At 62.2% G+C, this 56,128-nt stretch carries 53 protein-coding genes (2 of these 53 cut by a window edge); 24 read left to right on the top strand and 29 right to left on the bottom strand.

Translation table 11 applies throughout. The annotated features are described in order from the left end of the window. Together AB4N92_RS01610 and AB4N92_RS01605 are read right to left on the bottom strand one after the other, a co-directional pair. A protein-coding gene (locus AB4N92_RS01610; protein ID WP_010209333.1) for an alpha-ketoacid dehydrogenase subunit beta crosses the window boundary here: on the bottom strand, positions 1-121 show its 5' portion. It extends 938 nt beyond the left edge of the window; only the first 121 of its 1,059 coding nucleotides appear in the window; its start codon is at positions 119-121; the stop codon falls past the left edge of the window. Position 122: 1 nt separating this feature from the next. Further along, complete coding sequence (locus AB4N92_RS01605; RefSeq protein WP_010209334.1) at positions 123-1,358, bottom strand: 3-methyl-2-oxobutanoate dehydrogenase (2-methylpropanoyl-transferring) subunit alpha; 1,236 nt, start codon at positions 1,356-1,358, stop codon at positions 123-125. Between the two features lie 195 nt (positions 1,359-1,553). Here AB4N92_RS01605 and bkdR point away from each other — a divergent pair, with 195 nt between their 5' ends. Beyond that, positions 1,554-2,039, top strand: coding sequence for a Bkd operon transcriptional regulator BkdR (gene bkdR / locus AB4N92_RS01600; protein ID WP_010209335.1), 486 nt, complete (start codon positions 1,554-1,556; stop codon positions 2,037-2,039). Here bkdR and AB4N92_RS01595 read toward each other — a convergent pair. Beyond that, complete coding sequence (locus tag AB4N92_RS01595) at positions 2,036-2,899, bottom strand: MBL fold metallo-hydrolase (protein WP_010209336.1); 864 nt, start codon at positions 2,897-2,899, stop codon at positions 2,036-2,038. The two genes, bkdR and AB4N92_RS01595, sit on opposite strands and share 4 nt — an antisense overlap. A gap of 94 nt (positions 2,900-2,993) precedes the next feature. Here AB4N92_RS01595 and AB4N92_RS01590 point away from each other — a divergent pair, with 94 nt between their 5' ends. The 5 genes from AB4N92_RS01590 to AB4N92_RS01570 all read left to right on the top strand — a co-directional run bounded on the left by AB4N92_RS01590 (position 2,994) and on the right by AB4N92_RS01570 (position 8,590). Beyond that, positions 2,994-3,329, top strand: a complete 336-nt coding sequence (locus AB4N92_RS01590; RefSeq protein WP_236267465.1) for an ArsR/SmtB family transcription factor — start codon at positions 2,994-2,996, stop codon at positions 3,327-3,329. 50 nt (positions 3,330-3,379) lie between these two features. Then, on the top strand, positions 3,380-4,624 hold the full coding sequence (locus AB4N92_RS01585; RefSeq protein ID WP_010209337.1) for an NAD(P)/FAD-dependent oxidoreductase: 1,245 nt from the start codon (positions 3,380-3,382) through the stop codon (positions 4,622-4,624). Continuing rightward, positions 4,625-5,431, top strand: a complete 807-nt coding sequence (locus tag AB4N92_RS01580) for a sulfite exporter TauE/SafE family protein (protein WP_042572083.1) — start codon at positions 4,625-4,627, stop codon at positions 5,429-5,431. A 131-nt stretch (positions 5,432-5,562) separates the two neighbouring features. Then, the gene (nosP, locus tag AB4N92_RS01575; protein ID WP_021492853.1) at positions 5,563-6,708 is read left to right on the top strand and encodes a nitric oxide-sensing protein NosP; all 1,146 of its coding nucleotides are present in this window, start codon (positions 5,563-5,565) and stop codon (positions 6,706-6,708) included. Continuing rightward, positions 6,650-8,590 carry a PAS domain-containing hybrid sensor histidine kinase/response regulator gene (locus AB4N92_RS01570; protein WP_042572084.1) on the top strand — a complete coding sequence of 647 codons (1,941 nt, stop codon included), beginning with the start codon at positions 6,650-6,652 and terminating at the stop codon, positions 8,588-8,590. The genes nosP and AB4N92_RS01570 overlap by 59 nt, the downstream gene beginning before the upstream one ends. Positions 8,591-8,736: 146 nt before the next feature. On the opposite strand, the gene AB4N92_RS01565 is transcribed toward AB4N92_RS01570, so the two are convergent. The 6 genes from AB4N92_RS01565 to AB4N92_RS01540 all read right to left on the bottom strand — a co-directional run bounded on the left by AB4N92_RS01565 (position 8,737) and on the right by AB4N92_RS01540 (position 13,762). Then, positions 8,737-9,402: a response regulator transcription factor gene (locus tag AB4N92_RS01565; protein ID WP_010209341.1), complete on the bottom strand. Its 666-nt coding sequence runs from the start codon at positions 9,400-9,402 to the stop codon at positions 8,737-8,739. A 15-nt stretch (positions 9,403-9,417) separates the two neighbouring features. Beyond that, on the bottom strand, positions 9,418-9,966 hold the full coding sequence (locus AB4N92_RS01560) for a PQQ-dependent catabolism-associated CXXCW motif protein (RefSeq protein ID WP_021492852.1): 549 nt from the start codon (positions 9,964-9,966) through the stop codon (positions 9,418-9,420). A gap of 108 nt (positions 9,967-10,074) precedes the next feature. Further along, positions 10,075-10,866, bottom strand: a complete 792-nt coding sequence (locus AB4N92_RS01555; protein WP_021492851.1) for an ABC transporter permease — start codon at positions 10,864-10,866, stop codon at positions 10,075-10,077. Beyond that, positions 10,863-11,603, bottom strand: a complete 741-nt coding sequence (locus AB4N92_RS01550) for an ABC transporter ATP-binding protein (RefSeq protein WP_236267466.1) — start codon at positions 11,601-11,603, stop codon at positions 10,863-10,865. Before AB4N92_RS01550 ends, AB4N92_RS01555 begins: the two co-directional genes overlap by 4 nt. Then, positions 11,600-12,559, bottom strand: coding sequence for a YVTN family beta-propeller repeat protein (locus AB4N92_RS01545; protein ID WP_042572087.1), 960 nt, complete (start codon positions 12,557-12,559; stop codon positions 11,600-11,602). Before AB4N92_RS01545 ends, AB4N92_RS01550 begins: the two co-directional genes overlap by 4 nt. A 30-nt stretch (positions 12,560-12,589) precedes the next feature. After that, positions 12,590-13,762, bottom strand: coding sequence for an ABC transporter substrate-binding protein (locus AB4N92_RS01540; protein ID WP_021492848.1), 1,173 nt, complete (start codon positions 13,760-13,762; stop codon positions 12,590-12,592). A 186-nt stretch (positions 13,763-13,948) separates the two neighbouring features. Here AB4N92_RS01540 and AB4N92_RS01535 point away from each other — a divergent pair, with 186 nt between their 5' ends. Next, complete coding sequence (locus tag AB4N92_RS01535; protein ID WP_236267468.1) at positions 13,949-15,211, top strand: sensor histidine kinase; 1,263 nt, start codon at positions 13,949-13,951, stop codon at positions 15,209-15,211. Beyond that, complete coding sequence (locus tag AB4N92_RS01530; RefSeq protein WP_236267467.1) at positions 15,208-15,834, top strand: response regulator transcription factor; 627 nt, start codon at positions 15,208-15,210, stop codon at positions 15,832-15,834. The genes AB4N92_RS01535 and AB4N92_RS01530 overlap by 4 nt, the downstream gene beginning before the upstream one ends. Before the next feature lie 38 nt (positions 15,835-15,872). Here AB4N92_RS01530 and AB4N92_RS01525 read toward each other — a convergent pair whose 3' ends face one another. Together AB4N92_RS01525 and exaA are read right to left on the bottom strand one after the other, a co-directional pair. Then, entirely contained in the window at positions 15,873-16,520 is a 648-nt protein-coding gene (locus AB4N92_RS01525; RefSeq protein WP_021492846.1) for a pentapeptide repeat-containing protein, read from the bottom strand. A gap of 78 nt (positions 16,521-16,598) precedes the next feature. Then, positions 16,599-18,491 (bottom strand): quinoprotein ethanol dehydrogenase, encoded by a 1,893-nt coding sequence (exaA, locus tag AB4N92_RS01520; RefSeq protein ID WP_021492845.1) that lies wholly within the window; start codon positions 18,489-18,491, stop codon positions 16,599-16,601. A 255-nt stretch (positions 18,492-18,746) separates the two neighbouring features. Here exaA and pedF point away from each other — a divergent pair, with 255 nt between their 5' ends. The 10 genes from pedF to AB4N92_RS01470 all read left to right on the top strand — a co-directional run bounded on the left by pedF (position 18,747) and on the right by AB4N92_RS01470 (position 29,810). Then, positions 18,747-19,208 (top strand): cytochrome c-550 PedF, encoded by a 462-nt coding sequence (pedF, locus tag AB4N92_RS01515; protein WP_021492844.1) that lies wholly within the window; start codon positions 18,747-18,749, stop codon positions 19,206-19,208. Between the two features lie 3 nt (positions 19,209-19,211). Further along, positions 19,212-20,087: a substrate-binding periplasmic protein gene (locus AB4N92_RS01510; protein ID WP_010209356.1), complete on the top strand. Its 876-nt coding sequence runs from the start codon at positions 19,212-19,214 to the stop codon at positions 20,085-20,087. Positions 20,088-20,096: 9 nt separating this feature from the next. Next, the gene (locus tag AB4N92_RS01505) at positions 20,097-20,846 is read left to right on the top strand and encodes a quinoprotein dehydrogenase-associated SoxYZ-like carrier (protein ID WP_021492843.1); all 750 of its coding nucleotides are present in this window, start codon (positions 20,097-20,099) and stop codon (positions 20,844-20,846) included. A gap of 16 nt (positions 20,847-20,862) precedes the next feature. Next, positions 20,863-21,795, top strand: coding sequence for a quinoprotein relay system zinc metallohydrolase 1 (locus AB4N92_RS01500; protein ID WP_010209360.1), 933 nt, complete (start codon positions 20,863-20,865; stop codon positions 21,793-21,795). Between the two features lie 126 nt (positions 21,796-21,921). Beyond that, entirely contained in the window at positions 21,922-23,697 is a 1,776-nt protein-coding gene (locus tag AB4N92_RS01495; RefSeq protein WP_010209362.1) for a PQQ-dependent methanol/ethanol family dehydrogenase, read from the top strand. 121 nt (positions 23,698-23,818) lie between these two features. Next, positions 23,819-25,339, top strand: a complete 1,521-nt coding sequence (exaC, locus tag AB4N92_RS01490) for an acetaldehyde dehydrogenase ExaC (RefSeq protein ID WP_010209363.1) — start codon at positions 23,819-23,821, stop codon at positions 25,337-25,339. Positions 25,340-25,536: 197 nt separating this feature from the next. Then, entirely contained in the window at positions 25,537-25,608 is a 72-nt protein-coding gene (gene pqqA, locus AB4N92_RS01485) for a pyrroloquinoline quinone precursor peptide PqqA (protein WP_010209364.1), read from the top strand. Between the two features lie 126 nt (positions 25,609-25,734). Further along, positions 25,735-26,898, top strand: coding sequence for an alcohol dehydrogenase-like regulatory protein ErcA (gene ercA, locus AB4N92_RS01480; protein ID WP_010209365.1), 1,164 nt, complete (start codon positions 25,735-25,737; stop codon positions 26,896-26,898). Continuing rightward, positions 26,882-28,252: an ATP-binding response regulator gene (locus AB4N92_RS01475; RefSeq protein ID WP_021492841.1), complete on the top strand. Its 1,371-nt coding sequence runs from the start codon at positions 26,882-26,884 to the stop codon at positions 28,250-28,252. Before ercA ends, AB4N92_RS01475 begins: the two co-directional genes overlap by 17 nt. 79 nt (positions 28,253-28,331) lie before the next feature. Next, entirely contained in the window at positions 28,332-29,810 is a 1,479-nt protein-coding gene (locus AB4N92_RS01470; RefSeq protein WP_010209367.1) for a DASS family sodium-coupled anion symporter, read from the top strand. Between the two features lie 184 nt (positions 29,811-29,994). Here AB4N92_RS01470 and AB4N92_RS01465 read toward each other — a convergent pair whose 3' ends face one another. Next, positions 29,995-30,783, bottom strand: coding sequence for an SDR family NAD(P)-dependent oxidoreductase (locus AB4N92_RS01465; protein WP_010209368.1), 789 nt, complete (start codon positions 30,781-30,783; stop codon positions 29,995-29,997). A 177-nt stretch (positions 30,784-30,960) separates the two neighbouring features. On the opposite strand from AB4N92_RS01465, the gene AB4N92_RS01460 reads away from it, so the two are divergent. From AB4N92_RS01460 to AB4N92_RS01450, 3 genes are all read left to right on the top strand, one after another. Further along, positions 30,961-31,548, top strand: coding sequence for a TetR/AcrR family transcriptional regulator (locus AB4N92_RS01460; protein WP_010209369.1), 588 nt, complete (start codon positions 30,961-30,963; stop codon positions 31,546-31,548). A gap of 116 nt (positions 31,549-31,664) precedes the next feature. After that, positions 31,665-33,308 carry an MFS transporter gene (locus AB4N92_RS01455; RefSeq protein ID WP_187517315.1) on the top strand — a complete coding sequence of 548 codons (1,644 nt, stop codon included), beginning with the start codon at positions 31,665-31,667 and terminating at the stop codon, positions 33,306-33,308. After that, the gene (locus AB4N92_RS01450; RefSeq protein WP_010209371.1) at positions 33,305-34,450 is read left to right on the top strand and encodes an HlyD family secretion protein; all 1,146 of its coding nucleotides are present in this window, start codon (positions 33,305-33,307) and stop codon (positions 34,448-34,450) included. The genes AB4N92_RS01455 and AB4N92_RS01450 overlap by 4 nt, the downstream gene beginning before the upstream one ends. 110 nt (positions 34,451-34,560) lie before the next feature. On the opposite strand, the gene AB4N92_RS01445 is transcribed toward AB4N92_RS01450, so the two are convergent. The 10 genes from AB4N92_RS01445 to AB4N92_RS01400 form a co-directional block, all read right to left on the bottom strand. After that, the gene (locus AB4N92_RS01445) at positions 34,561-35,421 is read right to left on the bottom strand and encodes an aldose 1-epimerase (RefSeq protein WP_236267381.1); all 861 of its coding nucleotides are present in this window, start codon (positions 35,419-35,421) and stop codon (positions 34,561-34,563) included. Then, on the bottom strand, positions 35,421-36,701 hold the full coding sequence (locus tag AB4N92_RS01440) for a TRAP transporter large permease (RefSeq protein WP_038453403.1): 1,281 nt from the start codon (positions 36,699-36,701) through the stop codon (positions 35,421-35,423). The genes AB4N92_RS01445 and AB4N92_RS01440 overlap by 1 nt, the downstream gene beginning before the upstream one ends. 1 nt (position 36,702) lies before the next feature. Further along, positions 36,703-37,230: a TRAP transporter small permease gene (locus AB4N92_RS01435; protein ID WP_010209377.1), complete on the bottom strand. Its 528-nt coding sequence runs from the start codon at positions 37,228-37,230 to the stop codon at positions 36,703-36,705. Between the two features lie 64 nt (positions 37,231-37,294). Next, a complete protein-coding gene (locus AB4N92_RS01430) occupies positions 37,295-38,257 on the bottom strand; it encodes a TRAP transporter substrate-binding protein (protein ID WP_010209378.1) in 963 nt (320 codons plus the stop codon). Positions 38,258-38,308: 51 nt separating this feature from the next. Continuing rightward, the gene (locus tag AB4N92_RS01425; RefSeq protein WP_010209380.1) at positions 38,309-39,184 is read right to left on the bottom strand and encodes an SMP-30/gluconolactonase/LRE family protein; all 876 of its coding nucleotides are present in this window, start codon (positions 39,182-39,184) and stop codon (positions 38,309-38,311) included. A 3-nt stretch (positions 39,185-39,187) separates the two neighbouring features. Beyond that, positions 39,188-40,012, bottom strand: a complete 825-nt coding sequence (locus tag AB4N92_RS01420; protein WP_010209382.1) for an NAD-dependent epimerase/dehydratase family protein — start codon at positions 40,010-40,012, stop codon at positions 39,188-39,190. A 232-nt stretch (positions 40,013-40,244) separates the two neighbouring features. After that, positions 40,245-41,507, bottom strand: coding sequence for an OprD family porin (locus AB4N92_RS01415; RefSeq protein ID WP_010209383.1), 1,263 nt, complete (start codon positions 41,505-41,507; stop codon positions 40,245-40,247). A gap of 257 nt (positions 41,508-41,764) precedes the next feature. Continuing rightward, positions 41,765-42,622: a copper homeostasis membrane protein CopD gene (gene copD / locus AB4N92_RS01410; RefSeq protein ID WP_010209384.1), complete on the bottom strand. Its 858-nt coding sequence runs from the start codon at positions 42,620-42,622 to the stop codon at positions 41,765-41,767. A gap of 3 nt (positions 42,623-42,625) precedes the next feature. Continuing rightward, entirely contained in the window at positions 42,626-42,991 is a 366-nt protein-coding gene (gene copC, locus AB4N92_RS01405; protein WP_010209386.1) for a copper homeostasis periplasmic binding protein CopC, read from the bottom strand. Beyond that, a complete protein-coding gene (locus tag AB4N92_RS01400; RefSeq protein ID WP_010209387.1) occupies positions 42,985-43,452 on the bottom strand; it encodes a GNAT family N-acetyltransferase in 468 nt (155 codons plus the stop codon). Before AB4N92_RS01400 ends, copC begins: the two co-directional genes overlap by 7 nt. 143 nt (positions 43,453-43,595) lie before the next feature. Between AB4N92_RS01400 and AB4N92_RS01395 the strand changes: the two genes are divergently transcribed. Further along, positions 43,596-44,216, top strand: coding sequence for a TetR/AcrR family transcriptional regulator (locus AB4N92_RS01395; protein WP_010209389.1), 621 nt, complete (start codon positions 43,596-43,598; stop codon positions 44,214-44,216). Positions 44,217-44,334: 118 nt separating this feature from the next. Here the strand turns inward: AB4N92_RS01395 and preA are convergent, their stop codons facing one another. The 3 genes from preA to hydA all read right to left on the bottom strand — a co-directional run bounded on the left by preA (position 44,335) and on the right by hydA (position 48,577). Continuing rightward, complete coding sequence (gene preA, locus AB4N92_RS01390) at positions 44,335-45,609, bottom strand: NAD-dependent dihydropyrimidine dehydrogenase subunit PreA (RefSeq protein WP_010209390.1); 1,275 nt, start codon at positions 45,607-45,609, stop codon at positions 44,335-44,337. Next, positions 45,609-46,976, bottom strand: a complete 1,368-nt coding sequence (locus tag AB4N92_RS01385; protein ID WP_021492833.1) for an NAD(P)-dependent oxidoreductase — start codon at positions 46,974-46,976, stop codon at positions 45,609-45,611. The genes preA and AB4N92_RS01385 overlap by 1 nt, the downstream gene beginning before the upstream one ends. 161 nt (positions 46,977-47,137) lie before the next feature. After that, positions 47,138-48,577, bottom strand: a complete 1,440-nt coding sequence (gene hydA / locus AB4N92_RS01380) for a dihydropyrimidinase (protein WP_187517286.1) — start codon at positions 48,575-48,577, stop codon at positions 47,138-47,140. 591 nt (positions 48,578-49,168) lie between these two features. Here hydA and AB4N92_RS01375 point away from each other — a divergent pair. Together AB4N92_RS01375 and AB4N92_RS01370 are read left to right on the top strand one after the other, a co-directional pair. Next, positions 49,169-50,656, top strand: a complete 1,488-nt coding sequence (locus AB4N92_RS01375) for an NCS1 family nucleobase:cation symporter-1 (RefSeq protein WP_154847056.1) — start codon at positions 49,169-49,171, stop codon at positions 50,654-50,656. A gap of 158 nt (positions 50,657-50,814) precedes the next feature. Continuing rightward, the gene (locus AB4N92_RS01370) at positions 50,815-52,098 is read left to right on the top strand and encodes a Zn-dependent hydrolase (RefSeq protein WP_042572094.1); all 1,284 of its coding nucleotides are present in this window, start codon (positions 50,815-50,817) and stop codon (positions 52,096-52,098) included. A gap of 130 nt (positions 52,099-52,228) precedes the next feature. On the opposite strand, the gene AB4N92_RS01365 is transcribed toward AB4N92_RS01370, so the two are convergent. From AB4N92_RS01365 to AB4N92_RS01350, 4 genes are all read right to left on the bottom strand, one after another. Then, a complete protein-coding gene (locus AB4N92_RS01365; protein ID WP_021492831.1) occupies positions 52,229-52,438 on the bottom strand; it encodes a DUF6124 family protein in 210 nt (69 codons plus the stop codon). A gap of 596 nt (positions 52,439-53,034) precedes the next feature. Further along, entirely contained in the window at positions 53,035-54,453 is a 1,419-nt protein-coding gene (locus tag AB4N92_RS01360; protein WP_044287398.1) for an efflux transporter outer membrane subunit, read from the bottom strand. Next, the gene (locus AB4N92_RS01355; protein ID WP_010209401.1) at positions 54,437-55,606 is read right to left on the bottom strand and encodes an efflux RND transporter periplasmic adaptor subunit; all 1,170 of its coding nucleotides are present in this window, start codon (positions 55,604-55,606) and stop codon (positions 54,437-54,439) included. Before AB4N92_RS01355 ends, AB4N92_RS01360 begins: the two co-directional genes overlap by 17 nt. Continuing rightward, on the bottom strand, positions 55,596-56,128 hold the end of the coding sequence (locus AB4N92_RS01350; protein WP_010209403.1) for an efflux RND transporter permease subunit. It continues 2,689 nt past the right edge of the window; the window shows 533 of its 3,222 coding nt (coding positions 2,690-3,222); its start codon lies beyond the right edge, outside the window — the gene reads right to left on this strand; it ends in the stop codon at positions 55,596-55,598. Before AB4N92_RS01350 ends, AB4N92_RS01355 begins: the two co-directional genes overlap by 11 nt.

The raw sequence follows: 56,128 nt of genomic DNA, 5'->3' as shown, positions 1-56,128 counted from the left end.
CCACCACGTTGTCGTCGCGTTCGAGCATCACATCCATGGCCGAGCGCAGGGCCTGGATCATGGTCATGGTGGTGGTGGTCATGGCGGTTTCCACTTCAATGCTGTTGTTGTGATCGTTCATGTCAGATCCCCAACTCTTGACGCTGGCGCTTCAAATGCTCCGGCATCTCTTTGTAGACGTCTTCGAACATCGTTGCGGCGCTTGGAATCTGGCCGCCGGCGAGGGTGCCGTACTGTTCGGCTTCTTTCTGTGCCTTGACCACTTCGGCTTCAAGTTCGGCACTGACCGCCGCGTGTTCCTCTTCGGACCACTGGCCAATCTTGATCAGGTGCTGCTTGAGACGGGCAATGGGGTCGCCCAGGGGGAAGTGGCTCCAGTCGTCGGCTGGGCGGTATTTCGAAGGGTCATCAGACGTGGAGTGCGGCCCGGCGCGGTAGGTGACCCACTCGATCAGCGTTGGCCCCAGGTTGCGGCGCGCACGCTCGGCAGCCCAGGCGGAAGCGGCGTACACCGCAATGAAGTCGTTGCCGTCCACGCGCAGGGAGGCGATGCCGCAACCGACGCCGCGTCCGGCGAAGGTGGTGGCTTCACCGCCGGCAATCGCCTGGAAGGTGGAGATCGCCCACTGGTTGTTGACCACGTTGAGGATCACCGGCGCGCGGTATACGTGGGCGAAGGTGAGGGCGGTGTGGAAGTCGGATTCGGCGGTGGCGCCGTCGCCGATCCAGGCGGAGGCGATCTTGGTATCGCCCTTGATCGCCGAGGCCATGCCCCAGCCCACGCCTTGTACGAATTGGGTGGCGAGGTTGCCGGAAATGGTGAAGAAGCCGGCGTCCTTGACCGAATACATGATTGGCAACTGGCGGCCCTTGAGCGGATCTCGCTCGTTGGACAGCAGTTGGCAGATCAGGTCCACCAGTGGCACTTCACGGGCCATCAGGATGCTTTGCTGGCGGTAGGTGGGGAAACACATGTCGTCGATGTTCAAGGCAAGGGCCTGGGCGCTGCCGATGGCTTCTTCGCCGAGGCTCTGCATATAGAACGACATTTTTTTCTGACGCTGGGCGACCACCATGCGGTTGTCGAAGATCCGCGTCTTGAGCATGGCGCGCATGCCTCTGCGCATGATTTCGACGGAAACACCTTCGGCCCACGGCCCCAGGGCCTGGCCCTGGTCGTCGAGCACGCGGATCAGGCCCTTGGCCAGGTCGGCGGTGTCGGCGGGTTCTACGTCGATGGCGGGTTTGCGCACGGTACCGGCGTCGGTCAGGCGCAGGTAAGTGAAGTCGGTCTTGCAGCCTGGGCGGCCCGAGGGTTCAGGGACGTGCAGGCGCAGTGGTTCATACTGCTGGGTCATGGCTTTCTACGCTCTATCTTGTGAATTTCTTGTAGTGGGCGCGCTAGCTGACAGTCAGCCTCCGGATAGGAGAAATCTTGTCCTACAACAATCATAGGCGGGGCGTAGAAGAATATTTATCTGTGTTTCATTGCGCTCACGATCATTTGCGGATAAAAAAACTGCATAAACATAATAAACAGGTGATTTTGTCTCATGCGCAAACTGGACCGTACCGATATCGGCATTCTCAACGCCCTGCAGGAGAACGCCCGCATCACCAATGCCGACCTGGCCCGCTCGGTGAACCTGTCGCCCACGCCGTGTTTCAATCGGGTGAAAGCGATGGAGGAACTGGGCTTGATCCGTGACCAGGTCACGCTGCTCGACGCCGATTTGCTGGGGCTGCACGTCAACGTGTTCATCCACGTCAGCCTGGAAAAACAGAATGAGTTGGCGTTGCAGCAGTTCGAAGGCGCGATCTCCGACCGGCCCGAAGTGATGGAGTGCTACCTGATGGCCGGTGACCCGGACTATCTGATCCGGGTGCTGGTGCCGACGATCCAGTCGCTGGAGCGTTTCATGATGGACTTTTTGACCAAGGTACCGGGGGTGGCGAACATCCGGTCGAGCTTTGCGTTGAAGCAGGTGCGCTACAAGACTGCGCTGCCGTTGCCGGCCAATGGTATCAACCTCGGTTAGAGGTGGTTGATCGGGATCTTCAGGTACACCACTCCATTGTCCTCAGCCGGCGGCATATTCCCCGCCCGCACATTCACCTGGATCGCCGGCAGCAACAGCGTCGGCATCCCCAGCCCGGCATCGCGCTGGGTGCGCATCTCGACAAACGTGGCTTCATCCACGCCATCATGCACATGGATATTTCCTGCGCGCTGCTCCGCCACCGTGGTCCGGCACTTTGCCTTACGGCCGTCGGGCGGGTAGTCGTGGCAGACGTACAGTTCGGTTTCCAATGGAAAGGCCAGCAACTTGCGCATCGACGCATACAACTGCCGCGCATCCCCTCCGGGGAAGTCACAGCGCGCCGTGCCGACATCCGGCATGAACAGCGTGTCGCCCACCAGAATCAGTCGGCCATCGATCAGGTAGGCCATGTCCGCCGGGGTATGCCCAGGCACATGCAGGGCCTGGGCCTTGAGGGTGCCGATGTGGAACACCTCATCGGGCGCAAACAGATGATCGAACTGCGAGCCATCCACGCGAAACTCCGGCTCCAGGTTGAACAGGTTCTTGAACACGCCCTGCACTTTGCTGATCGACTGTCCGATGGCGATCTTGCCGCCCAGCGTCCGGCGCAGGTAAGGCGCGGCAGACAAGTGATCGGCGTGGGCGTGGGTTTCCAGCAACCATTGCACCTGCAGGCTGTGCTCGCGCACAAAGGCAATGATCTTGTCTGCCTGGACGGTCTCGGTGCGCCCCGAGGCCGGGTCGTAGTTGAGCACCGAATCGACGATGGCACAGGGGCCGCCATCGCCTTCATAAACGACGTAGGTGTAGGTCGATGATGCCTCGTCCAGAAAGGCTTGAATCAGCGCTGGCATGGCGTTTGTCCCGGGTGAAGAAAAAAGTAGTTACAATCAGTTTATGTTTTCACATAATGTTTCGAGCTTAAGTGACAAAAAGGACCCGAAGCAAATGGAATCTACTCTGAGTGAGAGCGAAGTCGCCCAGCTGCGCGCATCGGCGTCCAAGGCCTGTTCCTTGCTCAAGGCCCTGGCCAATGAGGACCGCTTGTTGATCCTGTGCCAACTGACCCAGGGCGAGCGCAATGTCGGCGAACTCGAAGCCCTGACCGGCGTGCGTCAGCCGACGCTGTCTCAACAGTTGGGCATCCTGCGTGACGAAGGGTTGGTCGCCACCCGTCGGGAAGGTAAATACATCTTCTACGGGCTGGCCAGCCACGAAGTGATTCAAGTCATGAAGACCCTGTCCGGGCTGTACTGCGGCGCGGTCATAAAAAGCTGGGCGTGACGCCATCTGGCAGCGACCCTTGTGTGCATGTATGACAAAGGCGATAGACCATGACCGACCAACACTGGGGACCGACCATCAGTGGCGACATCGTAGTCATCGGCGGCGGCTCGGCAGGCATTGGCCTGCTGGCCAGTCTGCTCAAGCGCGACCCGAATCTGAACATCATCCTGATCGAACCGAGCGACCACCATTGCTACCAGCCCGCGTGGACCTTGGTGGGTGGCGGCGCCTACGACCTGAAAAAAACCCGCCGCCCGCTGGCTGATGTATTGCCCAATGGCGTTACCTGGGTGCAGGCCGCCGTCAGCGAAATACTGCCCGACGAGCAGACCCTGATCCTCGACAGCGGCCAGCGCGTCAGCTGGCAACACCTGATCGTATGCCCCGGCCTGAGGCTGGCGTGGGAGAAGATCGAAGGCCTGCAAGACACCCTCGGCAAGCATGGCGTCACCTCCAACTACAGCTACCAACACGCCGCCTATACCTGGCAACTGGTCCGGCAACTCAAGGGCGGCAAGGCGATCTTCACCCAGCCGGCCATGCCGATCAAATGCGCAGGCGCGCCGCAAAAAGCCATGTACCTGTCCTGCGATCACTGGCTCAAGCGGGGCGTGCTGAAAAACATCGACGTCGAATTCAACCTGGCCGGCGCCGCGCTGTTCGGCGTGGCGACGTTCGTGCCGCCGTTGATGAAATACGTAGAGAAGTACAACGCGCGCCTGGCGTTCAATGCCAACCTGGTGAAAGTCGACGGCCCGGCACGCAAGGCCTGGTTCGAAGTGAAGGACGTCGAAGGCAATGCTCGCATTGAAGAAAAATCCTTCGACTTGCTGCACGTCGTCCCACCGCAAGTCTCCCCGGATTTCATCCGCCAAAGCCCTTTGGCCGACGCCGCCGGCTGGTGCGAAGTGAACCCCCACAGCCTGCAACACCTGCGTTACCCGCACATCTTCGGCCTGGGTGACGTGTGCGGCACCACCAACGCCAAGACCGCCGCTGCGGTACGCAAGCAGATCGTGGTGGTTGCCGAGAACCTGCTGGCCCTGCGCAAACAGGCGCCGCTGCCGCTCAAGTACGATGGTTACGGCTCCTGCCCATTGACGGTGGAGAAGGGCAAGGTGGTGTTGGCCGAGTTCGGCTACGGCGGCAAGTTACTGCCGACCTTCCCCCTGGACCCGACCCAGGCACGTCGCTCGATGTGGTTTCTCAAGGCCACGCTGCTGCCATGGTTCTACTGGAATGGCATGCTCAAGGGCCGCGAGTGGTTGACCCGTCTGAGCAAGGTGGACTGAATGCTGCTGGCCAGTGTGTTGGGATTATTGATGGGCGTGGTCATGGGGTTGACGGGCGCAGGCGGCGGCATCCTTGGGGTGCCGGCGCTGGTGCTGGGCCTTGGCTTGAGCATGACCCAGGCGGCGCCGGTGTCGTTGCTCGCCGTCGGTGCGGCGGCAGCGGTGGGGGCGATCGACGGTTTGCGCCATGGTCTGGTGCGTTATCGTGCTGCGTTGCTGATCGCGTTGCTCGGCGCGCTGTTCTCCCCGGTGGGGGTGTTTGTCGCCCACCAATTGCCGGAACCGCTGTTGATGGGCTTGTTCAGCGCGTTGATGGTGCTGGTCGCCTGGCGCATGTTGCAGCGCGAAAAAAACCAGCCGGGACCCAGTGATCATGGCAGCGCGTCCTGGGGGCAGAAGAACTGCATGCTCAACCAGCAGACCGGGCGCTTGGCCTGGACCGCCAAATGCAGCGCCACCCTGGCCGCACTGGGCGCGGTGACGGGGGCGGTCTCGGGTTTGCTCGGGGTGGGCGGCGGCTTTTTGATCGTACCCGCGTTCAAGCAACTCACCGACGTGCAGATGCGCGGCATCGTCGCCACGTCGCTGATGGTGATCAGCCTGATTTCGCTGATCGGCGTGGCCGGCGCGTTGCATGCCGGGGTACGCATCGAATCCCTTGGCTGGGTATTTATCGCGGCGAGTATCGTCGGCATGCTGATCGGCCGGCGCCTGTGCTCGGTGGTTGCCGCACGCACGTTGCAGGTGGGGTTTGCCAGCCTGTGTGTGGTGGTGGCTATCGGCATGCTGGTCAGCGCCTTGCTTTGAACGTAATCGTTCCTACGCGGCGGGAACGATCAAGCGCCCTCATCCCATCGCATCCCCCTACCCAGTACCCAAGTAGCATAGGTCCCAACCCTCGCTCTTCGTAAACTCATGCCTCAGAGGGGGAGGCAACGATGCATAACGGTGAAGGCGTAGTCAGTGCCATGTCCCAGGCTACCGATGCCGGGCAGGCCGCCGAGGAGTTGGCGCGGCAACTGCTGCATCCGTACCTGGGCTTCGTGCTGTTTTTCTGCTCGGCGTCCTACGACCTGCAGGCCCTGGGCCAGGCCCTGCAAGCGTGTTTCGGCAACGTGCGCGTGGTGGGCTGCACCAGCGCTGGCGAGATCACGCCCGAGGGCTACGGCCGCAATTGCGTGACGGCAATGGGCTTTAACCACGCGCACTTTTCCATCGCCACGGAGCTGATCGACCAGGTGGAACACTTCAGCCTGATCGATGCCCAGCAGATGGTCGAACGTCTCGTCGGCGGTTGCCGCAGCAATACCCTGGCACCGATCAAGGGCAACACCTTCGCCCTGACCCTGCTCGATGGTTTGTCCAGCCGTGAAGAGGTGGTGCTCGCTGCCCTCAGCGCGGCGCTTGGCGACATTCCGCATTTCGGCGGTTCGGCCGGCGACGACAATTTCCTCACCCACACCCACGTGTATTTCAACGGCGCTTTCCACAGCGGTGCGGCGGTGGTGGTGCTGGTCAATACCTGGCTGGATTTCGAGGTGTTCACCACCCACCACATCCTGCCGCGCAGCGAAAAACTGGTGGTCACCGGCGCCGACAGCCCGTCGCGCCGGGTCTTCGAGCTCAATGCCGAACCGGCCGCCGAAGAATACGCGCGGCATATCGGCGTGGCAGTGGCCGACCTCGATCACCGGGTCTTCGCGGCGCATCCGTTGGCGGTACGCATCCACGACCAGTACTACGTGCGGGCGATCCAGCAAGTGCACGACGACCTCAGCCTGAGTTTCTACTGCGCGGTGGAAAACGGCATCGTCCTCACCGTGATGAAGCCCGGGCTGATCCTGCCGAACCTGCAAACCCTGTTCGACGGCTTGCAAGCGCGCCTTGGCGACCTGCTGTTGACCATCGGCTGCGACTGCTTCCTGCGCCGCCTGGAGTTGGAAGACAGCGACAATCTGGAACAGATCGGCGGTTTCCTGCGTGACCAGCGGGTGATGGGCTTCAACACCTACGGAGAACAGTTCAATGGCATGCATATCAACCAGACCTTCACTGGAGTCGCCATTGCCCGAGGTCGGCGCTGAACTGCTCGCCCAGGTTGCCCAGCTGCAACAGGACAACCACAAGCTGGCACGGATCAACGCTGCGCTGATCGAACGCATCGAGTCCGGCATGGCCCAGGGCAATAACCCTTACACCACCTTTCAGCATTCCGTGGTGCTGGCCGAGCAAGTGCGTGAACGCACCGACGCGCTGAACCAAGCGATGGCCGAACTCAAGGCCAGCAACCACTTGCTGATCAACGCCCGGCTGCGCGCCGAAACCCTGCGCGGCGAACAGGTCGCGGCACAAAAGGCCCAGGAAAGCGAACGCTGGATTCGCCTGATCACCGATAACGTCCCGGCCCTGATCGGCTACCTGAACGCCGACCTGGTCTACGAGTTCACCAACAAAGTCTATGAAGAATGGTATTGCTGGCCGCGCGGCATGATGCTCGGCCAGAGCCTGCGCGAGGTCCACAGTGAGCAACACTGCCAGCGCCTGGATGCCTACGTCGCCCGCGCCCTGGCGGGGGAGAGCGTGACCTTTGAATTCGCCGAGACCAACATCAATAATCAGGAGCGCTACATGCTGCGCTCCTATGTGCCGAATACGCTGGCCAGCGGCGAAGTGGTAGGGATCTTCGTGCTGATCCGCGACATCACCGAACGCCGCCGCACCGCCGAAGCCCTGCACCAGGCCTATCAGCACCTGGAGCAACGCGTGGCCCAGCGCACCTCGGAACTGACCGCGCTCAACGATCAGTTATTGCAGGAGATCGACGAGCGCCGCCGCGTGGAGGCGCGCCTGCGTGAAGCCAAGCTGGAGGCCGAGCAGGCCAACCTGTCAAAAACCAAATTCCTCGCCGCCGTCAGTCATGACCTGCTGCAACCTTTGAATGCGGCGCGCCTGTTTACCAGCGCGCTGCTGGAGCGGCCCAGCGAAACGTTGGTGCGCAACGTGAGCAATTCCCTGGAAGACGTGGAAAACCTGCTGGGCACCCTGGTGGATATTTCCAAGCTGGATGCCGGGGTGATCAAGGCCGACATCGCGCCGTTTGCCCTGAGTGAACTGCTCGACAACCTGGCCGCCGAGTACACCGAATTGGCCCGCAGCGAGGGCCTGGCGCTGCATTTTGTCGGCTGCTCGGCGTTGGTGCGCAGCGATATTCAGCTGCTGGCGCGGATTCTGCGCAACCTGTTGAGCAATGCGATTCGCTACACCTACAACGGGCGTGTGGTGCTGGGGTGTCGCCGCCAGCATCAGCGTTTGTTGATCCAGGTGTGGGACAGCGGCATGGGCATCGCCGAGGAGCGGTTGGAGGAGATTTTCCAGGAGTTCAAGCGCGGTGATGTGCAGCGGCCCGACCAGGACCGGGGGTTGGGCCTGGGGCTGGCGATTGTGGAAAAGATTGCCGGGATCCTGGGTCATCGTATCAGCGTCAAATCCTGGCCGGGTAAAGGCTCAATGTTCTCGGTGGAGGTGCCGTTGAGCGCCACGGCGCCCAAGTCGCTGCCAATACTGGCCATGAGCGAACCGATGCTCGAACGCCTGCAAGGCGCGCGGGTGTGGGTGCTGGATAACGACGCGGCGATCTGCGCGGGCATGCGCACCTTGCTGGAAGGCTGGGGCTGCCAGGTGATCACGGCGTTGTCGGAGCAAGACCTGGCACGGCAGGTGGATAACTACCATGCCGAAGCCGACTTGCTGATCGCCGATTACCACCTCGACGACGACCAGAACGGCGTCGACGCCGTCGCCCGCATCAATGGACGACGCGGCCGCGCGATACCGGCGTTGATGATCACCGCCAACTACAGCAATGAGTTGAAGCAGCAGATCCGCGAGTTGGGACACACCCTAATGCACAAGCCGGTACGCCCGATGAAACTCAAGACCGCCATGAGCCACCTGCTCGGCAAATGAACGGCGAAATACCCACAAGTGGAGATCAAAATGTGGGAGGGGGCTTGCGCCCGATAGCGGTGGGTCAGTCGACATCATAACTGACTGATGCACCGCCATCGGGAGCAAGCCCCCTCCCACATTTGACCGGTGTGGTGTGAGGCGGGTCAGCGGCGCAGGTAAGAGCCGAAATCGATATCCCCGGCGCTGAGGATCGCCTGCACCCGGTTATGCACATTCAATTTGCGCAGGATCGCCGACACGTGGGCCTTTACTGTGGTCTCGGCAATCTCCAGCGTGTACGCGATCTGTTTGTTCGACTCGCCCTTGGTCATGCGTTCCAGCACCAGCAATTGCTTGCGCGTCAGGGCTTGCAGCAGTTCGGGGGCGAAGCCGGGGTTTTCGTTGAGGCGCCGGTGGGTGCCAGGCTTCTGGGTGCGGATGATGTCCGGCGGCAGGTACACGTTGCCGTTGAGAATCTGCTGGATCGCCTCGGTCATTTGCAGGCGCGGCGAGGATTTGGTGATAAAGCCCACGGCGCCATAGGTGATGGCTTGCAGCACGACTTGCTTGTCCTGCTCGGCCGAGACGATCACCACCGGAATGGTCGGCGCCTCGTTGCGCAGGTTGATCAGGCCATTGAGGCCGTGCATGCCGGGCATGTTCAGGTCGAGGAGGATCAGGTCGAGGTCGTCGTGTTCCTGGGTCAAGGCAAGGGCGCTGTCGAGGTCGGCGGTTTCCATCACTTCGCTGCCGGGAAAGCCGTCGCTGATGACGTTATGGATCGCTTCGCGAAACAGTGGGTGATCGTCGGCAATCAGGATTTTGTACATGGCCGTTCACCTTGCTTATTGTGATGTTTGAAATGGCTCGGGTTGGGCGACCGTCACCGGCAGCTTCGCCGCTTCCCAGGCATCCAGTCCGTCGCGATACCAGTACACAGAGGTATAGCCGAGGTTGGCGGCACGTTTTACCGCGTTCCAACTCAGCCAGCAATCGGAGCGGCAATAGAAGACCAACGGTCGCTTGAGGTCGCCGCCGCTGTAGGCATACAGGTGGCGCACGAAATAGCTTTGCCACTCCGGCGTCAGGTCGCCGTCGCCCGTATTGGCCAGCCAGTGGCTGCCGGGCAGGTTGGCGTGGGGCTGGTCTTCGATGAAGCGACCTTGCAGCCACTGGCGGCGGTACACGTCGATCAGCACGGGCGCGGGTGTTTGGCTGAGCAGGGTTTGCAGCGCCGCAGTGTCGACAATCGTGGCACCGGGCAGGTGGTCGGGCGTGGGGCTGCGGTACAGGCTGATGCGGTAGCCGTCGGCGGAAAACAGAGGGGCGTCAGCCTGGACGTTGGCGACGAACAGGCACAGCAGTGCCAACAGAGGCAGTCGGGCGTACAGCATGGCAGGGCGATCCTTATCGTTATGCGCGCATTACACGTGAGTCCCGAGCCCTTGGGAATGCGACGATAGACAGGAAAACCAGTACTAAAGTAGTAGTTTTTGCCGCCGTCAGCCCTTTTTGCGCAACGCCGCATGCTGGGGATTGAAGGTCAGCACCGCCAACACCGCGAACAGCACGGTCAAGCCCAGGCACACCGCCAAGGCCAGGCCGGCGAAGCGTTCGTACAGGGCGAAGCGCACCAGCTCCACAGCGTGGGTAAACGGGTTGATCGCACACAGCCAGTACAGCCATTCACTGGAGTCGCGCATCTTCCACAGCGGGTACAGCGCCGAAGACAGGAAAAACAGCGGGAAGATCACGAAGTTCATCACCCCGGCAAAGTTCTCCAGTTGGCGAATCGCGTTCGACAGCAACAGGCCCAGGGCGCTCAACATCAAGGCCACCAGCAGCAACGCCGGCAGGGCGATCAACAGCCCCATGGCCGGTGGTTGCACGCCGTACACCCAGGCAATCGCCAGGAACCCATACACCTGCAACAGTGAAATCAGCGCGGTGGCCAACAGCTTGCTGCACAGCAAAAACGTGCGCGGCAACGGGCTGGTCAGCAGCACGCGCATGCTGCCCATCTCGCGGTCGTAGACCATCGACAGCGAGCCTTGCATGCCGTTGAACAGCAGGATCATGCAGGCCAGCCCCGGGATGATGTACACCTCGTAGGGGATGTAGGTGTCGTAGGGTTCGATCACCGAGATGCCCAACGCGGCGCGGAACCCGGCGGCGAACACCAGCAGCCACAGCAATGGGCGCACCAGCGCACTGAGAAACCGCGTGCGCTGCAACACAAACCGCAGCCACTCGCGCAGCACGATGCCGCGCAGGCATTGCCAGTAAGCGTTCATGCCGCTGCTCCCGTCGTGGTGGGGCGAGTCAAACGCGCGAACACACTGCCGAGGTCGCCGCCTTGTTGCGCGATCAAGGCATCGACTTGCCCACGGGCCACCAGACGACCCTGATGCAGAATCATCAACGCATCGTCGGACTGCACTTCGTCGAGCAGGTGGGTGGTCCACAGTACGCTGATGCCGTGTTCGAGGCACAGGCTGCGCACGTGCTGGTTCAGCGCCAGGCGGCTGGCCGGGTCGAGGCCGACGCTGGCTTCATCCAACAGCAGCAAGCGCGGCTCATGCAGCAACGCCCGGGCGATTTCCACCCGGCGCCGGTGTCCGCCGTTGAGCTCGCGGACTTTTTCGCGGCGCCGTTCCGTGAGGGCCTGGCGTGCCAGTTCGGCGGCTACGCGCAGGTCGGTCTGGCGCCGCGATAAACCATGCAGCGCGGCGTGGTAACGCAGGTTCTGTTCCACGCTCAGATCCAGGTCCAGGGTGCTTTGCTGGAACACCACACCCAACTGGGTGAGGGCCGCACGCGGTGCCTCACGCAGGGAGTGACCGCCCACGCGGATGTCGCCGCTTTGCAGGTCATACAGCCGCGTGAGCAGGGCGATCAAGGTGGATTTGCCGGCGCCATTGGGCCCCAGCAGCGCCGCAAAGCGCCCCGGTGCAAGGCTGAAACTCACCTCGCACAAGGCCTGCCGTGCGCCGTAGGCGAAACTCACGTCGCGCACCTCCAGGGCGTTCATGGTGTGACCACCACGCCCCACGGGTAACGCCCGACCTTCACCGACTTGATCACCTTGAGGCTGTCCACATCGATCACCGACACATCGCCGCTCACGCCGTTGGTGACCAGCAACTGTTTCTCGTCCGGGGTAAATGCCATCTGCCACACGCGGCGGCCCACCAACAGGTAGTCGAGGACCTCGAAGGTCTTGGCGTCGATCACGGCCACATGGTTGGCCGGGCCGAGGGCGACAAAGCCGTACTTGCCGTCGGCGCTGAGCTTGATGCCGACCGGCTGGACTTTGTCCGGGTGCACGCCCTTGATGCTGAAGGTCAGGGTCTTGAGGATCGCGCGGCTGGCTACGTCGAGGATGGTCACGGTGCCGCCGATTTCCGCCGAGGCCCACAGCTGCGAGCCATCGTGGTTGAACTCGACGAAGCGCGGGCGCTGGTCCACCAGGGTGCTGTCGGCCAGGGTCTGGGTGCTGGTGTCGATCCAGTGCAGCATGTTGGTGGTTTCGCTGGTGTTCACCGCCCACTTGCCATCCGGGCTCACGGCCATGCCTTCGGGTTCGACGCCGACGTTGATCTGGCCGAGCACCTTGGCGGTCTCGGTGTCGATCACGGTGACCAGCGCGTCGTCTTCGTTGGACACATACAGCCAACGGTTATTGGGGTGCAGGGCGAACTGCTCGGGGTCTTTGCCGGAGGGCAGTTCCTTGATGATCTTGCGCGTGGCCACGTCCATCACCTGCACGCGGTCCGAGTCGCTGGCGCAGATGTACAGCAGCTTGTTGTCATGGGACAGCAGCAAGCCTCGCGGACGCTGGCCGACCTTGAGGGTGTCGGTGACTTGCAGGGACTGCATGTCGATCAGGCTCAGGCTGTTGTCTTTCTCGTTGGAGACCCAGGCGGTACTGGCCACGGCGTGCCCGGCGGCAAGCAGCAGGGCGCATGAGAGCAGGGTGCGGCGCATGGCGGAGTCCTTATTATTGTGGGTAGGTGATCAAGGGAAGCGGCAGGTCACCTCGGGTTTGTCATAGCCCAGGCTGTCCATTTCGTTGGTGGGGTGCAGGAAGCCGTCCTGGGGCGAGGTGCTGACCAGCGCGCGGGGCTGCACGATGGGAATCGGTTGGCGCAGTTGGCCGTTCCAGGGGCGGTAGCTAAGCTTGCGGCCCTTGAAACCATCCAGGGGCAGTTGCTCGCTGATTTCCAGTTGACGGATCGCCATGGGCTCGACCTGGCGCAACTTGCTCACTGCACTGGCGATGCTGCGCACGGCCATCCAGGCGGCGAAGTCGCGGTCGTTCATCCAGCGCCCGGCCAGGGCCTCGAAGCGTTTCTGCAATTGGGCAGCGCCGTAGGTCTCGACGGTTTTGTGCCAGCCAGTGGGCGTCAGGCCCTGAGTGCCGGCGACGGGGCGCGGGTACCAGGTTTGGTAGGGCACGTACTCGCCGAAGTCGCCGCGCTCGTCGGCCACCAACACCACGTCGTATTCGGCGGTCTGGGTGAACAGCGGCATATCCGCCTGGGCGCTGCGGCGTTGGTCGTTATCGAAGCGCCAGGCCTTTTCCGCCACCCACTGCACGCCGAAGCGTTTGGCGGCGCGACGCAGGGCGGCGGCGTAGGCCTGGTCATCCTCGGTGGGGCCGACGATCAACAGCGCTTTCTGCCATTTGCGCACGACCAGGAACTGCGCCAGCGCATCGGCGAGCATCGCGCGGCTGGGCAGCGTATGCAGCACGTTGCCCAGGCAGGCGGTGCTGCGCAGGCTGTCATCCGGGCTGCCGGCATTGAACAGCAGGCTGTCGGGCAGCGCCGCGCTGAGTTGGCGCAGGCTGGCGGCAGGCGCGTTGACCACGAACAGGCGCAGGCCTTGGGCATGCTGGGCTTGGGCGGCGGCGAGCAGGGCGTCTGGGGTGTCTACCGTGGCGGTCGTCAGGCTATAGCGCTGGTTGAGAAAGGCGCCGGTGCTGTTGCTGTCGAGGATCGCCAGTTCAGCGCCGCGCTGCCCGGCATCGGCAGGCTCGGGAATGACGTTCGACAGCAGCGGGCCCGGATCGGGCCGATAACCCAGGTAGCCGATCTGCACCTGCAAGGGCGCTTCAGCGGCCTGGCCGTTGGCGGCCCAGGCGATTGCCAGCAGGCAGATCACGGCGTAGGGGGCGAGCTGGCGCATAAGGCACTCCATGACAGGTAGCGCCAGCATAGGAACCCTGAACGTCGCTGCAAATATGCAGAAAGTAGCGCTGGGGCAGTACCAAGGTAGTAGCCCCGCGCAGCGAGTGCGGTCTTAGCATGGATCCCTACCGGTCTTATTCACAGGAGTGACACGAGCATGCGCGTCTTCACCACCCGGCCCGGCCTGTCGGCCCTATGGCGCATCAACCTGTGGGTGTGCGGCTTCTTCGCCCTGGTGACCTGCGCCTGCACCGCGCTGTTGCTGCACCAGGCCCTGGCCGATGTGGAGCACGAGCTGCAATCGGCCGAAGCAGTGGTGCACTACCTGAGCGAAACCGCCGAGCGCGACCCGGCCAGCCTGCAACCCCACCTCACCGCGAGTTTGCGCCATGTACGTGTGCACTGGCTGGCGAGCGGCGACACCGCGCAAGCGCCGGCCCCGGACGGGCTGGACGCCTGGCTCGGGCGCCTGCTGTTTGCCGAGGCACGACGCAGTGCCCAGGTGCTGGACTTGTCGGACGGTCGGCGCGTGTCCATCGCCGTCGACCCTCGGGATGAGATCGATGAGGTCTGGGATTCCCTGCAACAACTGCTGGGCCTGTGCGCCCTGGCCCTGGTGTTGAGCCTGTTGACCATCCGCTGGGCGGTGCGCCGTGGCATGGGCGTGCTGGATGAATTGCTGCGCGCGCTGCATCAGGTGTGCGCCGGCCAGCTCAACGTGCGCCTGCGCAGTAAAGGCGCGCCGGAAGCACGGCAGTTGGCGCTGCACTTCAACCGCATGACCGACGCCCTGGAGCAGGCGCGCACCGATAACACCCGGCTCACCCAGACCCTGCTGGCGGTGCAGGAACAGGAGCGCACCCACCTGGCCCAGACCCTGCACGATGACCTCGGTCAATACCTGGCCGGCATTCGCGCCCAGGCCTGCCTGTTGCGCCTGGTCACCGACCAGCCGCATCTGCTGGCGTCCACCGTGGCGCAATTGGAGGATCACTGCGAGCACTTGCAGCAAGGCTTCAGGGCGCTGGTCCACGATCTCTATCCGGTGGCCCTGCAACACCTGCCGATGGCCGAGGCGTTTTCGATGCTGGTCACGCAGTGGCAGGCCAGCCACGGCATTCCCTGCCACCTGCAAGTCAGTACGGACCTGCCGCTGTTGCCCGGCGCCAGCAAGACCCATCTGTACCGTCTGCTCCAGGAAGCCCTGACCAACATCCTGCGGCATGCCGACGCCAGCCAGGTGCACGTGCGTCTGCAACATCGCGGTTCGCGCCTGCGCCTGTGGGTGCGTGATAACGGTCGCGGTGCAGACACGCCCCAGCGGCCCGGCGTGGGCCTGTATTCGATGGCCGAACGCGCCCGCTGCCTGGGCGGCGAATTGAAGATCATCAGCCAGCCCGGCGCCGGCTGGGCGTTGGCGTTGAACGTGCCGTTGGAGGCTTCATGAATATTCTGTTGGTGGATGACCACGCTGTGGTGCGCCAGGGTTATGCCAGCCTGCTGCGCGCGCTGCTGCCGGCCGTTGAAGTGCGCGAGGCGGCCAGTGGTGAAGAAGCGTTGAGCCGGGTCCAGGAAGCGCTGCCGCACCTGGTGATCATGGACTTCGGCTTGCCGGGCATCAGCGGCCTGGAAACCACCCGTCGCCTGCGCCAGCGCCTGCCGCACCTGCGTGTGCTGTTTTTCAGCATGCACGACGAGCTGCCCCTGGTGCGCCAGGCCCTGGACGCCGGGGCCTCAGGCTACCTGACCAAAACCTCGGCCCCCGAGGTGTTGATCGAAGCGGTGCGGCGCATCCTCGACGGCCACGCCTACATCGAGCAGGCCCTGGCCACCGAACTGGCCTATACCCCCAGCGATCGACGCTTGCAGGGCATGACCCCGCGTGAACTGGAGATTTTCCTGATGCTGGCCAGGGGCACGCCTACCCGAGCGATTGCCGACCAGCTGAATATCAGCAGCAAGACCGTGTCCAATCACCTGACCTTGCTCAAGAGCAAATTGCAGGTGAGTTCCCATGCCGAGCTGGTGCACCTGGGGATCGACATGGGGGTGGTGCGGGTGGTTGGATAACCGGGCGTGCACAAAACCCACATTTCAATGGCGTCGTTTCAGCGATCCCAGGTCGTTGGGCAATCCTGGCAGCCCTCCATATTGGCATCCTGGAAGTTCGCATAGTGCTGGCGACTGCCGGTGAGGGTGGCCTGTTCCAGGTTGCTCTCGCCGAACTTGGCTTCCTGCAGGTTGGCGTCGCTGAGGTCGGCACCTTGCAGGTCGGCCTTGCTCAGCCAGGTCATCTCCAGGTCGGCCGCACGCAGGTTGGCCTTGTGCATTTTTGCCCCGGACAGCCGCGCAAACTGCAGGTAGGCCGCACTGAGGTTGGCGTTTTCGAACTGCGCCCCCTGGGCAAACAAGCCCCAGCCCTGGATCGCCATCAGCGTGGCGCCGCTGAAGTTGGCCAGGCGCAGGTTGGCCTGTTGCAGGCTGGCGCGGGTCAGGTTGGCGCCTTGCAGCTGGGCTTTTTCCAGGTTGGCCAGGTCGAGGTTGGCATGGCGCAGATCCGCCTCGCGCAGGTCGGCGCCGGCCAGGTTCATCTTGCTCAAGTCCTGGTTGCGCAAATCGGCGCCCTTGAGGTTGGCGCCGGGGCATTGGCTGTGTTCGGCGAGGGTACAGCCGTTGATGATCAGCGGGGCGTCGTCGCCATCGTCGGCGTGCGCCAGGGGCAGGGAGAGCAGGAGTAACAAGGGCAGGTAGTTCATCGTGCAACCTCTAGGGATCCTGTGGTGAGCGGGGCAAGCCCGCTCATCACAAAAGGCGGTCCGGTCATCTCGCAAGGGTTACTTCTGGGCGGTCTTGTTATCCCAGCTCGGGATCTTGAACACCCAGAACGACCCGCCCTGTGCCACCGGCTTGGTCAGCTCGGCCATGTCGCCGCCCCACAACGGCACCGCGCCGCCATAGCCGACGGTTACGCCGACATATTGCTCGCCATCCTGCTCCCAGGTGATCGGCGGCGAGACGATGCCGCTGCCGGTCTGGAACTTCCACAGCTCCTTGCCGGTTTTGGCGTCGAAAGCTTTGAAGAAGCCGTCGCCGGTGCCGGTAAACACCAGGTTGCCCTTGGTGGCCAGCACGCCAGCCCACAGCGGCAAGGCTTCCTTGTGCTCCCACACCACCTTCCCGGTGGTTGGGTTCATCGCACGCAGGGTGCCGACGTGGTCGTCATACATGCGCTTGATGCGAAAGCCCATGCCCAGGTACGCCGAGCCCTTCTTGTAGTTGACCTCTTCGGTCCAGTATTCCTCTTTCCACTGGTTGCCGGGGATGTAGAACAGCCCGGTGTCCTGGCTGTAGGCCATGGGGTTCCAGTTCTTGCCACCCAGGAACGGCGGCGAGACTTCCACCGGTTTGCCTTTGGTTTCACCCGGCAATGGCTTGGCCGGACGCTGGCCTTCGTTCTCCACCGGACGCCCGGTCTTCAGGTCGATATGGCTGGCCCAGGTGATGTTGTCGACGAAGGGGAAGGCGTTCTGCAGCTTGCCGTTATTGCGGTCCACCACATAGAAAAAACCATTGCGGTCGGCGTGGCCGGTGGCCTTGACCACTTTGCCGTCCTTGTCCTTGTAGTCGAACAGCACCAGCTCGTTGTTGCCGGAGAAGTCCCAGGCGTCGTTCGGGGTGTGCTGGTAGAACCACTTCACTTCGCCGGTGCTGGGGTCGACGCCGACCTGGCCCGAGGTGTAGAGGCTGTCGAAGTCGTGGGGGTTGCCGTCCTTGGCGGTGCGCGCCCAGGTGTTCCACGGGCCGGGGTTGCCGGCGCCGACGATGATCGTATTGGTCTCGGCATCGAAGCTTGCGCTCTGCCAAGGGGCGCCGCCGCCGTGGCTCCAGGCCTCGACCTTGCCGGTTTCGGTGGTCGGGTCATCCGGCCACGAAGGGGCCTTGACGTCGCCGGTCGGCGTGCTGTCCTTGCCGTTCAGACGGCCCATATGGCCCTCCACGAACGGGCGCATCCATACTTCTTCGCCAGTGTCCGGGTCGCGGGCAAACAGCTGGCCGACCACGCCGAATTCATCGCCGGAGCTGCCGTGGATCAGCAGCACCTTGCCGCTGACCTTGTCTTTGATCAGCACCGGAGCGCCGGTCAGGGTGTAGCCGGCGGCGTGGTCGCCGAACTTCTTGTTCCACACCACTTTGCCGGTGTTCTTGTCCAGGGCGATCAGGCGCGCGTCGAGGGTGCCGAAGTAGATCTTGTCGCCGAAGATCGCCGCACCCCGGTTGACCACGTCACAGCACGGGCGAATGTTGTCGGGCAGGCGGTGGTTGTAGGTCCACAGGCGCTTGCCAGTCTTGGCGTCGAGGGCGAACACGCGGGAGTAGGAGCCGGTGACGTAGACCACGCCGTCGCTGACGATGGCCTGGGACTCCTGGCCGCGTTGCTTCTCGTCGCCGAACGAGTAGGACCAGGCCGGGGTGAGCTTGAACACGTTCTTGTCGTTGACCTGGGCCAGCGGGCTCCAGCGCTGGGCGTTGGTGCCCATGCCGTATTGCAGCACGTCCTGGGTGGTCAGGTGGTCGTTGGCGATGTCTTCCCAGGTGACAGTGCGCGTCGGCTTGGCGGGTTCGGCGGCCGCGAACGTTACAGCACTGAGGGACAGGCTGCCCACCAGCACAAAGGCTTGCACGGCAAGGCTTAAAGGTGAGCGGGCGGGTAGCGATCTTATTGTCATGGTTGCAGTTCCCAGTGGAGGTTTTGGCCTGCACAGGGTGGAACGCCGGGGCGCCGGGCGGATACGGAAAAAGTCCCGCTGTGGCCGGGAAGACTTCCCGGGGCGCCGCTGTTTTAGGCGTGCCCCACAAGCCCTACTACCAAGGGAGGAGAGGGCGGCCACCAAAGCAGCATACGGCCCATGTCCCGGGGTTTCTAAGATGGTTGCCATAGCCTCTGCAATGAGGTTTTGCGTGCAATCCTGAGGGCAAAAATAATGACAACAAAACACAATGCCTTGCTCGTCGCCGGGCTGTTGGTCGGTGTGATCGCCGCGGGCTCCGCCTGGGCCCATGGTGACGTGGTCCCGCAAGCGGTGGAAACCCAGGGCCTGACCTCGATCAAGGACGCCGGCGTGCCGGTCAACGAAGACGGCTGGGCGGCGGTCAATCCGTACCGCACCTCGCCTGAACACGATCGGGCCGTGGAGATTGGTTCGTCCGCCTACAACCAGAACTGCGCCGCCTGCCACGGCCTGGAAGCCAAGTCCGGCGGCATCGCCCCCGACCTGCGCATGCTCGATGTGGGCGAAGCCGGTGATGAGTGGTTCGTCGAGCGCGTGCGCCATGGCGCGGTGCGTGACGGCCGCGTGTACATGCCGAAAATGGCCGACTACCTGAGCCAGGAAGCCTTGTGGGCCGTGCGCACCTACCTGGATACCGTGCACGTCGAGCAGTAAGCCATGCGCCTGTTCGCTTATGTGCTTGGCCTGGCCCTGCTGTGTTGCCAGCCGGCACAGGCGCAGGTGCGCAGCTATGACCAGATGATCGCCGCCGGCGACATCAACGTGGCGGTGTACAAGGACTTTGCCCCCTACAGTTTCGAAGACGGCGCCACCGCGCGCGGGGTCGACGTGGAGCTGGCCCAGGCCCTGGCCACGGCGCTGGGGGTACGGCTCACGTTGATCTGGGCGCCGGCCGGCGAGAAGCTCGACGACGACCTGCGCGACTACATCTGGCGTGGCAGCCAGTTGCACAACCAGCAACTGGCCGACTTGATGATGCGCGCGCCCTACGATCGCGATTACGCACAGAAGCGCAACGACCAGGGCGAACTGGAAAACGGCCATGTGGTGATGTTCGGGCCGTATCAGAACGAACAATGGCAGGTGGCTTACGACCGTCGGCGCCTGGACAGGGTTGCCAGCGTGGCGGTGTTCGAGCAGCACCCGATTGGCGTCGAAGTCGACAGCGTGCCGTCGTTCTACCTCACCTCGGTGTTCAACGGCATGCTCGCCGCCAAGACCCATCACTACCCCGACGTCCCCCAGGCCTTTGCGGCGATGAAAGCCGGTGAGGTCGATGCGGTGATGGCGATGCGCGGCGAAGTCGATTGGCAGGTGCATGAAGCCCACGACCCGCAACTGGCCCTCGCTGAAAACGCCTACCCGAACATGGGCAAGCAGCGCTGGGAGATCGGCATGGCGGTGCACGAGAGCAATCGCCAGTTGGCCTACGCGGTGGAAGAGGCGCTGGAAGGCTTGATCCGCGACGGCGCGGTGCAAGCCATCTATGCCCGTTACGGCCTGCAGTATGAAGTCCCCGAGATGTATCAATAGGAGCAGGCGATGAACTGGCGACTGAGCTGCATCTTGGCGTGCTGGCTGCCGCTGGCGGCTCACGCCGTGGAGGTCGACCCGGTGCCGTCGGTGATGTGGGCGTTTTATCACAAGCAGTTCCTGGCCGAGGCGCCGTTCGTGTTCGACGACCGAGTCAAGCTGCTCGCGCCGCCGTTCGCCGAAGATGCGCGCCAGGTGCCGCTGGAAATCGACGCCCGCGCCTTCAACGGCCATGTGGTGAAAATCCTCGCCTGGGCCGAGCTCAACCCATTGCCGAAAATCGTCGACTTCCAACCCAGGGCCGGCGTGCTGCCGTGGCTGTCGCTGCGGATTCGTATCGAGCAGGCCACGCCGTTGCGGGCGGCGGTGCTCACCGATGACGGGCTGTGGCATGTGGGCTCGACCCTGATCGACGCGGCCGGTGGCGGCTGCACCGCGCCCAGCGTGGTACGCACCCAGCCGGGCTGGGAAGAGCACATCGGCGAAGTGCTCGGCGGCCGTTACCCGCGGGGCGAGTTCAGCCGCGTACGTGTGCAGGTGGCGCACCCGATGGACAATGGCATGGTCAGCGGCATCCCCGAGTTTTTTATCAACCATGCGCAACTGCTTGGCCGGGACGGCCAGGTGTTGGCTGATCTTGAGCTGTTCCCGGCGGTCAGCGAAAACCCCAACCTGGCCTTCGACATCGACGCGCCGGGGCCTACTCGGCTGGTGCTGCGCGACAACAGCGGCAATGAGTTCGACGCGGCCATCCCCTGACCAGAAGGAGCGCGGCATGCGCTGGATTCTATTGTTATGCCTGGGCCTGAGCCTGCCCGCCCTGGCGGACCTCGACTACGCCCTCAAGCCCCGATTGATCGCCGATGACACCTGGCTGCTTGAAGGCAGCACCGACAATTTTGCCAAGGCCAATGGCGGCAATATCGTCAACACCGCCTTCATTGTCACCGAGGCTGGCGTGGTGGTGATCGACACCGGACCGTCGCGGCGCTATGGCGAAGCCATGCGCGAGGCCATCGCCCGCGTCACCCCCAAGCCGGTGACCCAGGTGCTGATTACCCACCATCACCCCGACCATGCGCTGGGCAACCAGGCCTTCAAGGACGTGCCCATCGGCGCCCTGGCCGAGACCACGCGGCTGCTGCACGAGCAGGGCGACGGCATGGCGGAAAATCTCTACCGCATGGTCGGCGACTGGATGCGCGGTACCGAGGTGGTGTTGCCGACCCAGGTGCTGGAACCCGGTGTGCTGAGCGTCGGCCGCCACGACTTGCGCTTGCTCGCGCTCACCGGCCACACCGGCGCCGACCTGGCGATCTTCGACCAGAGCACCGGCGTGCTGTTCGCCGGCGACCTGGTGTTTTACCAGCGCGCGCTCACCACCCCCAACAGCCCGGGGCTGGCGGTGTGGCTGGCCGACCTCGGCACCCTGCAAGCCTTGCCCTGGACCCTGATCGTGCCCGGCCATGGCCCGGTGGCCAGCGACGCGCAGCCCTTCACGCAGATGCGCGACTACCTGACCTGGCTCGATCAACTGCTGCGTGACGGCGCGGCCCACGGCAGCGACATGGCCGAGATGATCCGCAGCCCCATCCCTGAACGCTTCGCCACGATCAGCCTGAGCCGCTATGAACTGATCCGCAGCGTCAGCCACCTGTACCCGCGTTACGAGCGCGAACGGATGCAACGCGTGGATTCGGCGCGCTGACCCGCTACTAAGGAACTAGCAAACTCGATACTGCGGTCAATTGTGACAACGGCCCCTGCGCCCAAGAATCTGCTCCAGACCGGGAAAATTTCCCGGGTATAACAAAAAACCGCAGAGGTAGCCGTCATGACCCAACCCGCACGCCGCCAACCCTTCGCCTTGAGTGTGTTGCTCGGTGCCATCCTGTTGTCAGGCCAGGCCATGGCCTCGGTGACCGATGAGGAAATTCTCCAGGACCCGAAAAACCCCGGGCAGATCGTCACCAACGGCCTGGGCGTGCAGGGCCAGCGCTACAGCCCCCTCGACACCCTGAACGTCGATAACGTGAAGGAACTGCGACCGGTCTGGGCGTTTTCCTTTGGCGGCGAGAAGCAGCGTGGGCAACAGGCGCAGCCGATGATCAAGGATGGGGTGATGTACCTCACCGGTTCCTACTCGCGGGTGTTCGCGGTGGATGCGCGCACCGGCAAGAAGCTCTGGCAGTACGATGCGCGTCTGCCCGATGACATCCGCCCGTGCTGTGACGTGATCAACCGTGGCGTGGCGCTGTACGGCGACCTGGTGTTCTTCGGCACCCTCGACGCCAAGCTGGTGGCGCTGAACAAAGACACCGGTAAAGTGGTGTGGAGCAAGAAAGTCGCCGACCACAAAGAAGGCTACTCCATCAGCGCCGCGCCCCTGGTGATCAACGGCAAGCTGATTACCGGTGTGGCCGGTGGCGAGTTCGGCGTGGTGGGCAAGATCGAAGCCTATGACCCGAAGAACGGTGAACTGCTTTGGAGTCGCCCGACGGTCGAAGGCCATATGGGCTACGTCTATAAAGACGGCAAGGCGGTTGAGAACGGTATCTCCGGTGGCGAGGCGGGCAAGACCTGGCCCGGAGATCTGTGGAAAACCGGCGGCGCCGCACCGTGGCTGGGCGGCTACTACGACCCGGAAACCAACCTGCTGCTGTTCGGTACCGGCAACCCGGCGCCGTGGAACTCGCACCTGCGCCCTGGCGACAACCTCTACTCGTCCTCGCGCCTGGCGCTGAACCCGGACGACGGCACCATCAAGTGGCACTTCCAGACCACGCCCCATGACGGCTGGGACTATGACGGCGTGAACGAGCTGGTCTCCTTCAACTACACGGAAGGTGGCAAAGAGATAAAAGCTGCCGCCACAGCCGACCGTAACGGCTTCTTCTACGTGCTTGATCGCACCAACGGCAAGTTCATTCGTGGTTTCCCGTTTGTCGACAAGATCACCTGGGCCACCGGCCTGGACAAGGACGGTCGGCCGATCTACAACGACGCCAGCCGCCCTGGCGCTCCGGGCAGCGAAGCCAAGGGCACCTCGGTGTTCGTCGCACCGGCGTTCCTGGGCGCGAAAAACTGGATGCCGATGGCCTATAACCGCGACACCGGGTTGTTCTACGTGCCGTCCAACGAGTGGGGCATGGACATGTGGAACGAAGGCATCGCCTACAAGAAGGGCGCGGCGTTCCTCGGTGCGGGCTTCACTATCAAACCATTGAACGAAGACTATATCGGCGTGCTGCGCGCCATTGACCCGAAGACCGGCAAGGAAGTCTGGCGCCACAAGAACTTCGCGCCGCTGTGGGGCGGAGTGCTGACCACCAAGGGCAACCTGGTGTTCACAGGCACGCCGGAAGGCTTCCTGCAGGCGTTCAACGCCAAGACCGGCGAGAAAGTCTGGGAATTCCAGACCGGCTCCGGCGTGCTCGGCTCGCCTGTGACCTGGGAAATGGACGGCGAACAGTACGTCTCGGTGCTCTCGGGCTGGGGCGGTGCAGTGCCGTTGTGGGGCGGTGAAGTGGCCAAGCGCATCAAGGACTTCAACCAGGGCGGCATGCTCTGGACCTTCAAGCTGCCCAAAGAGCTGGTCGCCAAACACTGAATCTACGACCAAATGACAAGCGCCCCCCTGCCAACGGCGCATTCGCCGGGCAACGGGGGCTCTTTACTATCGGGTCATCGCCTGTTGACCGACAGGCCCGGACCCAGACAGAGGCTTTAACATGATCTACGCACAACCTGGCACCCCTGGCGCCATCGTCAGCTTCAAGCAGCGCTACGGTAATTACATCGGCGGTGAGTTCGTCGCCCCGCTCAGCGGTGAATACTTCACCAACACTTCGCCGGTGACCGGTGAAGTGATCGCCGAATTCCCGCGCTCCAACGCCGCCGATATCGACAAGGCCCTCGACGCTGCCCATGCCGCCGCCGACGCCTGGGGCAAAACCTCGCCTCAGGATCGCTCCCTGGTGCTGCTGAAAATCGCCGACCGTATCGAGCAGCACCTCGAAGTGCTGGCCGTGACCGAAAGTTGGGACAACGGCAAGGCCGTGCGCGAAACCCTCAACGCCGACGTGCCTCTGGCCGCTGACCACTTCCGCTACTTCGCTGGCTGCATCCGCGCCCAGGAAGGCGGCGCCGCCGAGATCAACGAACACACCGCGGCCTATCACTTCCATGAGCCATTGGGCGTGGTCGGGCAGATCATTCCGTGGAACTTCCCGCTGCTGATGGCCGCCTGGAAACTCGCCCCGGCCCTGGCCGCCGGTAACTGCATTGTGCTCAAGCCGGCCGAGCAGACGCCGCTGTCGATCATGGTGTTTGCCGAATTGATCAATGACCTGCTGCCACCGGGCGTGCTGAACATCGTCCAGGGCTTTGGCCGCGAAGCCGGGGAGGCACTGGCCACCAGCAAGCGCATCGCCAAGATCGCATTCACCGGCTCGACCCCCATCGGTGCGCACATCATGCATGCCGCCGCCGAGAACCTCATTCCCTCCACCGTGGAACTGGGCGGCAAGTCGCCGAACATCTTCTTCGAAGACATCATGCAGGCCGAGCCGCAGTTCATCGAAAAAGCCGCCGAAGGCCTGGTGCTGGCGTTCTTCAACCAGGGCGAAGTGTGCACCTGCCCGTCGCGGGCGCTGGTGCAGGAGTCGATCTACGACGACTTCATGAAAGTGGTGATGAAGAAGATCGTCAAGATCAAGCGCGGCAACCCGCTGGACACCGAAACCATGGTTGGCGCCCAGGCGTCCGAGCAGCAATACGACAAGATCCTCTCCTACCTCAAGATCGCCCAGGAAGAGGGCGCCGAGCTGCTCACCGGCGGCGCAGCCGAGCGCCTGGAGGGCGACTTGTCCAGCGGTTACTACATCCAGCCGACCTTGCTCAAGGGCCACAACAAGATGCGCGTGTTCCAGGAAGAAATCTTCGGCCCGGTGGTGGGCATCACCACCTTCAAGGACGAAGCCGAAGCCCTGGCGATTGCCAATGACAGCGAGTTCGGCCTCGGCGCCGGGCTGTGGACCCGCGACATCAACCGTGCCTACCGCATGGGCCGGGCGATCAAGGCCGGGCGCGTGTGGACCAACTGTTATCACCTGTACCCGGCGCATGCGGCGTTTGGCGGCTACAAGAAGTCGGGCGTGGGGCGTGAGAACCACAAGATGATGCTCGATCACTACCAGCAGACCAAGAATTTGCTGGTGAGCTACGACATCAATCCGCTGGGTTTCTTCTAACCCTCTGACTGCAATGCGGTCTCCTGTGGGAGGGGCGGTGCGACGATTCGACTTGCTCCCTCCCACATTTTGCTCCCTGTACATTCGCGACTAATGCAGTGCGGCATTTACTTCGAAAGTAGCATTCGCCCCCCCATCCCCCCCCATGCATTAATGCCCATACCGGAATCTTCCGGCACAACAAGAGGACTCTCCCTATGTGGACCAAACCCGCCTTCACCGACCTGCGTATCGGCTTCGAAGTGACCATGTACTTCGCCAGCCGCTGATCCATCTCCGGCCAGCCTTGTGCTGGCCGGTGCGGTATTGGGAATGACCCTTTGGTCTGATTGCATTCGCCTGTGAATGGGTTAGTGTGAAGCGCATCTACCAAAATAATAACAACAGGCTTTCCAATGAGCCCAAATCTGAGCCTCCTGCGTAAATTCGTCTCGCCTGAAATCATCTTTGGTGCCGGCTGTCGGCATAACGTCGGTAACTATGCCAAGACCTTTGGCGCGCGCAAGGTGTTGGTGGTCAGCGACCCCGGGGTGATCGCCGCCGGTTGGGTCGCCGATGTGGAAGCCAGCCTGCAAGCCATCGGCATCGACTATTGCCTGTACAGCGCCGTGTCGCCCAACCCGCGCGTTGAAGAAGTGATGCTCGGCGCCGAGGTGTACCGCGAAAACCACTGCGACGTGATCGTGGCCATTGGCGGCGGCAGCCCCATGGACTGCGGCAAGGCCATCGGCATTGTGGTCGCCCATGGGCGCTGCATCCTCGAGTTCGAAGGCGTGGACACCATTCGTGTGCCGAGCCCACCGTTGATCCTGATCCCCACCACCGCCGGCACGTCGGCGGATGTCTCGCAGTTCGTGATCATTTCCAATCAGCAGGAACGCATGAAGTTCTCCATCGTCAGTAAGGCGGTGGTGCCGGATGTGTCGCTGATCGACCCGGAAACTACGGCGAGCATGGACCCGTTCCTGTCCGCCTGTACCGGCATCGACGCGCTGGTGCATGCCATCGAGGCGTTCGTGTCTACCGGCCACGGCCCGCTGACCGATCCCCATGCGCTGGAAGCCATGCGCCTGATCAACGGCAACCTGGTGCAGATGATCGCCAACCCCGGTGACATTGCCCTGCGCGAGAAGATCATGCTCGGCAGCATGCAGGCCGGCCTGGCGTTCTCCAATGCAATCCTCGGCGCGGTGCATGCCATGTCTCACAGCCTCGGCGGGTTTCTCGACCTGCCCCACGGGCTATGCAACGCAGTGCTGGTGGAGCATGTGGTGGCGTTCAACTACAACTCGGCGCCGGAGCGCTTCAAGGTGATCGCCGAGACCTTTGGCATCGATTGCCGGGGCCTCAGCCATCGGCAGGTTTGCGCGCGGCTGGTGGAGCATCTGATTGCACTGAAGCACGCCATCGGCTTTCACGAAACCCTCGGTTTGCATGGGGTGCGCGTGGCGGATATTCCGTTCCTGTCCCGGCATGCGATGCACGACCCGTGCATCCTCACTAACCCACGCGAGTCCAGCCAGCGTGACGTCGAGGTCGTGTATGGCGAAGCGCTCTGAAGATCAGCAACAGGCTCTGGCCGGGCTGCTGGGCCTGGGCAATCACTCGGCGCGCAAGAGCCACTACCCGGAACTCACCGCGCGTCTCGACGAACTGGAGGCCGAGCGCAACCGCTATATCCGTCTCAACGATGAGCTGGAGCAGCGCGTGGCGGTGCGCACCGATGAACTGCTGGAAGCCAACCGTAACCTGCAACAGCAGATTGCCCAGCGCGAGCAGGTCGAGCAGGAGTTGCGCGATGCGCGCGACGCCGCCGAGGCTGCCAACCGCAGCAAGGATAAATACCTCGCCGCCGCCAGCCACGACCTGCTGCAACCGCTTAACGCGGCGCGGTTGCTGATCTCGACCCTGCGCGAACGCAACTTGCCCAGCGTCGAGCAGGTGCTGGTGGAACGTACGCACCAGGCCCTGGAAGGCGCCGAGGATTTGCTCACCGACCTGTTGGATATTTCGCGGCTCGATCAGGCGGCGGTCAAGCCCGACGTGGCGCTGTATCGCCTGGATGAGCTGTTTGCGCCGCTGGTCTCGGAGTTCCAGTCGGTGGCGCTGGCGGCCGGCCTCAACCTGCGCGCGCGCACCGGCCATTATGCGATTCGCACCGACTTGCGCCTGGTGACGCGAATCCTGCGCAACTTCCTCAGCAACGCCTGCCGCTACACCGACGAGGGCTGCATCCTGCTCGGCGCACGCCGCCGTGGCGATTGCCTGCGCCTGGAGGTGTGGGACACCGGGCGCGGCATCGCGGCCGACCGGCTCGACGCGATCTTCCTTGAATTCAACCAGCTCGATGTCGGCCGTGCTTCGGACCGCAAAGGCGTGGGGCTGGGCCTGGCGATTGTCGAGCGCATCGCCGAGATCCTCGGCTACCCGGTGGCGGTCCGTTCGTGGCCGGGGCGTGGCTCGATGTTCAGTATCGAGGTGCCCATCAGCGAGGAGATGCCCCTGGCGATCAGCCAACTGCCGGTGCTACCGACCACGGGTAACCCGCTGCCGGGGCGGCGCCTGCTGGTGATCGATAACGAGGTGAGCATCCTCGACAGCATGCGCGCCCTGCTGGCGCAGTGGGGCTGCGAGGTGATCACCGCCACCGACCAGGCCGGGGCGTTGCTGGCACTGCAGGGCAGGGCGCCGGAGTTGATCCTCGCCGACTACCACCTCGACCACGGCGTGGTGGGCTGTGCGGTGGTCAAGCACCTGCGCGAGCATTTCGCGCAGAACATCCCCGCCGTGATCATCACCGCCGACCGCACCGACCAGTGCCGTCGCGTGCTGCGCCGCCTGGACGCGCCGTTGTTGAACAAACCGCTCAAGCCCGGCAAGTTGCGGGCGGTATTGAGCCAGTTATTGACCTAGGGTCTTGATACCCGTCAACACCCGTTGCGGCGCTTTGCCCCATGCTGCGGGCCTGATTCAGAGCCCGACGGAGCCCGCCATGAACGCCCCCGCAACAACCGCAGCATCCTTCAAGTTGCCCCTGGGCCTGGTGATCGGCGTACTGGTGATGGTCGGCGTGCTGCTGTTGCCGCTGCCCGCCGACCTGCCGGTAGCCGGGCAGCGCATGCTGGCGATCCTCGCGTTTGCCGTGGTGGTGTGGATCACCGAGGCGGTGTCTTATGAAGCCAGCGCGATCATGATCACCTCGCTCATGGCGTTTTTGCTCGGCACGGCGCCGTCGCTGCAAGACCCCACGCACCTGATCGGCTCCAGCCCGGCCATCAGCATGGCGCTCACCGGCTTTTCAAATCCGGCGCTGGCGCTGGTGGCAGGCGCGTTGTTCATCGCGGCGGCAATGACCCACACCGGCCTGGACCGGCGCATCGCTCTGGTGACCCTGACCCGCGTCGGCACCAGCACCCGCGGCATTCTGCTGGGGGCGATTGCGGTGACGATCCTGCTCAGCCTCGTCGTCCCCAGCGCCACCGCGCGCAGCGCTTGTGTGGTGCCGATCATGATGGGCGTGGTCGCAGCGTTCGGCGTGGACAAACGCTCCAATATCGCCGCCGGCCTGATGATCGTGGTGGCCCAGGGCACCAGTATCTGGAACGTCGGTATCCAGACCGCCGCCGCGCAAAACCTGCTGACCGTGGGCTTTATGGACAAGATGCTCGGCCAGCGCGTGTCGTGGATCGACTGGCTGATCGCCGGCGCACCGTGGGCGGTGATCATGTCGGCGGTGTTGCTGTTCCTGGTAATCAAGCTGTTGCCGCCGGAAACCGACAGCATCCCGGGCGGCAAGGAGGCCGTGGCCCAATCCCTGGTAGACATCGGTCCGATGACCGGGCCGCAGAAACGTTTGCTGACAGTGTCGGTGCTGTTGCTGTTGGCGTGGGCGACGGAAGGGCGCCTGCACCCTTTCGACACCACCTCGACCACTTACGCCGGGCTGGTGTTCCTGCTGCTGCCGGGGGTTGGAGTGATGACCTGGAAGGACGTGCAGTCGCGCATTCCATGGGGCACCGTGATTGTGTTCGGCGTTGGGATCAGCCTTGGTACGGCGCTGCTGACCACTCAGGCCGGGCAATGGCTGGGCTCCCAGGTGGTGGCGCACACCGGCCTTGATCAGGTCGGGCCGCTGGGGGTGTTTGCGATCCTGGGGGCGTTTCTGATTGTGATCCACCTGGGCTTTGCCAGCGCCACGGCGCTGACTTCGGCGCTGTTGCCGATCCTGATTGCCGTGCTGCAGACCTTGCCGGGGGAGTTCAACCGGTTGGGCATGACCATGCTGTTGGGGTTTGTGATGAGCTACGGGTTTATCCTGCCGATCAATGCGCCGCAGAACATGGTGTGCCTGGGGACCGGGACGTTTACGGCACGGCAGTTCGCCAAGGTGGGGATTTTGGTGACGTTGATCGGGTATGGGTTGATGTTGGTGTTTGCGGCGACTTACTGGAGTTGGCTCGGTTGGATCTGATTGGGAATGCGTTTCTGGGTGCACAGGAGATCCAATGTGGCAGGCGGCTGAATCTCCGACTTAGCGCTGTCGCACAGCAAACTGGAAGCCCCAAAACCAGCCACTGCGCAATATCGGGTACACCGCATTCGTCCTGCATTGGGGGCGCTTCGCACCCCAACAGTTCTTATGGTTCGCGTGACTATCACACCTTGGCTTGATAGCGCTCGGCGACGGCCGATTGGCGGATCTCTGACAGCAAACCTTGGCGGGCGGCCTGCAGAGCATCCCAGCGGGCGGCGTCTTGCAATGGCGGAATGGTCACTGGCTCGCGACGATCAAAACCGACCAGCGCAGCATCGACCAGCTCGTCCACGCTCATGATTTCGCTCAGGGTATTGATGTCGATGCCCGCGCGATCCCAGATTTCCGTGCGGGTGGCGGCTGGCAGGACAGCTTGCACGTAGACGCCTTTGGGTGAGAGCTCAAGGCTCAGCCCCTGGGATAGAAACAGCACGAACGCTTTGGTTGCACCGTAGACGCTCATGCCGAATTCCGGTGCCAGCCCCACCACCGAGCCGATGTTGATAATCGCGCCGCTACCGGCGTGTGCCAGGCGTGGCGCGATGGCGCTGGCAAGTCGCACCAAGGCGGTGGTATTGAGCGCGACCAGGTTGGTAACGCTGTCGATGGATTGCTCGATGAAGCTACCGGAGAGGGCGGCGCCCGCATTGTTCACCAGGATGCCGATACTGGCGTCATCACGCAGGCGTGCTTCGACGCTGGTCAGATCGCTGGTTTGAGTCAGGTCGGCCTGGATCACGTCAATGGAAACCGCGTGTTTCTCACGCAGCCGCGAGGCCAATGCGTCTAGCCGGCCTTTGTCGCGGGCAACCAGCACCAGGTTATGCCCACGCTGGGCAAAACGCTCGGCGTAGGTCGCGCCAATGCCTGTTGAGGCGCCGGTAATCAGTACGGTTTCTGGGGTGCTCATAAGTAGATGCTCTTGAGTGTTCAGGATGGTCAGAGACGGCGATCCGCGCCGTACCGTCGCAGAGACATGCGCTGGTGGTTTTATGATGTCGGTCATAATCAAAGCTGTCAACAGTTTTGATTGTGGTCGACATCAGAGTATAGTCAGACCATTGTTCAGGAGTTCCAGGGGCGCGAAATGAAGATCACCAAAACGCAATCACTCGCCAACCGAGCGCATATTGTGGAGACGGCGTCAGAGCTGTTTCGTGAGCGTGGCTATGATGGTGTGGGTGTGGCAGAACTCATGGCGACTGCGGGTTTTACCCAGGGGGGCTTCTATAAACACTTCGGCTCCAAAGCCGACTTGATGGCCGAAGCGGCCGAAAACAGCCTGGCAAAGTCCCTGTCGAGTACGTGCGATCTCGACGTGCCGGGATTTGTAAACCTGTACGTGTCCAGGGATCACAGAGACGGCAGGGGAGAGGGGTGCACCCTGGCAGCCCTGTGTGGTGACGCCGCCCGTCAGTCGGATGATCTGAAGGCGACCTTTGCCAGTGGCGTTGAAAATACGCTGGCAGCCCTTGAGGACAAGTACACGGCGGGTGTGGATGTCACCCGCCAAGAGGTCCGCACGAAAATGATCAACCTGCTGGCCCACGCAGTCGGTGCGGTCATGCTGTCGCGGGCGTGTCCGGATGACTCGGAACTCGCGGATGAGATCCTGCAAACGTGCCGCGCTGAGATAATCGCATCGCTGCCATCGAGTAAAGAAAACAGCGCATGAGTGGCAAGATGGGCGTTAACCGATGCGCCCAAGATGGCAAGATGAACCCCGCTCAGGTTTACTACTCTGAGTAATGGTTTTACCGACGTCACCCGTCGGGTCATCTAGGTCATCGAATGGATAAATACACCCCCCACACCTGGGAACCCCACGAGCGCCCGAGCCTGCCCGGTTCGCCGTCGACGCCGTGGCACCCCACCCACAAGCGCTGGCTGTATGCGCTGGTGGGCGTGCTGGTGGCGATCACCGGTGGCCTGGGCAACGCGCTGGTCATCGCCAACCTGCAATACCTGCAAGGCGCCCTCGGGGCGACCACTGCGGAAATGGCCTGGCTGCCCGCCGCCTATGTGATGACGAACGTGTGCATGAACCTGCTGCTGGTGAAGTTTCGCCAGCAATTCGGCTTGCGTGCGTTTACCGAGGTGTTCCTGGTGCTCTACGCGCTGGTGACCTTCGGCCACTTGTTCGTCAACGACCTCAACTCGGCCATCGCCGTACGGGCGGCCCACGGCATGGTCGGCGCCGCGCTGAGTTCGTTGGGCTTGTACTACATGATCCAGGCGTTCCCGGCCAAGTGGCGGTTGAAGTCGCTGGTACTGGGGTTGGGCACCGCGCAACTTGCTTTACCCTTGGCGCGCCTGTTCTCCGAAGACTTGCTGCAAATCGCCGAGTGGCGTGGTCTGTACCTGTTCGAGCTGGGCATGGCACTCATCTGCCTGGGTTGTGTGTTCCTGCTTAAACTTCCACCCGGCGACCGCTTCAAGACGTTTGAAAAACTCGATTTCCTCACCTTCGCCATCCTCGCCAGCGGTGTGGCCCTGCTGTGCGCGGTGCTGTCCCTGGGACGCATCGACTGGTGGCTTGAAGCCCCTTGGATCGGCATTGCCTCGGCCTGTTCCCTGGTGCTGATCATGGCGGGCCTGGCCATCGAACATAACCGCGCCAATCCGATGTTGATGACCCGTTGGCTGGGCAGCGGTGTGATGATCCGCCTGGCGCTGGCGGTGATCCTGATTCGCATGGTGCTGTCCGAGCAGTCCACTGGCGCGGTGGGGTTCATGCAGATGTTGAACATGAGCTACCAGCAGATGCACACCCTTTACGTGGTGATGCTCGCCGGGGCGATTGCCGGGTTGGTGGTCAGTGCCTTGACCATCAACCCGGCGCACCTGTTGATGCCGCTGGTAATTTCCCTGGCGCTGATGGCCACCGGCTCGGTGATGGACAGTTTCTCCAGCAACCTCACGCGCCCGCAGAACCTGTACATCAGTCAGTTCCTGCTAGGCTTCGGCGGAACGTTCTTCCTTGGCCCGACCATGGTATTGGGCACCAAGAACGTGCTGACCAACCCGCGCAACCTGGTGAGTTTTTCGGTGATGTTCGGTATCTGCCAGAACCTCGGTGGCTTGATTGGCGCGGCGTTGCTGGGCACCTTCCAGATCGTGCGCGAGAAGTATCACTCCAGCATGATCGTCGAGCACCTGACCCTGCTCGACCCACGTGTGGCCGCACGGGTGCAGAGCGGCGGCTCGGCCTACGGCGGCATTGTCGCCGACCCGGAACTGCGTAACCTCATGGGCATCCGCAGCCTGGCCACCGCGGCGACCCGTGAGGCCAATGTCATGGCCTACAACGATGTGTTCATGCTGATCGCGATTATCGCGATCCTGACCATGATCTGGATCTTTATCCGCAGTCTGTGGCTGATGAGCACCACTAAAGCAGCCACTCCCGTTCAACCCAGCGGCGCACCTTCATGACCGAATCGACCACCACGACCACCAACGCCATCGCCGCCACCCCGGAAGGCACCACGCCGCCCGGCGCCACGGTCACCGAGCCGCGCTCACTGCGCGTGCGCATCCTCTCGTCCCTGGGCTTTGCCGCGATTGCCATCGTCGGGGTGCTGATCGTGCTGTATGCCTGGCAATTGCCGCCGTTCAGCAGCGCGGTGGAAACCACCGAGAACGCCCTGGTGCGTGGCCAGGTGACCATCATCGGCCCACAGCTCAGCGGCTATGTGTTCGAGGTGCCGGTGCAGGACTTCCAGTACGTCAAGGCCGGCGACCTGCTGGTGCGCCTGGATGACCGCATCTACAAGCAGCGCCTCGACCAGGCGCTGGCGCAACTGGCGGTGCAGAAGGCCGCGCTGGCCAATGTGGTGCAGCAACGCAACAGTGCCGAAGCCACCATCAAGCTGCGCCAGGCAGCCTTGGCGGACAGCCAGGCCCAGGCGCGCAAGAGCACCGCCGATTTGCGCCGCAATGAAGAACTGATCAGCGACGGTTCGGTGTCCAAGCGTGAGCTGGACGTAACCCGCGCGGCCAACGCGCAGACCATCGCCGCCGTGGCGCAAGCCCAGGCCAGCCTGGAAATCGCCCGGCAGGACCTGCAAACGGTGATCGTCAATCGCGGCTCCCTGGAAGCGGCGGTGGCGAGTGCCGAGGCGGCGGTGGAGTTGGCGCGTATCGACCTGTCCAACACCCGCATCACCGCGCCGCGCGATGGTCAGCTCGGGCAGATTGGTGTGCGTCTGGGGGCCTACGTCAACTCCGGCGCACAGTTGATGGCGCTGGTGCCGCCGCAGTTGTGGGTGATCGCCAATATGAAGGAAACCCAGATGGACAACGTGCAGGTCGGCCAGCCGGTGACCTTCACGGTGGATGCACTGAACCATCGCAAATTCCATGGCACGGTGCAGCATATTTCCCCGGCCACGGGGTCGGAATTCAGCCTGTTGCAGGCGGACAACGCGACGGGCAACTTTGTGAAGATTGCCCAGCGCGTGCCGGTAAGGATTACGGTGGACCCGGACCAGGCCGAGAGCGAGCGGTTGCGGCCAGGGTTGTCGGTTGTCGTGAGTATCGATACCGCCGGCCGCCTCAAAAACTCACCACCTTGAGCATGGCGCTGATCCCTGCAGGAGCGAGCTTGCTCGCGAAGATCGTCAACGATAACGCGGGGCGCCTGATGCCCGCGTTGCCCTGAGGTTTTTCGCGAGCAAGCTCGCTCCTACAGGGGGGTGTATTTCAGGTTGAAATTGAGTTGGACCGACTGATTGTGTTCCAGCAGTTTCAGGCCCGGTCGTCCCGCCAGGTGATGAGCGTTCACTGGATGACTCACCGGCTCGACGCAAAAGAACCCCAGCCCCGGCGGGCAGTACAGCAGGAAGTAGTCGGCCCCGCTGGCCTGGCATTCCAGCGCATAGCGCAGGTCCGGCTGTTCGATCCGGCAGTACCCATCCCACTGGCAAAAGCCGTTGTCCACCAGGCCTTCGGGCAGGGTATTCAATACCTGGAAATCCCATTCGCCCGGCACCAGCGTCAACCCGGTCGGCAGCTTGGACGCGTCACTCATCCACACCTGCGCGGCGCTGGCCTGCAACCGGGTACCTGGCCGGCGCGGAAAGTATGGATGCAAGCCCACGCCATGCCACGCCGCTGTTTCGGCCAGGTGTGTCACCCGCAGCTCGATACTCAACGCCCCGTCGTTCAAGCGAATCCGCTGCTCGGCGCGATAGGCAAACGGCGTGTCACAGCGCACTTCCAGCACCACTTCATCCGCTGTGTGGCTGACCACCTGCCACGCCTGCTGCCAGGCCGAACCATGAATCGGCAGCGGGTCGGTCAGGCTGTTGGGCGTGAGCGCGAGCCAACCGTCGGGGTTGTCGAAACCGCCGTGGGCAATGCGGTTGGACCAGGGCACCAATGGATAGCACCCCAGCTTGCCCGGCAAACCGGTATCGATCGCCTGCTGATCGTTATGGCGCAGCAACGGCTGCCCGGAGGCGCGCACCGTCCAATTGACAAGGCTGCCTCCTGTGGCTGGCGCGAGGGTGAGGTGGGTCAGGTTGTCCTGCAGTTCAATCAGCATCAGAGCACCACGCTTGGCAGCCACAACGACAGCGCCGGAATGTAGGTCACTGCCATCAGCACCAGGAACAGCACGCCATAAAACGGCAGCAGCGCTTTCACGGTCTTCTCGATACTGACCTTGCCCACCGCCGCGCCCACGAACAGCACCGCGCCCACCGGCGGGGTGATCAAGCCGATACCGAGGTTGACCAGCATGATCATGCCAAAGTGCACCGGGTCGACGCCGATACCCAGCACCACCGGCAGCAGGATCGGCGTGAGGATCAGGATCAACGGCGCCATGTCCATCACCGTGCCGAGCAACAGCAGCATGGCGTTGATGCACATCAGGATCACGTAGCGGTTGTCCGACAGGGTCAGGAACAGCGTGGTGATCTTCGCCGGGATCTGCATCAGGGTCATGATGTAGCCGAAGCTGGCGGCGAAGGCGATCAGGATCATCACAATGGAAATGGTGCGCACCGTGCGGTGCATCAGCTTGGGCAGCTCGCTCCATTTGTAGTCGCGGTAGATGAACATGGTCACGAAAAACGCCCACAGCACCGCAATCGCGGCGGACTCGGTGGCGGTGAAAATACCCGAAAGGATACCGCCGAGGATGATCACCATGGCCATCAGGCCCCAGAGCGCATCGGCGCAGATTTTCAGCGCCTGCTTGAGCGGGATGACTTCACCCTTGGGGTAGTTGCGCTTTTTCGCGAAGATCAGGCACAGCACCATCAGGCACGCGCTCATCAACAACCCAGGCACCACGCCGGCCATGAACAGCGAGGCGATGGACACCGAGCCGCCCGCCGCCAGGGAGTAGAGCACCGAGTTATGGCTGGGCGGGGTCAACAGCGCCTGCACCGAACCGCTGACGGTCACCGCGGTGGCGAATTCACGCGGGTAGCCACGGCGCTCCATTTCCGGGATGAGCACTGAGCCGACCGAGGCGGTGTCCGCCACCGACGAGCCGGAAATCGCGCCGAAAAACGTCGAGGCCATGATGTTCACCAGCGACAGGCCACCGCGCACAAAGCCCACCAGCACGCCGGCAAACGCGACCAGCCGCCGTGACATGCCACCTTCGGCCATGATCGCGCCAGCCAGCACAAAGAACGGAATCGCCATCAGCGAAAACTTGTTCACGCCGCCAGCCACCTGGATCATCAGGGCCTGGAACGGGATATCGATCCACCACGCACCGATCAGCGCTGACAAGCCCAGGGCGTAGGCCACGGGCATGCCGATCAGGATCAAGGCGATAAAGCTGCCCAACAGAATCAATGCGTCCATATCAGGCAGCCCCTTCGCTTTCTTCAACCAGGTCGAAGCGCACGACCCGACGGTTGCTCTGATCACCGAGCAAGAGTTTCTCCACCACGAAAATCAAGGTCAGCAGCCCGCCAATCGGGATCGGCATGTAGGTGATGCCCACGCGCAGGGTAGGAATCGCACTCATGAACTGGTTCCAGGTGGACAGGCACAGTTTGGTGCCCCAGATAGTCATGAACAGGCAGATGGTGCCCATCAGCAATTGCGAAACGACGCCGATGATCTGGCGTTGGCGGGGCGGCAGGCGGTCGGTGACCATGGCCACCGACATATGCGCGCCGGCGCGGTAACTGGCGGCGGCGCCGATAAAGGTGAACACCAGCATCAGCAGGATGGCGGTGGGCTCCGGCCAGCTGGAGCCGGTGCCGAGGACGTAGCGGGCGAAGATGCCCCAGGGGATGATCAGCGCGACTCCCAATACCGAGAGGCCGGCGACCCAGATACAGGTCATGTAGATGCGGTCGTTGATGCGCAGCAGTAAATTCTTCATGGCGTTCACCGTAACCGGGCGCGTCGATGCCGACCGCGCCGGGCCTTGCTAGAGAAGGAGGGCGTTACTGAACGGCGTCGATACGCTGGATGATGTCGGCGTACGCCGCCCCGTACTTGGCGCGAACCGGTGCGGTGGCGTCATAGAAGGGTTTTTTGTCGACGGTGATGAACTCCACACCGGCGGCCTTGAGCTTGGTTTCACTGCTGGCGGACTTGGCGTCCCACAACACACGCTCGTCAGCCTGGGCGGCCTTGGCGGCTTTTTTCACCATATCCTGTTGCGCGGGGGTGAGTTTGTTCCAGGTGATTTTTGACATCACGATGGGCTCGGGCAAGATCAGGTGCTCGGTGAGGGTGTAGTACTTGGCGTTCTGGAAATGGTTGTGCTCAAGCAGGGTCGGCGGGTTGTTTTCCGCGCCGTCGATCACGCCGGTCTGCAGGGCGCTGAAGATCTCGCCGGTGTCCATGGCGATGCCATTGGCCCCCATTTCATTGAACGCTTCGATGAACAAGGGGTTGCCTTGTACGCGGATTTTCATGCCCTTGAGGTCTTCGATCTTGCGCACGGGTTTCTTGGTGTAGAGGTTGCGCGTGCCGCCGTCCATCCAGGCCAGGGCGACCAGGCCGAATTCGGAGTCGGTGATCTTGGCAAGGATTTCGTCGCCGATCTCGCCGTCGATGACCTTGCGCATGTGCGCCTGGTCACGGAACACGAACGGCAGGTTGAACACGTTCACGTCCGGCACCACCGGGCCGACGATGCCCAGGCTGACGCGGGTCATCTGGATAGCACCGACTTGCGCCTGTTCGACCACTTCTTTCTCGGACCCGAGGACACCGCCTGGGAAATACTTGAAGGTCAGTTCGCCGTTGCTTGCCTGGGTCAGGGCCTTGCCCATGTTCTCTTCAGCAACGACGGTGGGGTAGCCGGCGGGGTGGATGTCGGCAAATTTGATTTCCAGCGCATGGGCGGCGCTGCTGAGGGCGAAGCATGCGGCGGCGAGCAAGGTGCGTTTGAAGTCCATGGGAGGTCTCTCCTGTCTTGTTATTGTTGTATTCAAGGCACAGCGATGCAGCTAGAGGGTGAACGTGGGCTCCGGCAATCCGACAACGCCGGGGTTGAGGGCGAACACGCCGCCGGACAGTGACTGTTCACTCTGGTCATCGCGGATCGAGGTGACGAACAAGGTGTCCAGGCGACTGCCGCCAAACGCGCACATGGTGGGTTTTTTCACCGGTACGGTGAGGGAACGATCGAGGCGACCGTCGGGGCTGAAACGGTGGATCAGCCCGGCGTCGTTGGCGCAGATCCAGTAGCAGCCGTCGGCATCCACGGCGGCGCCGTCGGGGCGGCCGAGGTGCTTGTGCATATCCACGAACACGCGGCGATTGGAGGGCGTGCCGGTGTCGATGTCGTAATCGAACGCCCAGATCTGCTGCACCAGCGGGTGTGAGTCCGAGGCATACATTGTGCGGCCATCGGGGCTGAAAGCCAGGCCATTCAAGGTGATAAAACCGTCCAGTTGCGCATGGGGCGCCGCACCTGATGTGTAGCGATACAGGGTGCCCTCGGCTGCATTCAACCCCATGTTCAGCACCATGCTGCCGGCCCAGAATCGGCCCTGGCGGTCGCAGCGGCCGTCGTTCAGGCGCATGTCCTGGCGTGGGTGCTCGACAGCCGCCAGTAGCGTGGTGTCGAGGCTGCCGTCGTTGTGCGGGGTGAGCTGGAAGAAGCCGGTTTCCATGCCGGCGACCCAGTTGCCCGCATCGGTGCGGGCGATGCAGGCAAGCATCTGCGGGGCTGTCCAGGCGGCCACGTGGCCGGTGGCGGCGCTCCAGCGTTGCAGGCCACCCTTGGGGATGTCCACCCAGTACAGGGCGTTTTCCCCAGGCACCCACACCGGGCATTCACCCACGGCATTGCGCGCGTCGACAATCAATTCAGCGTTCATGGGTCAATCACCGAACGGGCCGGCCGCGCAGAACGCGCCGCCCTGGTAGACCTTGGCCGGGTCATTGTCGGACACCGGTGGCTGGGTTTCGACCTGGGCACGGAACACTTCGGAGCTGTCCTTTGGCGCAAAGCCCAGGTGGGCGGCGTAGCGGTTGTCCCACCAGGTGTCGAGGTTATCCGACATGCCGTAGACCACGGTGTGCCCGACGTTGGGGGTGTACAGCGCGCGCTCGAGCAACTGAGTCAGGTCGTCGAAGCTCAGCCACGTGTGCATCATCCGACGATTCTGCGGTTCCGGGAACGACGAGCCAATGCGGATGCTGACGGTCTCGATGCCATAGCGATCAAAGTAGAAGCTGGCCATGTCTTCGCCGTAGGACTTGGACAAGCCGTAGTAGCTGTCCGGGCGGCGAGGGGAGTGGGCGTCGAGTTTTTCACCTTGCTTGTAGAAGCCGATCACGTGGTTGGAACTGGCGAAAATCACGCGCTTCACACCGTGGCGGCGCGCGGCTTCATAGATATGAAAAATGCCGCTGATGTTCGCGCCGAGCACTTCTTCGAAAGAACGCTCCACCGAGACGCCGCCGAAGTGCAGGATCGCGTCGACGCCTTCCACCAGGTGGTGCACGGCTTGTTTGTCGGCGAGGTCGCAAGGTTGCACTTCTTCGGACGCGTCGGCAGCCGGGGCCATATTGGCGATGTCCGACAGACGCAGTACCTGGGCATAAGGGCGCAGGCGCTCGCGCAGGACCTTACCCAGGCCGCCAGCGGCACCGGTGAGCAGCAGGCGGTTGAATGGAACGGGCGTGGTTGGGGTAGTGGTCATGAGGGTTCCATTGTTGTTGTAGGTTGTCGTATGACTATGCCGAAGTATCGTTAGGGATTCCCTTGGTTGTCAACGTCCTTGCGGTCAGGTGATGGCCGGAAATGTGGGAGCGGGCTTGCTCGCAAATACAGTGTGTCAGTCGACTCATCCGCGGCGGATGTAGCGCATTCTCGAACAAGCCCGCTGCCACAGGGGTATGCGTTGACGGGAAGTTTCCGCTCGATCCGAAACCCTACAGCAGTGAGATCGGGTAGCTGATAAAGAGGCGATTTTCATCGAACTCGTTATTGCTGAAATCCCGACGCATGGTCGAATTGCGCCAGCGCACATTCAGATCCTTCAGTGCGCCGCTTTGCACTGTGTAGGCCAGTTCCGACTCCCGACCCCATTCCTTGCCATCGGTGATTGCCCCGGTGTGTACGTTACTGCCGCTGATATAGCGGTTCATCAGGGTCAACCCCGGAATGCCCAGTACCACGAAGTTGAAGTCATGGCGCACCTGCCAGGATTTTTCCTTGGCGTTATCGTAGCTGGCGTTGTAGCTGTCGTTGGCCAGGGTCCCGCCGCTGGTGCCGTTGACCCGCATCCACACGCTGTCACCGGTGAGTTTCTGCAGGCCCACATAGAAAGTGTTGCCGTTGTATTTGGCTGAGAGCAGGGCGAAAGCGGTTTTGTTGTCGAGGTCGCCGGCCAGGGCGCTGCCGTCTTCCTTACCGGTGAAAAAACCGAGGTTGGCGCCCAGGGTCCAGTCGCCGACAGGTTGGCTGTGGGTCAAGTTGAAATACTGCTGCTGGTAGATGTCGCTGAGTTCGGCGTACCACACACCGACCTGGGTGCGTTTGTCGTTGAAGCTGTATTCGCCGCCACCGAAGTTGAAGCGGTCGGAGGTGAACGCGGCTTTGCCGTTCATGAACATGTCTTCCATGCTCGCATCGTTGCGCGGGCTGTTACCGCGAAACTGCCCGCCGTAAAGCGTCAGGCCGGCGATTTCATTGGAGGTGACCTGGCCTCCGCGGAAGGTCTGGGGCAGGGAGCGGCCGTCGTCGGAGCGCAGGATCGGCAGCACTGGCATCCATTCGCCGACCTTCAATTCAGTCTTCGATAATTTGGTTTTCAGCGCCACGCCAAGGCGCCCGAAGTTATCGGCCGGGCGGCCATCGCTGTGGATCGGCAGCAACTGCGTACCGCCGGTGCCTTTACCGCCATCGAGCTTTTGCGAATACAGGCCCAGCACATCAATGCCGAAGCCCACCGTCCCTGTGGTGTAGCCGGACTTGGCGTCGAGAATGAAGTTCTGCGTCCATTCTTCGGCCTTGCCCTGGGGGTTGGTCGGGTTGGTGAAGTTACGGTTGAAGTAGGCGTTGCGCAGGTTGAGCGTGGCCTTCGCGTCTTCGATAAAACCGTCGGCCTGAACGCTGAGGGGGAGGGTAAATGCCAGGCTGCCGAGACCGAGGAGGCCGATACATGAGGACGAATTGCGGGCGAATTGACTCACAGTGGAACTCCCTTTTTTGTTGTTTTTATTATTTGTCATACGTCGTCGTACAACATTGAGCGGGATATTTGCGAGGTTTTCGAGGGCTGTCAAGCAGAAGTTATACGATGACTCGGGGCGGGTTGATCAAAAGCGGGCACCGCCACTGTGGGAGCTGACTTGCCTGCGATGGCATTGCCGCGGTGTTCCTGCCAGACCGTGTTGTCTCCATCGCAGGCAAGCCAGCTCCTACAGGGATTGCATTTCAACCTCTGTTTTTAGCCGGCCATAACCATTGGCGGGAGGGTACCCAACAGCGAGACGGCGGCTACCGCTGAAACACCCAGTAACCATTCCAGCATCACGCTGGCCTTCAAAGTGCCCAATCGCGCTTCACAACGTTCGATACGGAGCCGGTTCAGCAAGGCCAGCGCCAACATCCCCAGCACCAGCAGCACCTTGATCAACAGGATCAACGCGAACCCCTGGAACAAAGGCGTGGGCCACAGTTGCCCGGTAAGCACACGCACGTTGATCAAACCGGTGACCAGCAAACCGGCGACCAGGCCATAACCCACACCGCTGAACCGCCGCAGGATCGGCTCCAGCGCCAAGGGGGGCGAGTGCCTGAGGATCAACACCAGCAGGAGCAATCCGCCTAGCCAGGCACCCACACACGCCAGGTGCACCACCTGATTGAGGATCAGTAATTGCCCGCTGAGCCCATCGAGCATGGCGCCATGGCCGACCGGCGCCAAGGTCCCCAGCAACAACGCGATGACCGCCAAGCGCAGTGCCCGCCAGGGTTTGATCAGCACGATCAGCAGCAACAGGTTCAATAGCAGGTGCCATACCCACACCTGGCCAAAGAAGGTCTTGCCCAGTACCAACTGCACGGTGGCCGGTTGCAGCGCCGCGTCCCAGCGACCTGCCATGCTGGCGGTAATCAACAGCAACCAGGCCACGCCGGAAAACACCCCCAGCCAGGCCAGCCCACGGGTGATACGGTCAAGTTGCCGGTCCAGTACCGGTTGCGTTTCAGCGCCCAGCAGCCAGGGCCTGAAAGCGCAGGACCCGAACATCAGCAGCACGACGATGAAATGCAGGAAGCGGCACAGCACCAGCAGCGTCGCCATGGGTTATTGGCCGACCTTGAAGCTGTACTCACCGTTGCTCTTGTGGGTGTCGACCGAAACCGCGTTCCACACCACTGTGTAGTTACCGGCGGCCAGTGGTGCGGCCGGGGTGACTACCAGGACTTTCTTGTCGGCTCCTAAGGTTTCCAGGCCCTTGATCGCAACTTCGGTGCCGTCCTTGCTCAGGGACACCTTGGTGAAGGTGGCCTCGACGCCTTCGCTGAAGGTCAGGCGCAGGTCTTTAGGCGCGGCGACGCTGCTGTCGGCCGCCGGTTCGGCGCTTTTGAGGTGCGCGTGGGCGAATGCGGCAGATGCACCCAGCAGAGAGGCGAGCAGGGCGACGGTGGTGAGGCTTTTCTTGATCAACATTGTTCAATACCTTCGGGGTCAGGAGTCGGTAAAGCCATGTGCAGCAACGGAAAGGGCTTGCCTTCGCCATCCAGCGGCGAGCGCGCGACCTGGATAAAACCATAATGCAGATAGAAGCCCACGGCTTGGGGGTTTTGTTCGTTCACGTCCACCGTGAGCGTGTCGTGACGGGCGCGGGCGTGGTCCAGCAACTGGCGGCCGATGCCCTGGCCACGGCGGTCGGGCTCGATGAACAGCATTTCCACGTTGTGCCCACCGGTGCCGATGAAACCGGCGATGCCGTGTGGGTCTTCATACACCCACACATCCAGCGCGGGCATTGGCAGGTAGGTGTCGCGCACCAGGGGCAGCAGACGTTGGATGTCATCCTCGGGGAGGAAATCATGGGTGGCGCGTACCGAGCGCTCCCACAGTGCTCCCAGCACGGGGTCGTCGGTGGGCACGCGAGGTCGAATAGTCATTGCGGTGATCCTTCATGGGGACCGCGATCCTAACCAATCCGATTTCCAGGGGAAAGGTTCGCGTCAGAAGTTTCATTATGGGCTGTCGCCGCGATCTAGAGCCGATGGTAGTCTTTAAGCCAAGTTGTTGTCAGGGAGCCCTTATGGGCAATCACAAGATCGGAATTCGTCGGGTCAACGTCGAGAAAATCCTGCTGGCGGCGGAGAAAATCTTCGCCGAAAAAGGCTATGGCAGTACCGCCATGGCGGATATCGCCGAAGAAGTGCAACTGCCGCGCTCCAACCTGCATTACTACTTCACCACCAAAAGCGAGCTGTACAGCGCGGTGCTGTTCGATCTGCTGGAGGTGTGGAAGCAGGACGCCTTGAGTTTTGAGACCTTCGATGACCCGCGGGTGGTGCTCAGCAGTTACATCCGCGCCAAGATGCAACGCTCGCGCACCCGGCCCTATGGCTCGAAAGTCTGGGCCAATGAAATCATCCACGGCGCGCCGACGCTTGGTGAGGCATTGGATGAAAGCCTGTACGACTGGGCCAAGATGAAGGAAGCGAAAATTCGCCAGTGGGTGGAAGACAAACGCATCCTGCCGGTGGAACCGTCGAGCCTGCTGTACATGATCTGGGCCTCGACCCAGCACTATGCCGACTTTGATCATCAGGTGAAGATCCTGAATGAGCACCAGCCGTTGTCGGATATGCAGTTTGAGAAGGCAATACAGACGGTGACGAGTGTGATCTTGCGGGGGATTGGGCTGGAGCCTTGACGGGTCGAGGCTGATGGCCTCTTCGCGAGCAAGCCCGCTCCCACATTCGACTGCATTCTATCTGGAGGAATGCGGTCGAATGTGGGGGCGGGCTTGCTCGCGAAGGCGGCCTGAAGGGCTACACAGCTTCGCGGTAGGGATTCCTCGGATCCTGCGTCCAATTCAAGAACGGCTTGCCTGTGTCCATCGGCACCATCTCGATACAGTCCGCCACCGGGCAGGTGATCTGACACAGGTTGCAGCCCACGCACTCATCATCGATCACCTCGTATTTATGCGTGCCATCCGCCTGTTTCAAACTGGCGATGGCCTGGTGCGACGTGTCCTCACAGGCAATGTGGCAACGTCCGCAGCCAATGCAGGCTTCCTGATCGATCTTCGCAATGACTTGATAGTTGATATCCAGGTACTTCCAGTCCGTCGTGTTGCCCACCGCACGCCCGGAAAAGTCCTGCAGGCTGTTGTAGCCTTGGCTGTCCATCCATCGCGATAGTCCGTCCTTCATCTCCTCCACAATCCGAAACCCATGCAGCATCGCCGCCGTGCACACCTGCACCGCGCCGCAGCCCAGGGCTACAAACTCCGCCGCGTCACGCCAGTTGCCGATGCCACCAATGCCGCAGATCGGCAGGCCCTGGGTCTGCGGGTCGCGGGCGATTTCGGCGACCATGTTCAGCGCGATCGGCTTGACCGCCGAACCGCAATAACCGCCGTGGGTACTTTGGGTGCCCACCACCGGCAGCGCGACCATGCGTTCCAGGTCGACGCTGGTGATGGAGTTGATGGTGTTGATCAGCGACACCGCATCCGCGCCGCCGCGATACGCGGCCCGCGCCGCCACGCGAATGTCGGTGATATTAGGCGTGAGCTTGACGATCACCGGCAGCGAGCAATAGGTTTTGCACCAGCGCGTCACCTGTTCCACATACTCCGGCACCTGGCCTACCGCCGCGCCCATGCCGCGTTCGGGCATGCCGTGGGGGCAGCCGAAGTTCAGTTCGATACCGTCGCAGCCGGTGGCTTCCACCAGCGGCAGGATTGTTTTCCAGGACTCCTCGACGCACGGCACCATCAGCGACACGATCAGCGCGCGGTCGGGCCAATCCTTTTTCACCTGGGTGATTTCCCGCAGGTTGATCTCCAGGGAGCGGTCCGTGATCAGCTCGATATTGTTGATGCCCATCACTTCACGGTTGGGACCGTAGTGCGCCGAGTAGCGTGACGACACGTTGACCGCTGCAGGGTCTTCGCCAAGGGTTTTCCAGACCACGCCACCCCAGCCGGCCTCGAAGGCGCGCACCACGTTGTAAGCCTTGTCGGTGGGCGGCGCGGAGGCCAGCCAGAACGGGTTGGGGGCTTTGATACCGGCAAATACAATCGAGAGATCGGCCATTACGCAGCCTCCGCATTCAACATGAGTTGGGCGTGCATGGCCTCGGCGGCCAGCTTGCCGTGTTGCACGGCCTGCACGGTGAGGTCCTGGCCGAGGCTGACGCAATCGCCACCCGCGTACACACCGGGAATGCTGGTGCGCAGCTGTTCGTCGACGAAAATCCTTTCACCGACACGGTGCAGCTGCTGGGCCAGCGGATCGTGCAGTGCCTCGTTGTCGAAACCCTGGCCGATGGCCTTGAAGATCGCATCGGCAGCCAGTTCGAAGGTTTCGCCGGTCGGGAGCAGACGGCCGTTTTCCATGCGCGTGCGCAGGAAGCGCATGCCGCGCACATGGCCCTGATCGTCCAGCAGCACCTCCTCCGGCTGGGCCCAGGTCAGCAGGCGTACCTGGTTGGCCTTGGCGATGTCCTGTTCATGGTGGGTGGCGCCCATGTCCGCCAGGCCACGGCGGTAGACGAGGTTCACATCGTGGGCACCGAGACGGGCCATCTGCACGGCCATGTCGATGGCGGTGTTGCCGGCGCCGAGCACGATGCAGCGATTGGCCAGGGGCAGTTGGGTCAGGTCGTCGGCCTGGCGCAGTTCGCGGATGTAGTCGGTGGCGGCGAGCAGGCCGGGGGCGTCTTCGTGGGGCAGGCCGAGCTGTTTGCTCGCGGCCAGGCCGAGGCCGAGGAACACCGAATCGAATTGCTGATGCAGTTCGCTGAGGGTCAGGTTATCGCCGAGGCGCTGGCCGTGACGAATCTCGATGCCGCCGATTTGCAGCAGAAAATCCAGCTCCTTCTGCGCGAAGTCATCCACCAGTTTGTACTTGGCGATCCCGTATTCATTCAGGCCGCCGGCTTTTTCCCGGGCCTCGAAAATCACCACGTCATGGCCGTGCAAGGCGCTGCGGTGGGCGCAGGCCAGTCCCGCAGGGCCTGCACCCACCACGGCGATACGCTTGCCGGTAGAGGCTGCGCGGTGGAAGGGGTGCTCGGTGAAGTGTGCATTGTCGACGGCATAACGTTGCAACAGACCGATCAGCACCGGCGCGCATTCTTCAGCGTTGTTACGCACGCAGGCTTGCTGGCAGAGGATCTCGGTGGGACAGACCCTGGCGCAACTGCCGCCGAGAATGTTGGCCGAGAGGATTTTTTGCGCCGCGCCTTGTACGTTTTCGGTGTGGATGTTGCGGATAAACGACGGGATGTCGATTTCGCTGGGGCACGCATTCACGCACGGCGCGTCGTAGCAATACAGGCAGCGCGAGGCTTCCAGTTGTGCCTGGCGGGCGTTGAGAGGCGGTGCCAGGTCGGTGAAATGGCTGGCGAGGGTGGCCCCGTCTTCGTGGGGATGGGGGAGGTGGGTCAGGGTCTGGATCACGGTTTTGGCCTCACGGTGATTGAGGTGCTGCCTCTGATGGGCATTGGTTTTTTTGTTGCCTGTGCTGGCCTCTTCGCAGGCAAGCCAGCTCCCACATGCATCGGGTTCACAGGGTTAAAATGTGGGAGCCGGGCTTGCCCGCGACAGGCCTAAGGCCGTTTTCAGCGCTTCACAGCAGTGGGCCTGGAACGCTCTGCGCGCTTGCTCAACTGCTCGAACACCGGCGGGTACGTCGGCCGCTCTACATACCGCCCGGCCCCGCGCTCGGCGCGCAGGTCGCCATCGGCCCAGACCAGCTTGCCCTGGCTGATGGTATGGCTCGGCACGCCGCGCACGGTCTTGCCTTCGAAGATGTTGAAGTCGACTTTCTGATGGTGGGTCTTGGCGGAAATGGTCCGCGTCCCCTCGGGGTCCCACAGCACCAGGTCGGCATCCGCGCCCACGCGGATCGCACCTTTGCGCGGGTAGAGATTGAAGATCTTCGCAGTGTTGGTGGAGGTCAGCGCGACAAACTCCTGCATCGACAGGCGCCCGGTGTTGACCCCTTCATCCCACAACAAGGCCATACGGTCTTCGATGCCGGCGGTGCCGTTGGGGATTTTGCTGAAGTCGTCACGGCCGGCGGCTTTTTGCTCGGCGCAAAAGCAGCAGTGGTCGGTGGCAGTGGTGTGCAGGTTGCCGGATTGCAGGCCGTGCCACAGCGCTTCCTGATGCCCGCGTGGGCGGAACGGCGGGCTCATCACGTAACCGGCGGCGGTCTGCCAGTCCGGGTGCTGGTAGACGCTGTCGTCCAGCAGCAGGTGGCCGGCGAGGACTTCGCCATAGACCGGTTGGCCTTTACTGCGGGCGTAGGTGATTTCATCCAACGCCTCTTTGGTGGACACATGCACCAGGTAGAGCGGCGTGCCGATGGTCTCGGCGATGCGGATTGCGCGGCTGGCCGCTTCGCCCTCGACTTGCGAAGGGCGCGACAGCGGATGCGCCTCGGGCCCGGTGATGCCCTGGGCCATCAGCTTGCGTTGCAGGTGGTACACCAGCTCGCCGTTTTCCGCATGCACGGTGGGCACCGCGCCCAGTTCCAGGCAGCGTTCGAAGCTGGCGACCAAGGTGTCGTCCGCCGCCATGATTGCGTTCTTGTAGGCCATGAAGTGCTTGAAGCTGTTGATGCCGTGCTGACTCACCAACTCGGCCATTTCTTCACGCACCTGTTCGCTCCACCAAGTGATCGCTACGTGGAAGCCGTAGTCTGAAGCGGATTTTTCCGCCCAGCCGCGCCACTGGTGAAACGCTTCCAACAGGGATTGCTGTGGGTTGGGAATCACAAAGTCGATGATCGATGTGGTGCCGCCCGCCAGACCTGCCGCCGTGCCACTGAAAAAGTCTTCACTGGCCACGGTGCCCATGAAGGGCAGTTGCATATGGGTATGAGGGTCGATGCCGCCGGGCATCAGGTATTGGCCGCTGCCATCGAGTATTTCAGTACCGGCGGGAATATCCAGATTCGTACCAATAGCCCGAATTAGACCGCCCGCGCATAACACTTCGGCGCGATAACTTTCATCATGGGTAACAAGGGTGGCGCCACGGATCAACAGCGACATGTCGAGTTCCTCACAGGCTTGACCGGCTTGTGCCAGTTCTAAGTGTTGTAATGCTGCTTACCGATGATCGATTAATTCCTGTCATCGGTGACAGGAATAGAAACTAGCCCGAGTTTTTCGATTGAGCAAGAAGATTTTTCATAAGCTCATATCAATGATAAATAGTTGATTATTAAGGATAAAAAACGAAATTCACCAAAATGTAGCGTGCACTCACCATTTTGACGCACTTGACAGGTTCTTAAATTGAGCAACATTTCTTATTGCAAATCAGACGCTTGAGACTTGCCTCTTGACGGGGCGGGAAAATAAAAATAATTGTGTTGCACCAGATTGAGTCCTGATGGTTCGGCCAACTTTCGCTTTAGTTAGCCTGAGTAAAGCGGCAAGTTTCGAAGGCTCACTCGGAAAGCTGATAAACATCAGCAAGTTATATAAGCGGTGTGGGTGCGGTAACGGTTGTCGGCACGGATATTGAGTGCAGTGGCGGCTGGCCGGGCCCGTGATGTCATGTTGTTTACGAGGTACTCCGGCCACCTGCACACACCTTGCAGGCGAGTAACAATAATTCGAAAAAACCGTGGAGCGGCCATGCAACAGAACAGATCGCAAGTCATCGAACGCAACGGCCTGTACGAACTCGACGCCGGCCCCGACGTCCTCGACAGCCCCCGCTATAACCACGACATGGCACCGACCAAGGTGCATGAACGCACCTGGAACAAGTGGCACATCACCGCGCTGTGGGTCGGCATGTCGATCTGCGTGCCCACCTATACCTTGGGCGGGGTACTCACCGCGTACTTCGGTCTGTCGGTGGGGGAAGCGCTGATGGCGATCCTGCTGGCGAATATCGTGGTGCTGATTCCGTTGACCCTCAACGCCTTCCCCGGCACCCAGTACGGCATACCCTTCCCGGTCTTGTTGCGCTCGTCGTTCGGCATCCTGGGTTCCAACGTGCCGTGCCTGATCCGGGCGCTTGTGGCCTGTGGCTGGTTTGGCATCCAGACGATGTTTGGCGGGCTGGCGATTCACCTGTTCCTGGGCTCGATTTTCGAGGGCTGGAAGTCCCTAGGCGGCACCGGTGAAGTGATCGGTTTCATGATGTTCTGGTGCCTGAATCTGTGGGTGGTGTTACGTGGCGCCGAGTCGATCAAGCGCTTGGAAACCCTGTCCGCGCCGCTGCTGGTGGCGGTGGGCATCGGCCTGCTGGTATGGGCGATGCCCAATGTGTCCATCAGCGAGCTGATGGCCATCCCGCCCAAGCGTCCAGAAGGTGCGAGCCTCACGGGCTACTTCATGGCTGGCCTGACGGCGATGGTGGGGTTCTGGGCTACCTTGTCCTTGAATATTCCTGACTTCAGCCGCTACGCCAAAAGCCAGAAGGACCAGATCCTCGGGCAGATCTTCGGTTTGCCGCTGACCATGTTCCTGTTCGCCGCCCTCGGCGTGATCATGACTGCTGCCTCGGTCAAGCTGGTGGGGGTGAGCGTGTCCGATCCGGTGACCCTGATCGGGCATATCCAGAGCCCGGTGTGGGTGGCCGTGGCCATGGCGCTGATCATCGTCGCGACCTTGTCCACCAACACCGCGGCGAACATCGTCTCGCCCACCAATGACTTTCAGAACATTGCGCCGAAGCTGATCAACCGCACCACGGCGGTGATCCTCACCGGTTTGGTGGGGTTGGTGCTGATGGGCCATGAACTGCTGAAAAAACTCGGCTTGATCGTCTCGGATGTGAGCCTGGAAACCGTGTATTCCAACTGGTTGCTGGGCTACTCAAGCCTGCTGGGCCCGATCGCCGGGATCATGGTGGTGGACTACTTCATCACCCGCAAACAGCAACTGGACCTGGCCGGTCTGTACCGCGACGACGTGTACCCGGCGTGGAACTGGAGCGGCTTTATCGCCTTTGGCGTGCCGGTGGTGCTGACCTTGCTGTCGCTGGGCAGTGATGCGTTCAGCTGGTTCTACAGCTATGGCTGGTTTACCGGTTCGGCCTTGGGCGGGTTGTTGTATTACGGCCTGAATGCCAGGCGTGGCATCAGCCCCGTTGCCGCCAAGTCACCTCTGTAAACACGGCCAATGTGGGAGCTGGCTTGCCTGCGATTGCATCACCTCAGTTCGGCAGAAATACCGAGCCGCCTGTATCGCAGCCAAGCCAGCTCCCACACACGCCAGCTCTCACAGTTGAGTGAGTCAATTCATAAGAAATGTAGCCTGAGGAGATCCCCATGAACGCTGCCCTCGACGTTCTGCAATCGACCCATCAGCACATCAACCGCGACCGCTTGTGGCAGTCGTTGATGGACCTGGCCAAACTTGGCGCCACCCCCAAGGGCGGCGTGTGCCGCCTGGCGCTTACCGACCTCGACCGCAAAGCCCGCGACCTGTTTGTAAAGTGGTGCGAAGAAGCCGGTTGCACGGTCACCATCGACGGCATCGGCAATATCTTCGCGCGGCGCCCCGGCCGCAATCCCAACCTTCCACCGGTGATGACCGGCAGCCACATCGACACCCAGCCCACCGGTGGCAAGTTTGACGGTTGCTTTGGCGTACTCGCCGGCGTGGAAGTGCTGCGCACCCTCAATGATTTGAAGGTAGAAACCGAGGCGCCGCTGGAAGTGGTGGTGTGGACCAATGAGGAAGGCTCGCGCTTTCCGCCGTGCATGATGGGCTCGGGGGTGTTTGCCGAGAAATTCACCTTGGCGGACACCTTGGCCAAGGTGGATGTGGATGGCGTCAGTGTCGGCGACGCGCTGAATGCGATTGGCTATGCGGGCTCGCGCGCGGTAAGCGGTCATAAAGTGGGTGCGTATTTCGAGGCGCACATCGAACAGGGCCCGATTCTTGAGGACGAGCAGAAAACCATCGGCGTGGTGCTCGGCGCACTCGGGCAGAAGTGGTTTGACCTGAAACTGCGTGGAGTTGAAGCGCATGCGGGACCAACGCCGATGCACCTGCGCAAGGATGCCTTGGTGGGCGCGGCGGCAGTGGTAGCGGCGGTGAACGCAGCGGCACTGGGGCACCAGCCTCATGCGTGCGGGACGGTGGGTTGCCTGCAGGCTTATCCGGGATCACGCAACGTCATTCCAGGCGAAGTGCGCATGACCTTGGATTTCCGTCACCTGGAACCGGCACGTCTGGATTCGATGATTGCGCAGGTGCTCAAGGTCATTGAAGACACCTGCGCCAAACATGGACTCAGTTTCGAGATGGAACCCACCGCAGACTTCCCGCCGCTGTATTTCGACAAAGGCTGCGTGGACGCTGTGCGCAATGCGGCGAATGGCCTGGGCCTGTCGAACATGGACATTGTCAGCGGGGCAGGGCACGACGCGATCTTCGTTGCCGAACTCGGTCCGGCAGGGATGATCTTTGTGCCGTGTGAGGGTGGCATCAGCCATAACGAAATCGAGAATGCCGCACCTGATGACCTGGCGGCAGGGTGTGCGGTGCTGCTGCGCGCCATGGTCGCCGCCTCGGCAGCCATCGCCAACGGCAAACTCGCTGCCTGAAACCCGGCGGTTCAGTTAGGTGTTTACTGATTGGTCCACTGCAATCGCAGGCAAGCCAGCTCGCACATTTGAAAGGCTTCACAGCTTAAAAATGTGGGAGCCGGGCTTGCCGCCCTGACAGACGATGCTGTTACTGGGAGATTGCCTCGTTGGTGCCATCTGCGACTCGATCCACCAACAGCTGCACGCCCTCCACCCTCCGACAAATCCCCCGCACCACACTGCGTTGCGGACCATCGACTTCAAAAACCGGGTTCGCGGCAATGGCATTGATGGATTCAAGATCCTGAGAGGCATTGACCAGCAGGGTTTCGTTGTCGAGGGCGGGCCCGAAAGACATGTCCCAAACCTTCGTATGCCAGATTCAGGAACTACTAAAAAGTCGCTTTACTCAATCGTTACCACGATCCTGCTGGCGCTATGCTTGGTGTATATCGGCGGCGGCTGGCTTCTTTCGCCAAGTCGCCCGCAATTGACAGAGGTTGTACTCTGCACGCCTCTGAGCAATGACGCGTCCGTCTAGGGTGTGAAGGATGATCGTGGAGGGGCAACTGTTCCGTTCACCTACCGATACTACGTCTATCGCACCTTTGGGACTGACACAGAAGTATTGTCTGCTTTGGAAGGTGCCAGTCCATTTTTGATTACGCGTGACGCATCGGCAAAGATTGAGGTGCAAGGCCAAACGATCACTGTCTCGGTGGCGGGGGATGTTTCGGACTACCACAGCCGTACGCTGTATCGACATGCCAATGGCGGCGATTGCACGGTGGTCAGTGTTTATCTTGATAGCCGGCCGCAAGTGAGCGAGTCAACGTTGACTCCTTGATTCCCCGCAATCAGGAAAGTGTGAGCTGGCTTGCCTGCGAAAGGGGGCATCAACCCGTTGATTCGGCGACTGGCTCACCGGCATCGCAGGCGAGCCAGCTCCCACATTTAATTCGATGCGTGCCAACCCCCGCCGAGCGCAGTCACCAACCCTACACTGGCTTGCAGTTGCCGTGTCTGCACCGCCTGCAAGGTCCGTTGCGCCTGCAGCGCTGCCGTCTGCGCGGTCACCACGTCCAGGTAGCTCACGGCCCCGGCCTGGTAGCTGTTCATCGCCAGCGATTGAGTGTGCTGTGCCGCATCCGCCGCTGCCTGCTCATCCTGTGCCTCTTGCTGCAAGTCGCGCAGCTGAGCCAGGTTGTCCTCCACTTCGCGCACGGCTTTCAGCACCTGGCTGCGGTAGTGCGCCGATGCCTCTTCAAACTCGGCCTTGGCTTGGCGTTCGTTGGCACTTAGGCGACCGCCATCGAAGATCGGCAAGTTGACCAATGGCCCCAATGCCCAATAGCGATTGCCGGCGGACAGCAGGTTGCCGACCCCTTGCGTCTGCCCGCCAATCAACCCCGTCAGACTGAAATCCGGGTACCACGCCGCCTTGGCCACGCCGATGTTGGCGTTGGCCGCAAACACCCGTCGCTCTGCCGCTGCAATGTCCGGGCGGCGTTGCAGCAGGTGGCTTGGCAATTGCGAGGGTATCCCCGGCAAGGAGATCAATTGCGGGCTCGGCGACAATGAAAAATCACTGGCGGCCACACCCACCAGCTCACCAATCGCATGCTCGGTCAGGTTGCGCTGCCCGCGTATTTCATCCCATTGCGCCTTGGCTTCGGCCAGTTGATTCTGCGCGCGTGTAAGGTCCAGCTCCGAGGCAATCTGGCCTTCATAGCGGCTACGGGTCAGCTGTAGCGCCTGGCGGAAATCATCCAGCGAACGGTCGAGAATACGCGCCTGCGCATCCAGCCCATTGAGCTGCACATACAACGTCGCCAACTGATGCTGAAGGCTCAGGCGTGCCACCGCCAAGTCATCGCCGGATGCCTGCGCCTGGGCATCGCCCGCCGCGACCTGGTTGCGGATTTTGCCCCACAGGTCCAGGTCGTAGCTCAGTGAAAAGCCCGCGGTATTGCTGTTGTACACCGAGGGTTGCGTATCGCCCCTCAGCGGTCGCGAATCCGATTGCCGCTGGCGCAACGGTTGCGCGCTGGCAGTGATCTGCGGGAACAGCCCGGCATGCAGTTGGCTGGCATACGCCTGGGACGCATCGAAATGCGCCAGTGCCGCGGCCAAATCCGGGTTGGCCTTGAGCAGTTGCTGTTGCAGGTCGTTCAGGCGCGAATCGTTGTAGAGCGTCCACCACTCGGGCGCCAGTTGGTCGGACGGTTGCGCGCTGTGCCACGGGCCGTCGCTGGTCTGTTCGCGGTAGCCGGCGGGCAAGTCAACCGCAGGCACCTGGTAGGTTGGGGCCATGGAGCAACCCTGCAATGCCAGCAGCATCAAGGCAGTGAGAGGTTTAAGCCTTGGGCGCATGCGCACCTCCCGAGGCATCGGCCAGTTGCACCGGGTCACCTTCACGCAGGGCGTCGGGCGGGTTGTCGACTACACGATCGACCGGTTTCAGGCCCTGGTCGATCACCAGGCGTTCACCGAGATCCAGGCCGATGTGGATGGTTTGCAGATGCACATGATTGTGCGCGTCAAGCACAGCGACCTGAGTACCTTGGGCGCGAAAAATGAGGGCGCTGGCCGGAATGCTCACGCCATGGGTGTCCGCCGGAATCGGCAGCGTCGCTTCGGCGTAGTCACCGGGCAGCAATTCACCGTTGGGGTTGTCCGCAACGAACTGCGCAAGCAGGGTGCCGGAGCGGCGGTCGATGGCGGTGGAGTCGCCGATCAGGCGCGCCTTGAAGTGCTCGCCGGGATGCTCGGGCACCGTCAGTTCAGCTTCAAGGCCGGGATGGATGACCGCCGCGTAGTTCTGCGGCACCGGTACGTACAGACGCAATTGATGGGTGTCGGCAATGTTGAACAATTCCGGGTCACTGTCGGTATCGGCCTTGATCAACTGGCCGATATCGGTGTTGCGTGCGGTGATGGTGCCGGCGAATGGTGCGCGGATGGTTTTGTAGCTTTCCAGTGCGGACAGCCGCGCATAGTCGGCAGCGGCGGCTTCGGCATTGGCCTTGGCGGCTGCAGCGTTGGAGGTTTTCTCATCGGCTTCCTGGCGTGATACCGAGTGGCTGGCGAGCAGGTTTTGCCAGCGCGTGGCGGTGGTTTGCGCCAGGCGTGCGTTGGCCTGTTCCTGAATCAGCCGGGCGTGGGTTTGCGCCATTTGCTGGTCCAGGTCCGGGCTGTCGATTTCGGCCAGGATTTGCCCGGCTTTCACCTGCGTACCTATGTCGGCTTTCCAGTCCTTCAGGTAGCCGCTGACGCGGGCATGGATGGGCGCCTTGCTCCAGGCTTCCAGGTGCGCCGGCAAGCGCAGGGTGTCGCCGGCGGCGTTCTGTTGCGGTTGGAACACCCGCACTTGCGGGATCGCTGCAGTCTCTGTCCAGGCGGTGACCGATTGTTCGTGCAGCGTGCGGGCATGCAGGCCATTGGCGACCAACAGGGCGGCCAGGGTCAGGCCGCCGACACCCATGAGCATCAGACGCTTGCGCGAGGGTTTGTGATCAGACGACATGTGGGGTTTCTCCTGCAACAGCGCGAGTTGGGTGGCGCCCGTGGATCAGACTGAAGACCACGGGTACAAACAGCAGGGTGGCGATGGTGGCGAAGATCAACCCACCGATCACAGCCCGGCCAAGGGGGGCGTTTTGTTCCTCGGAAATGGCCAGGGGCAGCATGCCGATGATCATTGCCAGGGCGGTCATGCACACCGGGCGGAAACGCGTATAACCGGCCTCCATCGCGGCTTTGAGTGCATCGCCGTGTTCGGCCAGGCGTTCACGGCAGAAACTCACCACCAGGATCGAGTTGGCGGTGGCCACCCCCATGCACAGGATGGCGCCGGTCAGTGCCGGCACCGACAGCGAGGTGCCGCTGAGGAACAGCATCCACACGATTCCCGCCAGTGCGGCCGGTAACGCCGTGATGATCACGAACGGATCGGCCCAGGACTGGAAGTTGACCACGATCAGCAGGTAGATCAGCACCACAGCACCGAGCAGGCCGAAGCTCAAGCCACTGAAGGCTTCATGCAGCG

The sequence above is a fragment of the Pseudomonas sp. S3_A09 genome, from assembly GCF_054668065.1.
Note: the sequence above shows the minus strand (reverse complement) of the source record. Positions and strands in the feature narration are given on the sequence as shown.

Bases quoted from the DNA above. Each gene is read 5' to 3' on its own strand.
- AB4N92_RS01355 (WP_010209401.1), bottom strand. From the start codon at position 55,606: ATGTCGTCTGATCACAAACCCTCGCGCAAGCGTCTGATGCTCATGGGT.
- AB4N92_RS01550 (WP_236267466.1), bottom strand. From the start codon at position 11,603: ATGAACGCCCTGGAGGTGCGCGACGTGAGTTTCGCCTACGGCGCACGG.
- AB4N92_RS01530 (WP_236267467.1), top strand. From the start codon at position 15,208: ATGAATATTCTGTTGGTGGATGACCACGCTGTGGTGCGCCAGGGTTAT.
- AB4N92_RS01540 (WP_021492848.1), bottom strand. From the start codon at position 13,762: ATGCGCCAGCTCGCCCCCTACGCCGTGATCTGCCTGCTGGCAATCGCC.
- AB4N92_RS01360 (WP_044287398.1), bottom strand. From the start codon at position 54,453: ATGCGCCCAAGGCTTAAACCTCTCACTGCCTTGATGCTGCTGGCATTG.
- AB4N92_RS01460 (WP_010209369.1), top strand. From the start codon at position 30,961: ATGAAGATCACCAAAACGCAATCACTCGCCAACCGAGCGCATATTGTG.
- AB4N92_RS01580 (WP_042572083.1), top strand. From the start codon at position 4,625: ATGCTGCTGGCCAGTGTGTTGGGATTATTGATGGGCGTGGTCATGGGG.
- AB4N92_RS01570 (WP_042572084.1), top strand. From the start codon at position 6,650: ATGGCATGCATATCAACCAGACCTTCACTGGAGTCGCCATTGCCCGAG.
- exaC (WP_010209363.1), top strand. From the start codon at position 23,819: ATGATCTACGCACAACCTGGCACCCCTGGCGCCATCGTCAGCTTCAAG.
- bkdR (WP_010209335.1), top strand. From the start codon at position 1,554: ATGCGCAAACTGGACCGTACCGATATCGGCATTCTCAACGCCCTGCAG.
- AB4N92_RS01495 (WP_010209362.1), top strand. From the start codon at position 21,922: ATGACCCAACCCGCACGCCGCCAACCCTTCGCCTTGAGTGTGTTGCTC.
- AB4N92_RS01400 (WP_010209387.1), bottom strand. From the start codon at position 43,452: ATGACTATTCGACCTCGCGTGCCCACCGACGACCCCGTGCTGGGAGCA.
- AB4N92_RS01525 (WP_021492846.1), bottom strand. From the start codon at position 16,520: ATGAACTACCTGCCCTTGTTACTCCTGCTCTCCCTGCCCCTGGCGCAC.
- exaA (WP_021492845.1), bottom strand. From the start codon at position 18,491: ATGACAATAAGATCGCTACCCGCCCGCTCACCTTTAAGCCTTGCCGTG.
- AB4N92_RS01510 (WP_010209356.1), top strand. From the start codon at position 19,212: ATGCGCCTGTTCGCTTATGTGCTTGGCCTGGCCCTGCTGTGTTGCCAG.
- AB4N92_RS01445 (WP_236267381.1), bottom strand. From the start codon at position 35,421: ATGCTGATTGAACTGCAGGACAACCTGACCCACCTCACCCTCGCGCCA.
- AB4N92_RS01500 (WP_010209360.1), top strand. From the start codon at position 20,863: ATGCGCTGGATTCTATTGTTATGCCTGGGCCTGAGCCTGCCCGCCCTG.
- AB4N92_RS01475 (WP_021492841.1), top strand. From the start codon at position 26,882: ATGGCGAAGCGCTCTGAAGATCAGCAACAGGCTCTGGCCGGGCTGCTG.
- AB4N92_RS01585 (WP_010209337.1), top strand. From the start codon at position 3,380: ATGACCGACCAACACTGGGGACCGACCATCAGTGGCGACATCGTAGTC.
- AB4N92_RS01560 (WP_021492852.1), bottom strand. From the start codon at position 9,966: ATGCTGTACGCCCGACTGCCTCTGTTGGCACTGCTGTGCCTGTTCGTC.
- AB4N92_RS01375 (WP_154847056.1), top strand. From the start codon at position 49,169: ATGCAACAGAACAGATCGCAAGTCATCGAACGCAACGGCCTGTACGAA.
- pedF (WP_021492844.1), top strand. From the start codon at position 18,747: ATGACAACAAAACACAATGCCTTGCTCGTCGCCGGGCTGTTGGTCGGT.
- AB4N92_RS01440 (WP_038453403.1), bottom strand. From the start codon at position 36,701: ATGGACGCATTGATTCTGTTGGGCAGCTTTATCGCCTTGATCCTGATC.
- nosP (WP_021492853.1), top strand. From the start codon at position 5,563: ATGCATAACGGTGAAGGCGTAGTCAGTGCCATGTCCCAGGCTACCGAT.
- AB4N92_RS01590 (WP_236267465.1), top strand. From the start codon at position 2,994: ATGGAATCTACTCTGAGTGAGAGCGAAGTCGCCCAGCTGCGCGCATCG.
- AB4N92_RS01505 (WP_021492843.1), top strand. From the start codon at position 20,097: ATGAACTGGCGACTGAGCTGCATCTTGGCGTGCTGGCTGCCGCTGGCG.
- AB4N92_RS01455 (WP_187517315.1), top strand. From the start codon at position 31,665: ATGGATAAATACACCCCCCACACCTGGGAACCCCACGAGCGCCCGAGC.
- AB4N92_RS01430 (WP_010209378.1), bottom strand. From the start codon at position 38,257: ATGGACTTCAAACGCACCTTGCTCGCCGCCGCATGCTTCGCCCTCAGC.
- copC (WP_010209386.1), bottom strand. From the start codon at position 42,991: ATGTTGATCAAGAAAAGCCTCACCACCGTCGCCCTGCTCGCCTCTCTG.
- AB4N92_RS01450 (WP_010209371.1), top strand. From the start codon at position 33,305: ATGACCGAATCGACCACCACGACCACCAACGCCATCGCCGCCACCCCG.
- AB4N92_RS01395 (WP_010209389.1), top strand. From the start codon at position 43,596: ATGGGCAATCACAAGATCGGAATTCGTCGGGTCAACGTCGAGAAAATC.
- ercA (WP_010209365.1), top strand. From the start codon at position 25,735: ATGAGCCCAAATCTGAGCCTCCTGCGTAAATTCGTCTCGCCTGAAATC.
- AB4N92_RS01465 (WP_010209368.1), bottom strand. From the start codon at position 30,783: ATGAGCACCCCAGAAACCGTACTGATTACCGGCGCCTCAACAGGCATT.
- copD (WP_010209384.1), bottom strand. From the start codon at position 42,622: ATGGCGACGCTGCTGGTGCTGTGCCGCTTCCTGCATTTCATCGTCGTG.
- AB4N92_RS01425 (WP_010209380.1), bottom strand. From the start codon at position 39,184: ATGAACGCTGAATTGATTGTCGACGCGCGCAATGCCGTGGGTGAATGC.
- AB4N92_RS01420 (WP_010209382.1), bottom strand. From the start codon at position 40,012: ATGACCACTACCCCAACCACGCCCGTTCCATTCAACCGCCTGCTGCTC.
- AB4N92_RS01370 (WP_042572094.1), top strand. From the start codon at position 50,815: ATGAACGCTGCCCTCGACGTTCTGCAATCGACCCATCAGCACATCAAC.
- AB4N92_RS01595 (WP_010209336.1), bottom strand. From the start codon at position 2,899: ATGCCAGCGCTGATTCAAGCCTTTCTGGACGAGGCATCATCGACCTAC.
- AB4N92_RS01365 (WP_021492831.1), bottom strand. From the start codon at position 52,438: ATGTCTTTCGGGCCCGCCCTCGACAACGAAACCCTGCTGGTCAATGCC.
- preA (WP_010209390.1), bottom strand. From the start codon at position 45,609: ATGGCCGATCTCTCGATTGTATTTGCCGGTATCAAAGCCCCCAACCCG.
- AB4N92_RS01545 (WP_042572087.1), bottom strand. From the start codon at position 12,559: ATGCGCCGCACCCTGCTCTCATGCGCCCTGCTGCTTGCCGCCGGGCAC.
- AB4N92_RS01555 (WP_021492851.1), bottom strand. From the start codon at position 10,866: ATGAACGCTTACTGGCAATGCCTGCGCGGCATCGTGCTGCGCGAGTGG.
- AB4N92_RS01470 (WP_010209367.1), top strand. From the start codon at position 28,332: ATGAACGCCCCCGCAACAACCGCAGCATCCTTCAAGTTGCCCCTGGGC.
- AB4N92_RS01565 (WP_010209341.1), bottom strand. From the start codon at position 9,402: ATGTACAAAATCCTGATTGCCGACGATCACCCACTGTTTCGCGAAGCG.
- AB4N92_RS01605 (WP_010209334.1), bottom strand. From the start codon at position 1,358: ATGACCCAGCAGTATGAACCACTGCGCCTGCACGTCCCTGAACCCTCG.
- hydA (WP_187517286.1), bottom strand. From the start codon at position 48,577: ATGTCGCTGTTGATCCGTGGCGCCACCCTTGTTACCCATGATGAAAGT.
- AB4N92_RS01435 (WP_010209377.1), bottom strand. From the start codon at position 37,230: ATGAAGAATTTACTGCTGCGCATCAACGACCGCATCTACATGACCTGT.